The organism is Paenibacillus sp. J22R232 (assembly GCF_056269165.1).
In genome coordinates this window covers 57,672-115,342 of the sequence record NZ_JBWDNK010000014.1, presented here as the reverse complement: position 1 = coordinate 115,342, position 57,671 = coordinate 57,672, and the positions used below count along the sequence as shown (strand labels likewise).

The window sequence follows — 57,671 nt, the reverse complement described above, 5'->3', positions numbered from 1 at the left end:
GCGTGTTCCCTCTTGCGTGACGCCGTCAATGTTCATATCCGGAGAGCCGATCATGAAATCCTCGTGCGTCAGGCTCCTGTTGGCGCCATGGGCGAGCAGCTCCTCGGCACTCATCTTCGTGCCGCCTTTGATATTAACCGGATAAGCTTGCCCTAATGCCAAGTGGCAGGAAGCATTCTCGTCGTATAGCGTATTGAAAAACGTTACGTTCGAATTGGAGATCGGAGAATCATGCGGCACCAATGCTACCTCTCCTAGATGCCTTGCTCCCTCATCCGTGTTCAATAAGCTTGTCAAAGCTTCATAGCCTTGCTCGGCTGCATGATCCACTACTTTGCCATCCTTGAAGGTCAAGGAGAAGCCGTTAATGACCTGTCCATTGTAGTTAAGCGGCTTCGTGCTGCGCACCGTGCCGTTCACCCCGCCCCTTCTCGGCATCGTAAATACTTCCTCGGTCGGCATGTTCGGATTGAAGTAAATGCCTTTCGCATTCGCTTTGGAGCCGCCCAGCCAAATATGGCCATCCGGCAGCTCGACTGTCAAGCTCGTGCCTGGCGCCTCATATTCCAGCTGTTTATAGCGTTTGGCATTAAGTACCTCGACCATTTGGAGCAGCTTCGCGTTATGCTCCTTCCAAGCCTCAATCGGATCGTCCAAGCCGATGCGCGTCGCATCAATGATCCGCTCCCATAACTTTTGCAAAGCTTCGTCCTGCGAGACATCCGGAAACACTTTAGCCGCCCATTCCGGAGTCGCGTACGAGAGCAGCGACCAAGCATTGGTATGGTTCATAAGCGAGCTTCTATACCCGCTAAGCGCAGTCGATGCTGCCTTCGATGCCGCCGCTACCCTTGCCGGATCAACCTCGTTAAGCAGGTCGGGGTTAGGGGAATAAATCGTAATGAACGCCGCTCCCAGCTCTACGAAATCCTCCCACGCCTTCGCGCGGAACATCGGATACTCGGCCAAAGCCTCCTCCGGAGCCTGCTTGTATTTAATGAGGGACAGCTGCTCGTCGTTGTATTCCACATGAACATTTCTCGCGCCTGCTTCGTAAGCTTTTGATGCGATAAGCCTTACCAAAGGCGCGGCAGCGATCGGAGCCATGACGACCACCGTTTGACCTTGCTGCACGTTGACGCCGACTTGAACGGCAAGCGCCGCGTAATTTTCCAAATGCTGCTGCGTTGGATGCATTTATATAATTCCTCCTTTAAATTGTATCAATGTTTGTTCCCGTGATGCCACTACTCCATTATAGTCCTCTGTCCCCCATTGCTCAAACGAGCCTTACCGAACAATGCAAAAAACCTCCTAATCGCTCAAACCGTGAACGAAGGAGGTTTTATCCATACGTGAATTAGATTAATAAGGGCTCTCGATCTTCATAATATCCATAAAAGGAACCTTCGTGACGCTGCCCATGTATTCCACGTGAACCTTCTTCGTCCGGGAATCGAGCGTTGTGATTACGCCCCGTACCTGCTCTTCCGCTGCCCATATCGTGAGCAGCAGCTCCGTACCTTCCTGCTTAGCCTCTACCAATCGTTCACCCAGCTCCTCCAGCTCGAATTCATCCCTGGTCGGCCGCTTCGGTCCTTTAGCCATTTCGTTTCCCTCCTGCTATGTATGGCAACTCGGATTTGCAATAAAAAAGAGTCCCTCCGCTCCGAGGAGACCCTGATTCGATCCTAATAAGTTACGCGAATACCTCTATTATAGCATGGACCCATTTAACTCTGTTAGCGGGAATAAGAGTAAATCAAGCCGCCTCTCAAGAATGGCCGGATTGCTCCGATTTGGGGGTGGCGGCGAGATTGGGCTTCGGTTTTCCTTCCCCTCTAATGGAAGACCAGCCCATCAGCAATAGGGGAAGCACAAGGCACATCGTGATGTCATACGGAGCCCAATAAAATTTAATCAAATCATTGTAGACCACGATATTAGGCGTGCCGATGACGGAACCAACAAGCAATATCATCCCAAGAGGGATCGTAAGCATAATGCTTTCCTTTAAGCGGAATAGCTGTTCGATGCTTTTGATAATCGCAAAAAAGATCAGCAGCGTTTTAAAGTACACGGTAGTGATCCACATGAAAGCGAGGATGGCCTCTATACGCTCCAAAAAGTTTCCAACCGTGATTTTCTGAGCGAGAATAAAGGTAGGATAGTACTTCGTTTCCATTAAGCTCGAGCCCAGCACGAGCACGCAAAGCAGGACCGTTATAAACAAGATCAGTCCGCCGATTGCCAGTCCTTTGAGCAGTGGCTTCATAGCCGCCTTATTCCCTTTCAGGTGCGGAACAACGGCTAGGATTATAATGGTCTCCATAAAAGGAACAGCCGTTGTGATGGGCAGCCCTCTCCATACCGGTGAGAAGCCCTCAGCTAATACCGGCTGCATCTTCGCAGCATCGACCTGCGGCATAAGAAAGACAACCATGAACATAAAAAACAGTATAAAAAACGGAAACAAAATCTCACCCATCCGGGCGAAAGTCTCCACGCCTAACCGGTAGGCAATAATAACGACGGTCAAAAAGAGAATGAATACGGCGTTGGCAGGCGTTTCCGGCATCAGCTGCGTCGTAATGAATTGCGTCATCTCGCTTGTCAGCGTAATATGCAAGTAGATGAAATAAACGATAAAGAGCAGACAAACGATTGCGCCGATAGTCTTTCCTAACGTTTGCTGCACGAAAGCGGTCAAGCTGCCTCCCTGCATTTTTTTGATCATCAGCCCGTACAAGGTTCCTATTCCAAGACCGATTAAGCAGCTGAATAACATCGTTAACCATGCATTTTGCATGGAATAAGCCGCAATGATCGTAGGGAGAATGAGTATGGAGTCACCGACGGTACATAAGATGACCAAAATCATGAATTGCCTAGTTGATATTTGACCATTGTCGCTTGCTATGCGATCACTCATTTGTACTCCCCCCATGATCCTTGCGGCTGGCTTTAAGCAAACGTTCCATAAACCTCTTTTAGCAGCATAAACGGATTTGGCAGCTTCGCATGCATGACAAGAGCTCCATACAAACCCGTGCCGAGCAGAAGCATCACCACAAATACGGCAATCTCTTTTCTGAGCTTCTTCTCCTTAAGCTTCGGCAGCTCCCACCAAGCCACGCATATCGAAAAAACCAAAACGAACATTAAAGCTGACAACGCTAATGTCTCCTCCCTACAGACGGCTATTTCATCGTGGTGTTTCCTGTCGTTCCCGTTTTGCGGATATTCACCTCAATATGGTAGAACAGCTTGACCGCCTGAAAACCTTCATCGCCCCATGCTTGCCGCATTGACTTCCATTGATCGGGATGCTGCCTGCCAAGCGTGCTGCCGAGTCCGAATATATCGGCCTTAAGCTTCTTGGCACGTTTTACCGAAGCCTCCGCATTTCCCTGTATGACCTTCGCCACCTGCTGCTCCAGCTTTTCAATGACGGCTGGATCGGCAAGATTTACTTCCTTGCAGGAACGATCTACGATATTCGCTTCCGTCTGGAAATGAATATGGGCGATGGGTACGCCATCCTGAACGTTCATCTTGATGCTTGACTCGGACGATGTGATCTCAATTCCCATATAGTTGCGTTCGCCGCAGCGCAGCTCAACGGAGGTGCTGTCCAAATTATTCGTCATATCGGTATAGCCTTTGCTTTCCCTTTCATTTAACCAGCCGATAAGCTTATCTTTTTTGAAGGCTGCAATGCCCGTATAGCGAAAATGGCCGGGGGGCAGGAATGTCTCTACATTCTCCTTTGTTTCCGCTTTTTTCTGGTTGCCGAGAATTTGGATGCCGGTGAGGGCAAGCTCCTTGCCGTCATCGGAGAGTGCATTCAAAATATCGTCCATCGTGACCGAAACGGTCGGTGCCCAGGATTTCTCGGAGGTCTCAAGCGATCTCAGCATATTTTGGGTAGGCAGCTTCTCCAGCGGCGTATAGATTTTCAATATATCCTCGGCTTTGGAGCCTTTGGCAACAACGACATTAAAGTCCATGCGCGCTTCATTGTCCCGCAGCGTATTATCGAGAAAATCCCGTATGCCGCGTCTGGCAAGACTCTCGCCGATCACGAAAATTTGCAGATGTCCGATGTATACCTTGCGCGGAGCCTCTGCGGTAACGGAGCGGGCAGCCTCGAACATCGTCTTGCCCCTGCCCTGGTAAAGCGTGCTCGGCGGCCGGTCCCCGCCTCTGCGCTGCGCTGATATTTCGCTCGGATTCACAACCTGGAACGATACGAGGTATTCCCCGTCCTCCCAATCGACGGCTATTCCGAGAACGATCAGCAGTTCATTTAGCTCGCGCCTGCTCCAGCAGCCTGTCAGAAGCAGCATGCACAGTAACACTATAATGGCTTTATGCATCATCCCGCTTATGCTCCTTTCCGCCTGCCGCAGTCACTTTTGCTGTCTGACCCGGTTGCTCTTCTGCGAACTGCTTGGCCGGTTGAACGAGAGCCAGCGCGGCAGCCGGATGAGCGCATCCTCCTGCTCTGACGCAATAAAGGGACTAAATGGCGCCATATATGGCTCTCCAAATGATCGCAGAGAGCATAAATGCAGCAATAACGTAAACAAACCCATAATAATGCCGAATAACCCGAAGCTTGCCGCGAGTGCCATGAATGCAAAACGCAGCATCCGGACAGGTATCGACATGCTGTAAGCCGGCACCGTAAAGGTCGAGATGGCAGTGACCGAAACGACGATAACCATCGCGGCAGAGACTATTCCCGCCTCTACGGCCGCTTGGCCGATTACGAGCGTGCCGACGACAGATACGGCTTGGCCGATTGCCCGCGGCATCCGCAGACCTGCCTCTCTCAAAATCTCGAAGGTGATCTCCATTGCGACCGCCTCAATAAAGGCGGGGAAGGGAACTCCCTCACGCTGAGCAGCCAAGCTTATTAATAGGGATGTCGGCAGCATGTCCCGATGAAACGTCGTAATGGCGATATATAACGAGGGCAGCAGCAATGAGATAAATCCGCTGGCAAAACGCAGCAAGCGAAGCAAGCTCGCGTACAAGGCGCGCTGGTAATAATCCTCTGTCGACTGCACGAAGCTGACGAATTGGGTTGGTACCACTAGAACGTTTGGTGTGCCATCGATCAGAATCGCGACTTTGCCTTCCAACAATTGCGCAGCAACGCTGTCCGGTAGCTCGGTGTTGTACACCGTAGGGAAAATCGAATATTTGGCATCCTCGATTTGCTCCTCGATGTAGCCGCCCTCTAATATGCCGTCTATTTCAATGGCTCCTAACCGCGTCCGAACCTCGTTAATAACAGAAGGCTTCGCAATGCCATTCAAATACATGATCGTGACATCGGTTTTCGTAATGCGGCCTATCGGCATCGTTTCCAGCCACAAGCGGGGGTCCTTAATCTTCCTGCGCACGAGTGAAGTGTTCACACGCAGCGTTTCGGTAAAGCTTTCCCGCGGGCCCCGAATAGACGTCTGATTGGTTGATTCCGTAACGTCTCTGCCTTTCCATTGACGGATATCAATGCGGTATGCGCGATCGCTGCCTGCCAGAAAGATAATGGCTTCTCCCGACAACAATGACTGATAGAGCTTGTCCATGTCCCTTACGATATGAATGGAGCCCATCGCGGCAATCAGGCCTTCTATGATATTTATTTTGCCAACGGAATCTTCGTCAATGCCCAGCTTTTCTTGAAGCGATCGATTCATCACGTCGAATATGTAAGTATTAATAATTGCGGCATCCGACATGCCGTCAATATACACGATTGCGGCAGCAGGCAGCGGGCTTCCCTCGCTTCGGATTTCCCGGACGACAATGTCATCGCTGCGGCCCATTTCGCGCATGATCGTTTCTGTATTTCGACCAATATCATCAAATAGCGGAGCACTCGCTTGTTCCTGCTGGGACATGTTGTCTATTGGTTCCTGTGAAGGTTTTATCATTGGCTGTCGTCTCCGCTTCTGCTGTCTCTTCCCATTATGACCACCTTGCAATCGGGATAAACACATTCAAGCCGCGTAGCAAGGCGAACGGCTATCGCCGTCCTTTGGGAGAGCGGCGCACGACAAACTGCACACATAAACTGCACATTTAACTATTCTTCCGATCGCCATTGCTCAGGGTTTCCTTTGAATCAACGAGCAGAGGCCCTCATCCCTTCACAAAAACGACCGCTGACGCTTCTCCAGAATCATTTACATGCTCCGTTTACCATCATTCTCCAAATAAATCAGCAAGAGACCGAAATAAAAACAAGCGTTGCAGAATACCCCTCTGCAACGCTTGTTTAATGCGAATTTCTTCTTATTTTCGATTGTGCGAGCTGCTTCTTCAGGGAGCGACCCCCTTTTGAGTCAGACCCTTTTCAAAACGATTAAGAATGCTTAATGCCAATTGTCACGATTTCACACGGTCCTACAGGCAGCTGATATGCGTTATTTCCTTCCAGCGCCTGACCTTGCTGCTCAAGCACGTCGCTTTTATAAGCTTCTGCGATGGCTTGCGCCGCATCGCCTGAAGCCAGCTTCAGCTCAGAAGCCGAAGGCAGCATATTATACCATCTAAGCATCATGTCCCCGGATGGCTCATTTACCTTCAAGGAAGAAAAGGCAAGCGTGCTTCCTTCCCATTCGAAGAGCGCGCCTGCCGAAGCCAGCTTGCCTTCATGAACGTCCGTACCGCTCACTGTCCAAGGCACTTGGAATTGGTAGGCTGCCGCAAAAGCGCCTGATTCAGCGCCGTTGCCGTTATGCGGAATGATGCTGATGCTGAAGCTTTGCTCGCCTAGGCATTGCGCTTCCGGCGTAGGGAACACGCCCCAATCGCCAAGCTCTGCTACGGAGCGAAGCAGCGTAACCGCAATCGTATTCCGTCCGTCACGCAGCACTTCGTATTCGTTCAAGCCCAAATTCGCTACCGTCAATCCGGCTTGCTCGCCGCTCACGTCAACGAATGCCTGCTGATGCTGCGCATTGCTTGGGTTTACCCATTCGGCAGCCGGCTCATTGTCGCGTTTTGCAATCTCGAATATCGCATCCGCTTGATGGGCTGCAGCAGCTAGATCTGTCGGGAACAACACCCGTACGCGGTGGTCTTTGGCTTGGTTGTTAAAGGAAGATTTCCAATCCAGGCTTTGTCCGCCGCGCGTAAGCGAGATCTCCGTACGTATCGTAAGCGGCACGGTTTGTTCCGTACGCTGCGATTTCCGCTCGGGGAAGTAGACTGCCTCCTGCTTCTCGGTCTCGAATTGCTCGTCCGCCGAAGCCGGAACGGCCCATTCATGAACGATGGCAAATGTTGCCCGGTAAGGCGTGTTTTCCACAAGCTCGATGCTTGCAGTCATTCCTTTAGTCGTTAATGGCAGTTCGCCATCCGGCTGTTTGTACATATATTCATTGCCGATGTCACCTGTATTCTCGTAAACGCCAAGACCTTGGAATACCTGTCCATTACGCTTATCAAGCAGGTTGAACGATCCGTCGCTTGCTACGTCAACCCGCAACCACTCGTTCTCAAGCGCATGCTCGCCGGCAATCAATGATTCTGCTTGCTCCTGCTCTGCTTTTGCGTTCCGAACGTAGGCATAGGAAGCGAAGCCTAGCGCAGCAACCTGCTCCGCTTCGAACGTCAGCTTTACCCGCCGGCTCATGTACGGCTGGCGGAATTTGTCATCCGGCAGGTCATAGCCGAACTGCAGTCCCAAATCCTCAGCCGTATGCGGGATAGCAGCCCCGCTGCGATCAACAAGCGTTCTGCCCGTCACATCGACCGCGTACATTTTTTGGTTCATTTGATCCAGCGGCAAGCCGTCACGGAAGTAGATGCGTTCGATATCAAGCTCAACCTCTACGACACCCGTGCGATTCCAGCCGGTTGTATTGAACACGACGAGCGACAGCGCAGCTTCGCCATATTGCTCGAATACCAGCGTGTCCACGTTGTCCGCGATCGCTTTTTTGCTATCGTCAATGATGGATTCCGCAACATGGCGGCTTTTATCAAAGCGGGTGATCATCTCACGGTGAACCTCATCCACGCTGCAGCCGCAAATGCTGTCATGCGGATGGTTCTGCATCAGTGTTTTCCACGCATAAGTGAACAGGTGATGCGGATATTCATGGCCTAGCGAATAAGCCAGCGCTGCCAGCGGCTCAGCGACCTTCTCCAGCATCGCTTGGCCAAGCTGGTTCATTTGCTTCAAATATACGCGGGCGGAAGCCGTATTTACGAGCGTGGACCAGCCGTCGGTCCGCTGACTGCGCAGCTCGCCTTTGACGACCGACAGCTCGCGCGTAAGCGACGCGTTGACGGAAGCCAAATAATCATGGAAATTAGAGTGGATAAACTCCGTCTCCGGGAAAAGTTCTCTTGCCGTTGCGAGCGCAGCAGACAAATCCTGTTGGATCGGCTGGTGGTCGCAGCCGTTCATGAACAGCAATTGTCCCGTTGCCGCATATTTCTCTGCTTCCGCAAGCTTCCGCTCCCAATATTCCTTCGCGCCCGCTTCGTCAGTTGGCACTTCCATGCCGTTGCAATACCAGTTCGCGAACAGCACGCCCAGCACGCGGGAGCCATCCGGACCTTCCCAGATCAGCTCCGAGAAAGAGGATTCATAATCGGAATCCGCTACCGTATTGTTGAAGCCCGTCGGCTTCACGCCTCTTCCGAACACCGCGTTGTCAATACCGGCTTGGCGCAAAATTTGCGGGGCCTGTCCGATATTGCCGAACGTATCGGGGAAATAGCCGACTTTGGCAATCGTACCGTAGCGCCCGGCATCCTGATGGCCGATTTGCAGATTGCGAATATTCGCTTCGCTGCTCGTCAGGAATGCATCCTGTAGGATATACCATGGACCGATTGGAATGCGCCCTTCTTTGATGTAGCGTTCAAGGCGTTCACGGTTTTCCGGACGAACCTGCAAATAGTCCTCAAGAATAATCGTTTGACCGTCCAGGTAAAAGCTTTTAAAGTCCGGATCGGTATCTAGCGTATGAAGCAGCGTATCCATCAATTTGACGAGCAGGACATGATGCTTCTCATATGGCAAATACCATTCCCGGTCCCAGTGGGTATGCGAGATGATATGGGCTGTTCTTTCATAGGTCATTGCTGAACACCTCTTCTTCTTAATGTTCGTTAGCCGGCAGCACTGTTACGTTCACTTGATTCGGGCGGTATACGGACAATAGCTCTCCGCTCTTGTTCACCGCGAATAATACGGAACGTTCCTTCTCTAGCACGAATGCATAGCGAACCCCCGTTGCAGGGTCCTCCACTTCGATTTCGACATCCAAGCTGAACTCGGAAACGAAAGTAAGCAGCGCTCCTTCTTGGAAGTTCAGCTTGCGGCCATATACGCCTGGGAAGTTGCCGCCTTTCAACCAGTTCAGTTCTTCTCTGCAGCCTGAGGACTGAAGCGCATATTGGTAGATCGCCGAAATCGGCTCAATGCGATCATTCAGCTCTACGGGAAGTGGGCACCACAGTATTCGTCCCTTGCCATGCGGCAGCTCGACAAGCTGATCGGCTTCGGCATTCTCCGTATGAAGGCGTGCTTCCTTCCACACTTCCGCAATTTTGCGGCTGCCATAAGATACCGGCAGCAATCGATTGCCGATATGGAGCAGCTCCTCGCGGCGCACATTGACAAGCTCGCGTGCCCCAAACAGCTCCGAGTGCCGCTCGACTGGACGCCAATAAGCATCCAAGCTGGTTGGACCCGTCAGCAGCAAAGTCGCACCTGTACGTTCAATGTATGCTAGCAGCTGATCGAATGCAGCATCGTCCATATTATGCGCGCTTGGCACGATGACGAGCTTAACCGGCGTTGCTTCCAGCTCATCCAAGTGATATTCGCCTACTCCGCGGAATGACTTATTCAGCTCATATGCGAGCACCCGGGTCGCTTTCGTCGTTGCGTCGAAAGCCAGCTTGCGATTGGAGAAATCATTCGAGTACGGGAAGACTACGACCGTGTCTTCAAGCTCGCGCCCTTGGAACAAATCGCTGATTTCCGCCATGAACGAACCGAAATCATAGGAAACATCGGCCTCCGGCTTTTCCGTTCCGTCTGCCCGAAGCGCGCCGATATGCGATTCATTCGCATTATCCATATAATAATTGGTATTCCATATCCATTGCACTGCGCCTGCCCCGCCTGTCGCAAAGGCGTAAGCGTACTTGCGCTCAAGGATGCTGCGGAGCTCCTCCTCCGAGCGCTTGGCGCGGCCATCCGGCGTTTCGACGTACATAATGCCGGTTTCCTGCACGAGATTAGGCTTATCCGCTGTCTTGGCAAAGATGCTGTCCCATACTAGATGGTCATTGAGCCACCACGAATGCACGGTCGTATAATCCACGACTTCGCCGTAGAAGAACGGGGATGGACGCTGCGCTCCGAGTGCTTCATCCTGTCCAACCGTTACCAAGTGGTCCGGACATTCTTCTTTGATCGTCTTGTACAGCTCCGCTGCCCAGCGATTGTGCATATCCATGGAGAACAGCACGTAATCGAGCCAACGCGTACCCTTCTTGCCTTGATGCATATCCTGAACGTCGAAATTGATTTCCTCCGGCTCGGGCGGGACCGCCGACTCAAAGCTTGGCAGCTGGTCCGGCGTCATGTTCCACAGCTTCTGCAGCCGATCAACTGACCCATGGCGCTCTTCCAGCCAACCCGCGAAAGCGGCCTTCTCGAAAGGATCGCGAGCCGATCTTGGACCATCCGAGAATATGCGCGGCGGATCGAACATAGAAGGCTCATTGATCAGATCCCAATCCACATGCTTCGACTGCTTATGGCGGGTAATAATAGAGCGGATAAAGCGTTTCTGGGCTTCAACGCTCCGCGGATCAAGGTAGGGGTTCTGCCCTTCCCACGTTTCCGGCGTAAACGAGAAGAACGTAAACGTGACCTGCAGATCATGGCGCTTCGCAGTCAACAGGAACGCATCGATCGAGCGAAGCGCCTCCTCCGAAGCATGTCCGTCTACTTGCATTACATTCCGATAAGCCGTCCATATGCCGGTTCTGATCCAGTTGATGCCCGCTTTGCGCATCTGGGCCATATCCCGGTCCCATACGGAAGCGTTCGGCAGAAACAAAAACTTGCGCGCAACGTCGGAGGTCATATAAGTCATGCCGACAACCGGCATCGGACGGCCGTCTTTTATGAAATAATCGCGCTCGCAAGTGACGGGGCTGCCCCCTTTGAGCAGCTCCGAGTCAAAGCCCCAAAAGCCTTGGCGGAGTAACCGAACTTCGCCCGTGGACGATTCGGCTTTGCATTCTACGTTGTAATAGCCGCTCTCAACGGTAAGCTCTACCGGCAATCGCTTGATGGCCTGGCTGCCGGTCGCATCAATCCGCAGTTGGGTTGTCCAGCGCTGCTCAGGCATACGGTCATGCTGAACCTTAATCGAGAAGCTCCAGCTGGGGCTTGCAGCCGTTTGAACCGCATGGCGGCCAAGCTGCTGTACCTGAAGCGTTAGAAGCGCACGCTCGCCTGGCTCATAGGACGCGTAATTGGGTTTAAGCCAAAGCTCGGTTACGCCGGCTTCGCAGAATGCGATCCAGCGTCCAAGCTCGGCAGCTCCTCCCGATTGCCAGAACAGCTCGGTAAGCGGCTGATTGACGAAGAGCCAGCGAGCTCCCGCGAACATGCCTTTCGTGTTCTCCCAGAGCACGACTGGTGCCGCGACTTCTCTTCCCTCCGCCGATATGCCCTTCAGGAGCGGATACAGCTGCGCATCCATTGGTCCTGCAGAGCCCATTTGATGAGGCAAATCACTGCTTTTAGTGACATGGGGCACCATGTTCCATGTGCTTGCAACCTCAAACAGCGGTTCTTTGCCTTCCAGCAGCGGAATATCCCGCATAGCAGACAGCGTTTGGATTGGTGCTGCGCTTACAGGCAGCATTTCATGGATGTGAAGCTCGCGATGGTACGCCGTTTGCTCATTCTCTGCTATCCAGCTGCCGTCTTCGGCACGGATGACAGGGTGCTTGAACGGCGCCCCTCCGATACTGATCAAGCCGCCTCCGCGTTTTAGAAACGCCAATATTTCTCCCCATGCTTCCTTTGGAAAATACGGCGCATGCAGATTGACGAAGCTGCCTCCCTCTGCCGCTTGCAGCGCTCTGGCTAAGCCCGAAGCGCGGACGACGTTGCCAAGCTTCAGCAATTGCCCTTCTGTACCTTCGCTAAGCTTTTCAGCCAGCGGAAAGGAAGAATCGTAGAAAATAACCGTGTTCATGCTCATAGAAGCTCATCCTTCATCGCCTTGTAGACGAGCTGCGCGAAGAGGCTGTTCGACCAAGCGAACCATTTGCGCGTGAATACGGTCGGATCGTCGGCGTGAAAGCCTTCATGCATATAGCCGGTATCGCCGTCTGTAGCTTCCAGCATCGCGATTAAAGCAAGCTTTTCTTCGTTGCCGATTGCTGTAATCCCTTGCATCGACAACGCCATATGCCAGATATAGCCTGGAGGCGTATGCGGGCTTCCGATTCCCTTTGCCGCGCTTCCTTCGTAATAGAACGGGTTGCTCTTGCTCAGCGCAAAGTTTCTCGTATTCTGGTAGATCGCATCATCGGCAGTCGTATAGCCGAGGTAAGGAATGGACATCAAGCCGGGCGTACCCGCATCGTCCATTAGGCAATAGTTGCCGAATCCATCCGTCTCGTAGGCATAGATCGGACCAAATTCAGGATGCTGGTAAATGCCGTACAGCTGAATGCCGTGGTCCACGTCGTCTTCAAGCTTCTTAAGTTCCTTAACGAAGTCCATATCGCGGAATACCCATTCTGCGATATCTCTCATCTGGCGCAGCGCAACTACGGCGAACATGTTCGCCGGCACGTTGTAATGGAAATCACAAGCGTCGTCGCTCGAGCGGAAGCCCGACCAAATCATGCCCGTATAATTGATAGGCATGCCTAGTCCGTCATTGCGGAGCGAATCGGTAGGAATGCCGTTATCCCGCACAAAACGGTAAGGCGATTGCTCGAAATGGCGCTGCTCGGTTTTCCACAGCTTCACGATGCTGCGCATCGCTGCTTTGAAGCCGGAATCAAAAATATCCGTTAGCTCGGTTTCCTTCCAGTACGCATGGGCAAGTCGGATGGAGAAGCAAATCGAATCCAGCTCGAACTTGCGCTCCCATACCCATGGCGACATATCCGTCTCGTCCGTTGTGTTCCAGTGCCAATCGTTATCGATTTCATTGAATGCATTCGCATAGGGATCGATTTGGATATAAGCCATATGGCGCTTTACCAAGCCGCCGATGATGCGCTGCAAATCCTTGTCCTCTTTCGCGAGGGGAACGTAATGAATAACCTGCTCTACGGAGTCGCGCAGCCACATGGCAGGAATATCTCCCGTAATGACAAAGGTCGTACCGTCATCCATCAGCTTCGTGGTTGTTTCCAATGTATTCGGGAAGCAGTTCTTGAACAGCTGAAGCAGCTTCGGACGATGCGCAAGCTTCTCCTCTGCCTCTTTCAGCACGTCTTGTACTGCCTGCGGCAGCGTAAGCTCCGGCATCGGTATTTTGGGTAAACGGAATTGTTCCATATTGGTTATGCTCCTTTAGAGAGGGATTCGTAATTATTCCTTAACGGCACCAACCGTCAAGCCTTGAATGAAATAACGCTGGAAGAACGGATAAGCGAACACGATCGGGCCCGTTGCGAGCACGACCATCGCCATGCGCGACGTATCCTGCGGCATCGATTGCAAAACGCCCATGCTGAGCGACGCATTTTGCGAGTTTTGCATAATGAATTGCATGCTATTTTCAATCCGCATCAGCATCGACTGAAGGGGCACTAAATTCGGCGTGTTAATGTACAGCAGCGCGTTGAACCAATCGTTCCAGTAGCCTAGCGTGCTGAACAAGGCAATCGTAGCAAGGCCGGGCAGCGATAAAGGCAGCACCAGCTTGAAGAAAATTCCGAACTCTCCGGCTCCGTCGATTTTTCCGGATTCGATAATCGCGTCAGGCACCATGGTCGAGAAAAACGTACGAAGGATCATAATATAAAACGCGTTGACCGCTAGCGGCAGGATAAGCGCCCAGATGGAATCCTTAAGCCCGAGCAGCTGCGTAACGATAATATAGGTCGGCACGAGGCCGCCGTTGAACAGCATAGTGAAGAAGGCGAAAAAAGCGAAGAAATTACGGTATTTAAAACTGTGGCGCGAAATCGCGTAAGCGAATAGCGCCGTAAAGACGACACCGATAACCGTACCGATAAGCGTAACCGCAATCGTCACCCCGTAAGAGCGAAGAAGCTGGTCCCCTGCCTTAAATAAATAGGTGTACGCCTCCACGCTCCATTTTTCCGGAAACAGCTGATAGCCGTTTTTCGCTAGCGTAGACTCATCCGTGAACGAGATGACCGTAACGAACAAAAAAGGAAATACGCAGAGCAGTGCAAAAATTCCGGCTACGGCATGAAAAGCTATATTCCAAACCGGTGTCAGTCTATGAAAATCGCGGCCTTTCGTCGTTTGTGCGGACACAACGGTTTCCTCCCTTCGCAATGCGAGCATATCAGGCCATCAGGCCCGCATATTTAGAACAGCGCATTGTCTTTATTGAATTTGCGTACGATACCATTTGATGTAATGACAAGGATAAAGCCGATGAGCGATTGATATAGGCCGGCGGCCGTACTCATCCCGATCTCGCCTGTCGATTTAAGCCCGCGGTACACATAGGTGTCGATAACGTTCGTCACGCTGTATAGCGTTCCCGAATCACGAGGGACTTGATAGAACAGACCGAAATCCGCATAGAAAATTTTCCCGATGGCAAGCAGCGTCAATATGGTAATGAGCGGCGTCAGCATAGGAATCGTAATGTTCCGGATCTGCTGCCATTTGTTCGCGCCGTCGATCATAGCGGCCTCATAAAGCGATTTATCGATACCCATGATGGCTGCCAAATAAATAACGCTGTTATAGCCGACCGATTTCCACAAAAAGACGACGACGATAATAATCGGCCAATAGGTAGGGTCCGAGTACCAGTTCATCGGATCAATGCCGAACCAGCCTGCTACTTGGTTAACGACGCCGCGATCCAGGCTTAGGAAGCTGAATACGAAATAACCGACGATAACCCATGATAGGAAATAAGGCAGGAACATGCCTGTCTGATAAACCTTCGCTAGCCGCTTATTCGTAATCTCCGCGAGCATAATCGCCATTGCAACGGCAATTACCAGTCCGAGGACGATGAAGAAGATGTTGTAAACGACCGTATTTCGCGTAATGATGTAAGCGTCATTCGTACTGAATAGGAATTTAAAGTTTTGCAAGCCAACCCATTTGCTTTCAATGATGCTTGCCAGGAATCCGTCACGGCTGTAGCGGTACTCCTTGAATGCGATAACCATCCCCGCCATCGGCAGGTAGGAGAAAAAGATGAACCATAATGTCGCTGGCAGAACCATGATCAGCATTGCCGCATTTTTGTTAATATTTTTGAAAAATCGCCCAAAGGCTCCCATGTGATCACCTCTCTGCTGTCAGATTAATGAGAGAAGGTATGAATCGGATGCCAAGCATCCGCCTCATACCTTCCCCCCTTGATTACTTGTTCGCGGCTCTCCACTCGTCAAGTTGACGCTGCGCTTCAGCCATAATTTTATCAAGGCCGGCTGCTTTGAATTTCTCGTTTGCACGAGCAAGGTAGGTTTCCGGATCAACGGTACCCGTCATAAGAGCTGCCCAATATTCTTCTTTTACGTTGTTCACGGAAGCGATCTCCGTCGTTACCTTCGAAGTATCGAAGTTGAAGCCTAGAAGCGGAGCTTGCACGCCAGCATCGTTAAACTTCTTGAACTCTTCCCATTTGTTCGTTGGGTCAGTCGTGTTCAAGTATGTCAGCATGACGTTTCCTAGCGAGAACGTAGGCATATCGTAGTTTTTCGACTCATCCAGGTTTTCCATCACGTTGTCGCTAGCTTTCTTGTAGTGAACGCCTTCGATTCCGGAATCAACCATGTTGCGAAGTACGGGATCCGTATTCAGCAGGTTAAGGAATTCCATCGCTTTCTCCGGGTATTTGGAGTTAGCCGAGATCGCTTGCATAGAGCCCATTACGGACCAGTTGTAGATAAGCGCATCGCTTGCAGGCGTAGATACGACAGGGTAGCCGTAGCTTGCAGACCAAAGGTTGTCAGCGAAAGGCTGCGATGTCGCGCGGTCCGCGAACCATTTGCCAGTCGTTTGCACGTCTGTCATCGAATCCATTGTTGCGGCTTCAGTTGGAATGTAGCCTGCTTTATAATATTTGTGCATCGTGTTCAGGATTTGCTTCATTTCCGGCGTGTCCAGCACGTTTACGATTTTGTAATCGGTTGTGTCCAGCGATACGGCCATTGGAAGCTTCTCGATGACATAGTCGTATGGCACGTAAGGCATTTGGTTTTTGTCAACGGCGAACGGATAAACGTCCGGCTCGTTTTCTTTGATTGTTTTGAGCAGCGGCTCTAGGCTTTCAAGCGTGTACACTTTCGAAGTGTCCAGCTTGTATTTGTCGACGAACTGCTTGTTGAAGCGCCATACCTCTTGGGCAGGAAGCTCTTTGTTAGCCGGGATGCCGTAGTTGTGGCCATCGATCTTGGAGCCTTCAAGGAATGCAGGATCAAGCGTATCGATGATGCCTTGTCCATGCTCTTTCAGCAAATCGTCGACTTGCATGAAAGCGCCTTTTCTTGCGCTTTGAACGTAATCGAATGCCCATGAAGACGTAAACATAATGTCTACCGCTTCACCGGAGGCCGTCATCACTTGAAGCTTCTGGGAATAATCGCCCCAGTCGATCATGTTCATTTTGATCGTAACGCCGATTTTCTCAGCCGTATATTTGCTTACTTCCGCCATAACTTTGTCAACGTCTTTCTGCGGCGTACCGATTGTGTACCAGATCAGTTCAACCGGCTTCTCGGCAGTGCCTTCCGAGCCTTCGTTTTTACCGCCTCCGCAGGCGCTTAGCACGATTGACATGACCAGCAGCAGCGAAAGTGCCATTGTAAAGCTTTTTGTCTTTCTACCCATTTTGTAAATCCTCCCCGTATTGTGTTTCGAAGCAGAATCATGATGTATAAGCATACGCTTACTTTAGTCCCAGCCCTCTTCTCGTCCTGCGATAAAAGGCCTAATCTAAAAATAACGGATGTAACGATTTTCAAATAGGCAACAAACTAAAGGTATGCTGTACAAATTAAAGAAAAAAGGACAGCTCCGCCTTGCGTTAGAGCAGTCCTTTATAATCGGTCGGTGAAATCCCTACGTATTTCTTAAACTGCTTGTAGAAATAACCGGTCTCCCAGTAGCCCACCTGCAACGCGATTTCCTGTACCTTTAATTGCGTTTCCTTCAGCATTTCCTTCGCTTTGCCAATCCGGTATTTATTGATGTATTCGGTAAAGGTCTCATTCGTCTCCTTCTGAAACAAATGCCCGAGATAGACGGGATGTATGTTGTACTGCTGGCTCAAAGATTTCAAAGACAGCGCCTGCGCGTAATTTTCATGCACGTAGCCGAGCAGCAGCTGTATGATAGGGCTCTTCACATCGCGCATTAACGAATCGACTGTTAACGTCGCAGCCTCCTTGACGACGGCAGCCAAGCCTTCAATCGTTTCGGCCTGCATGACTTGCGCGAAGCCCGCCTTGTAGAGCTCAGGCTGATCCGCTTGCTTGATTTCTTTGAGCTCCATCTTGAAGCGAATCATCATCTCGATCGCCATGCTCTGAATATAGGCCGGCGTTACGCCTTCCAACAGTTGGTAGCGTTCGAATTCTTCGTCGATTGCCGCGTGAAGCTGCTCAAGCTCCTTCGCTTTGATCAGCTTGGAGAAATCGCTCCAATCCAGCGGCTGAGCCGTCGTATTCTCGATGCCGCCCCGCTGTGAAAGCTCCGCGTAATCGACGATTGCCGGTTCGTCCAGCAGCAAGAAGTACTCCTGCGCCTTTTTGGCATGGGCATAGCTTTGCGGCGCTCCATCTCCCATCTCCTGCACGCTTCCAAGCGAGATACGCAGCGGATTGGGCTCCAGCCGTTTTTGCATGCTGCCGAGCACGTCCATCGCTTTCGCTTTTCCCGCTTCAGGCTCGTCAATCAGGAACACGATAACGAGGTCGCCGTCAATGTCGACGAATGGCAGCATAGTCTTGTCCAGTACCGCAAGCCGCTGGGCAGCTTCATAGGAAGGTTCGAATTGGCTTTCTGTCCGAAGCACCGCGGTGACAAGGTAAGGCGCATCAAGCCTGATGTCCAGCATATCCGTGCGCTCGTTCAGCTCGTTCGGCGCAATCCGCCCCGTTAACCAGCGATATAAAATATTATCCCTCAAAATCCGAATATCATAATCGCTGAACAAACGATCCGGCCGAATCGTATTCAGCTTATCGATCGTATTGGCCAGCGTCTCCTGAAGCTCATCGATGTTAATCGGCTTAAGCAAATAATTCTCGACGCCAAGCTTCAAGCCGGATTTGATATAATCGAAGTCATTAAATCCGCTTAAGATGATCACTTTAAGATCTGGACGGAACTGTCTCGCCTCGCGGATCAAGGTCAAGCCGTCCATGATCGGCATGGAAATGTCCGTGAGCAAAATATCCGGCGCCGATTCCTTGAGCGCTTCGAGCGCGTCCTGCCCATTCTCCGCCGAGCCGACGATCTCTAAGCCGAATGCCGACCAATCGATAATATCGTACAAGCCTTCAATAATGAACGGTTCGTCGTCTACCACAAATACCCTATACATGCTGCATGTCCTCCGTGTTGGGAAATTCAAGCGTCACGATCGTGCCAACGCCAGGCGTACTCGTAATTTCAAGACCGTAATCCGCGCCATACAGCAGCTTCAGCCGTTCATGGACACTTCGCAGGCCGAAGGATTCACCGGTCTCCTCTACCGCATCAAGCGACTGCCGAATCGCGTCCAGCCTGCCTGCTTCTATCCCGCTGCCATTGTCGTCCGCCTGAATGCGAATCCTTCCTTCGACTTGAGAGATGCTGATGCGAATATGGTTATCCGGCCTACGCGGATCGAGCCCATGAACGACGTAATTCTCGATGATTGGCTGCAGCGCCATTCGCATAATCCGCCTGTTTTCCAGTCCTTGCTCGCAAGTAATTTCGTAGGACAGCTTGTCCTTGTAACGTATGCGGAATAGCTCCAAATAAAGGCGCGAGGTCTCAAGCTCATCCTTCAGCGTATTTTCGCCTTTCGGCTGCACGAAGCTTTTGAACAATACCGACAAGCTGTAGATCATCTCCCCAACATCCTTTGCGCCTTGCGAGACTGCCCGCATGCGGATCACCTCAAGTGTGTTGTACAGGAAATGGGGATTGACCCTAGCCTGCAGAGCGGCCAGCTCCGTATGCTTTTGCTTGATTTCCGCCTTGTAGACGCTATCGATATGACGGGAAAGCTCATCAAGCATGTCGTTGAAGCTGCGCGAGATTTGACCGAGCTCATCCTCCTTCTCGTCTTGGATGCGCGCGGACAAATCACCGTTCTCCACCTTGCGCATGAACCGAATGATCTTATTGGTGCGCTTCGCGAAATTAGTGACGACCAGCACCGGAACAAGCAGTACCATAACGATGCAGATCGCGCTTATCAAAATAATCGTGCGCTTCAGCCCTTCATATGCAGCTGCCACCTCTGCTTTTGGCGCTACGCCCACGACGAGATAACCAGCTTGGTTTTGCGTCAGCGTCGTTACGTAAGACTCCTGCTCAAGCATCGCGGTATTGTATAAGGAGTCGATTTGATCCGTGTAGGGATATCTCGCGCCGTAATACGTATCAGAGGAGTCGAACAACACCTCTCCCGCCGGACCGAGCACAACGATGTAGCCCTTTAACTGCTCCTTATAGCTGTCCAGCGCGTTCTTAATCCGATCTGAGTTGAAATAGACAAGCAGCTGCCCCAGATTTTTCAGCGTATTCTTATCCGTGACCGGCACTCGCATCGCGTATAGCTTCGGATCCTGCTGGCCGATTGCATGGCGGACCCATGCGTTCGGAACCGACACCATTGCATTCTCGAGCGCCATCGCGTCAGGGATATACGAATGCGCGGCATTGGTCGAAACCAGCTTCGTCACATGCCCCTGTTTGTAGGCAAACAGGAACTGCCTCTCTGAGCTGTAGAGCATTAAGTTCTCTATATCGGGATCGCCATCCAGCTTGTTCTCGAAATAATCGAGCCCTTTCGGCAAATCAATATTCGTATCGTCGGCATATTGATCCAGCTGATAATTCATGTAATCCTCAAAGGGATGCTGCAGGAAATAAGCAAGATGGAGCGATAAGGATTCATTGCGGTATACGTCCAGCATCGTGGACTGCACCGAATCATATTTGCGGGTCATGTAGCTGTTCACGCTCTCCATTGCCTTTTTCTGATTTTCAAGCTCATTGCGCACGATCGATTCCGACATGACATTGAACATAAAATAGGAAAAGGTAACGATGGTCACCGTCGTGATGAGTGCAAACAGCAATATCATCTTCATAAAGAGATTATTTTTGACATAGTTGTCGTACAAGCTTTTTGCTTTCAAAATAAGCTCCTTTCACGTGTCTGGCCCCAAAGGCCTGCAAGAACAACACGATATGCGCTACAACGTTTAATAATACTTCACTATGTTTTGCGGACACAAGTGCCAGGCTCCATGCGGGGTGGTTGAATGACGTAGCAGCATGGGCATATAATGTGGAGGTGAGGCAAACCGAAGGATTGGGGATGAAAGTATGACACTTGGCAAAATGATTCGAAATATTTCCATCGGTCTTATCTTAGGTATTCTTGCAATTGGACTGCTTCCGTTTCTGGTCATTTTCAGCTGGGCTGAGATGCAGAGCCTAATCGAATTCGAAACCTCGCCGTTATTTATGATGCTTGGCCGTTTTATTGGACGCAAGCCCTCAAAGGATGAACCGGCCGCGCCGGAGCAGCAGGAAGTGAATCACTGACGGACGCTTTCCGTCTTGCCGTTCGGAATGAACGGGATAAGGGGAGGCGATCAGCCAGCCTCGGCCTCGGCCGCCTCCCTTGTCTTTCTTTCTCGCATAAAAAAGCCTTGTATAGTAAAATGAGCAGATGGAACACTATACGATTATGAGGTGCTCGAATGTCCATTAGTTTCACGACTTCCATTATAAGCCGTCTAAAAAGAGAAATCGCCGATCTTCAAAAGCAAAGCGCCAATGATAAGACCAAGAGGGACAAAGCGCTTGCCAAAATAAAGCAATTGCAAAAAAGCAGCAAGCTGAGCTCTTCGCCGAGCGATCTTAGCAGCAAGCTGACACAAATAACGAAGCTTACCGAGGAAGCGGCTCGCTTAGACGCTTCTCAAGCCGCGGCAGCCAAGCAGCTTGCGGCAAAGAATGCCGAGCTCCGGCAGCAGCTTGCCAAGGAACAGCAGAAGGAAACCCAAGAGTAGCTTCTTGAATGGAAAACGACCTATCGCCCGCTCATGGGAGCCTGCGATAGGTCGTTTTCCATTCCTTCAAGAAGCTATGCCTTACGTCTTGAGTCCCTCAAATATGGCATCAAGCAGCCGATGCGTCTCATCGCAGCTGTATTCCCAGAACATGACGCCGCCGAGCTCCTTGGCTTTCACGTAATCGCATTTATGCCGCAGCGATTGCTCATCCTCATAGGAGATGAAGCTCGTTCCGTTGAACAGGTACGGCGCCTTCGCTTCGTCATCCCAGTGTCGCACGTAGCCGTTCTTATCGATATATTCCGCTGCAAGAGCCGTGAAATCGGGACCGTATCCGCCGGTTCCGCCTGCCATTTGATGAAGCCCATTGGCATGGCCGGGTACGCCCTGCCACATCCGGGAATAAAAGGCGGCGCCAATGACGAGTTTCTCCTTCGGCACGCCTGCCCGAATGAACAAGCGAACAGAGGCGTCTACGCTGATTCTGAACAAATCGCCTGTTGGCGTAAACAAATTCGTATGGTGGCCCGTAAGAATTTGGAACCCGCCGCGCATGTCATAGGTCATGAGCTGAACGTAATCCAAGTACTGCTGGGCCTGATCCATCTCCGTCCCGTCGACGTAATATTGATCAGCGCCGGCAGCAATCGTAAGCAGGTAATGCCGCCCGTCATTCGCTCCTTTATGGTCCAACGCTTCACGGATTGCCTTCAGCAGCAAAGTGAAATTGGTTTTATCAGCCGGGCTGGACGCAATGCCTGCCTCGCCGTAGCAAGGATATTCCCAGTCGAGGTCAATGCCGTCGAATGGCAGCTCCGCCAGTACGCGGATCGCCGAGTCAGCCATGCGCGCTCTTCCCTCCACGGTCGCCGCCGCTTCAGAGAATCCCCCTGCACTCCAACCGCCAACGGACAACAGCAGGGTAAGCTCAGGATGCTCCTGCTTAATCGCTCCGAGAGTATCCTTATGCTGCACATGCTCCGTTGTAATTTCGTCGCCGCGCACATGGCCGAAGGCCACATTCAGATGGGTTAGCTTCATCAGGTCTTCCCTGGTCATATCAGGCAGCTTCGAATCGGCGACATAGCCTGCCACGATGTATTTCCTCTTTGCCATCACGTATCGCTCCGTTTCGTTTGTAGTCGGAAGAGGCTAGTTAACGTTCGCAGCGCTTCTTTCCCGATTCCGATATTGTAGCCGGATGCCGTATATCGGATTTGAGCCTCGTTATCCAGCACGAAGAGATGCGGGAAACCCGCTTCGCTTGCCGGCGGCTGGCTTATGAAGCCCGGCAATGACGAGTAAGAGGAGGCGCGAACGAATTGCACGCATGACGGGAGGCCTTTATAGCTCTCCGGATCGAATGTCGAGGTCCATTCAGAATCGCCGACGACGAGAATAATCGGTGCTTCAAGCTCTTCCAATGGCCCTGTCAACTCGCCGATTTCACGGATCAAATGTTTGGTTGGCTCCCTTTCAGGCTCCAGCCACGCAACAATGGCACCATTCATGCCAATGAGCTCTCTTAGCGGTTTACCTATGGTTCCATCAGGCAGATTGAACGCTTCGCTTTGGTTCAACGTCCCAAGCAGGGGAAGCTCGAGCGTCGCCTCCCGGAAGGTAAGCGGAATAACCGTCTCCTCCCCGGCATGGACCGAGAAATACGTAAATCTAGCGTGAACGGTTCCATCCTTCAGACGAATGCCTGTCGTTAATCGGTACGCGCCTGCTTCCACCTCAGATGCTTCATCGTATACATCCGTTTTCCCGTGAGGATAAACCAATGTTTTGTAAATACCGTTCTCCAGCCTCGCGATTGTGAAATTCTCAGAATACGCGGCGGCAGGCGCAACGTCGTCCGGCTCACTGTTTCGAATTAGCTGCAGGCTGCCGACAGCCTTCTGGCCCAAAAGGGCTCCGTTAGCTATTAGGGCATCCCGCCAGCCCTCGTTTGCCATATATTGCGGCTTTTGCTCGCTTGGGTGGAGGCGCCCCGGTATGCCCAAGCTGCGGCAGATCGCAACGAATAGGATTGCAATTGAAACGTGGTCCCCGACCTTAAGCTCAAAGGTACCTACCGGATTTCCCTTGCCCTTGAGGTTCGGGAAGTCCTCCCATATCCTCCATTCCGCTTCTAAGCTGCGGGCAAGCTTCGCGGGATTCTCGCGGAATAACCCGATTTCCTCTCCCGTAAAGCGTTCTTGGAAGAACCGCCGATAAGGCACGATCATTTCATGCAGTACGCGCGGACGAAGCACATAGCTGATGAAAACGTCTTCCGCAAGCTCTCCTCGCTGCGTTAATGAGCCGATCAAATGATCGTCGAGAGTAGGGCCGAACGTATCGACAAGGTCCTTTTCATTCAAGCTCTCCAGCAAGCGAAGCGGCCATTCCCCGTGCTCGGCGGCGTGCTTCCGCAGAAAAGCGGCAATCACCCGGCTATTGCCGCGCGCTTTGCGAAGCATCTCCCATACCCGCTCGGAGGGAAGCCCTTCCTCCTCGGCCAGCTCCCGCGCTTCCTCTTCGCATAGAAAGGATCGTTCGTAGCTGCTTCTGAGTCTCGTTCCTTCATCAAGACGGAGATTATGGCGCTGAACGGCATCGTCAGGAAGCGGGCAGGCTGATTCGCCGCCGCGTTCCGGAGGAGGCACCATGTCAAGATCGATGCTCCCGGCCGGCTGCATCGTTTCATTCATAACCAGCCCGATGCGGTCGCCGTCCGTTACCGCTATCTTCTTCTCGCCCCAGCTTCCGTCCTTAACGGCACGGATCAGCAATTCGCCAAAGCCCGTCTTGAACGAAGCCTCGCCCTGCCCGTTCGCCCGGAGCACCGCAATCGGGTAAAATTCGGCCATATTGTACAGCTCGAAATAAACATATGCGCCTCCAACGGGCAAACCCTGCCCGTCTGTGACATGGACGTTTATCGTACGCGTCGGTGCATAGCCCTCAAGCAAATTGATTTCCGTGAACCACTCATCCCTCAGCGTAATGTCTTCAGGTCCTGGATAGTCGGCGAAGATCCGCGTATTAATAAGCATCGCGCGCCGAGCAGGCGGGCTGAACCAGCCTTGGTCCAGCCGCGCTTCCGGTTCGCAGGCGCCGATGTAATGCCAGCTGCCGTCAGCCCAGGCTTCAACCCAAGCGTGATTGTCGTCACAATGCGCCCAGCGAGGCGTGTAGACCTGGCGGGCAGGAATGCCTATGCTGCGCAGGGCGGCAACCGCAAGCGTCGATTCTTCTCCGCAGCGGCCCCGCGCATTGCGGATCATCGTCAGCGGCGAGACGGTACGCAGGTCGCTCCCGATATAATTCGCCTTCTCATGGCACCAATAATTCGTCTCCAGAATCGCATCCGCCATGGACAAATTCGCTGTGCGATCCGCCAATGCGCTATAAAGAATCCCGCGGGAATCCTCTATATTCTCCGTATTCACGCGGTAAGGCAGCACAAAGTGCAGGAAAAGCTGGTCGGGAACACGGTTTCCCCATGGCACCTGCTTCCGAATCGCCAACGTTCGGCGCACATGGCTGAGAAATAAAGCACCGTCATAGTCAGCCATGTCGTTCACGGGCATATAGGCGAACAAATATTTGAGCGCCCATGCTTCCTCCTCGGTCAGCTTCATCTGAAAAATCGTGAACAGCTCATTCGCCCTTGCCGCGGCAAGCTGCTGCTTCTCCTGAAATTTCCGCTCAATCCGCTCCATTTCATCTTGGCTCAATGAAAAAACAGAGGTCTGCTGCGTCATATGTATTCACTCCTCCCATAGCTTTCCGTCTTCTCTAATACAGAAGCGGGACTTCCCGTCTGCTGACGGCGCCGAGATCTGAAACAGGGAGCTTGTCGTCTCAATGGTAGGCACAATGCTCCAATGCTCATTCTGTTTCAATAAATCTTCCAATTGATTAGCAAATGCGCCATGACTGGCGAAATAATTGCGTTCACGGTAATAAAGCTTGCGCAGCTCCCACTTGCTTCGTTCATCCTGCGGCAGCACGAACGAATTCGGTCCGTCTTCACCAGCGAACACGACATAACCCCATAGCTCTGGATAATGCATATTAACGAGACCCATAGGAGACCAAACCCAGTTATCCTCCGGGAAAGGCTTACCCGAATCCGGGTTAATCACTTTCTTGTATTGTCCGTCCCGCTCCTCTGCCCGCCATTCGACGCGCGAGAAATTAACGCGCCAGAACTGCCCTTCAGCAGGCGCCTTGGTATCCTTCGCGCATTCGCGCAGGCTGCTCCATGGCATTGCCGCCTCGATGCTCCACATGCGATTCGCCGCGCCAGGCCGGTTCAATTCCCCGTCGATATGCACCGCCGTCAGCAGCCCGCTTATATCCCAGCCGTTCACCGGAGGCCCGCCATCGCGGTAAGGCTTTACGAGCAGCAGATCCCATACGGTGTTTAGCGCATTGATTTCGAACTCATAATAATGATGGGAATCACCATCCGGATCAATGAATATTTCAAAGTCATTATCGTAGAATATGACCGAATCGCGTTCCGTCAGCGTTGCCCATATTTGGTCTTCGATTAATTCCGCGCCGAAATAAAAATAATCATCGTCCCATAGCATTTTTACGCGTGTCTGCTTGGCTGGCCTTGGACGGCTGTCACCCTCGATATCAACGAAATCCTCCGTCCACTCTGCCGCTGACCAGAACGGCTTATCCAACCGGCCGTCAAGAGCAAGCTTCTCCGTTGCTCTCCGGCAAATATAATGCTTGGGCGCATATTCTATATTCGGCTCAGGCACTTGTCCTGCATGCATGCTATCTCCTCCGATTCTATCTGCTAGTTATGCTAGTTATGCTAGTTATGCTAGTTATGCTAGTTATGCTAGTTATGCTAGTTATGCTAGTTATGCTAGTTATGGGTAACGACCGCTCCTGATCCGCCGTACATTTCCAGCTCTCCGTCCAGCTCCAGCTTGAGCACAGTCACCTGCTTATGGGTGTCGTCCGCTGTCAAATGAATCCATGTGGTTCCGGGGATATTAAACCACGGAACCCCGCCATGAACCACATGCGTCAGCTCCTTGCCCGAATGAAGCACCGTTATCTTTTTAACCTTGTTGCAAAGCCCCTTCAGGCATACATTCTCCTTCGGGTCATCGTATACGAAAAGATAGAGCGTCTTTCTATCCTTCGCGATCGTACTGCCGCCCAAATAATAACGGGTCATAATGCCTTCTTCCGTTCCGAATACCGCTTCCTCATGCGCTCGAATCCACTCGCCTAATCCGAGCAAAATATCCTCTTGCCGCTTATCGATCGTCCCATCCTCCTTGGGCCCGATGTCGAGCAGCATATTGCCGCCCAAGGTAATGCAGTCGCAGAACATGCGGATAATCTGATTCAGCGATTTATAGTTGTTGTCGTCCGGGACGTAGCCCCACGAGCCGTTAATCGTCGTACAGAACTCCCATGGCCCTTCCGGCCGCGTGATCGGAATGCCCTGCTCCGGCGTTTTGTAATCCCCATGACCCTGAAGCCGCGAGTTAATGATGATATCGGGGTTGAACGATTGGAGATATTGCTTGAATTCGGGCAAATGCCATTGATCGGCGCTGCGTTCCCAATCCCCGTCGAACCAGAGCAGGTCAACCTTTCCGTAGTTCGTTAGAATCTCCCGCAGCTGGTCGTTGTTGAACTGCAGAAACTTCTGCCATTTCCCTTCATCCTGGATGCCGTCAACCGGGCTTGAAAAGGGGTTCACTTGGCTCAAGTCCTCCGGCGCTTTTCCTCCTTCGAATACGCTCGGATAGTCGGCATGCGACCAGTCGATCAACGAATAATACATGCCCAGCCGGATGCCTCTTTTCGTTATGGCCTCCGCATATTCCTTAATCAGGTCCCGCTTCGCCGGCGTCTTTTTCACAACGTTCAAGTCGCTGTATTCCGTATCCCACAGCGCTACGCCATCATGGTGCTTCGTCGTAAGCACGGCGTACCGGGCCCCGGACTGCGCGATAAGATCTGCCCATTTCTCCGCATCGAAGCTGGAGGCCGTAAATCCGTCCAGCTGCTTCATGTAATCCTCGTATTTCATTTTCCCATTGTAGAAGGACCATGACTCTGCGACCCCATCCACCGCATAAATGCCGTAATGAATAAATATACCTAGCTTCGCTTCCTTAAACCACTCTTCCATCGCTCACAGCTCCTTTTCCTTATAGCATTCGGAAACATGCGCGATCGGCGCATGACCGGCATGCTTGTTGCCCGGCAACTGAACCATCAATCCGTTACCGATACGGTCCCCCGCTCTTATCACTGTGATGTCAGGCTTCAAGCCATGCATGCGTCAATCTCTCTCGCGGCTCTATGTCCAAATTGTAAATTTGTTGATATAGTAAGAAGCAATGAAATGGCTTAGTAGATAACAGGAGGCAGAATCGATGAAACGAAACTACTTCAAATCCAAACTGTTTATGAAATATATATGGTCCTACTTGTTCATATTACTAATCCCTTTAATTCTAATGACCGTCTTCATCTATCAAAACGCAGTCACGAATCTCCGCTCCGAAATCGAACAATCCCGTCTCGGCCAATTAACGCAAACCAAAGTAATCATAGACGGTAGAATGAAAGAGCTCGGAGAGATTGCATCCCGCATCTCCTATGATAAGAGGCTGACGCCCTTCCGCGTTCACGACGCCTACTACAGCGGCGAAGCGATCGAGGCGCTGGACCAATACAAAGCGACGAGCTCGATCATTGGCGAATTGTTCCTGTATTTCCACAAGGACGAGAAAATTTATTCGGCCAAAGGATTATCCGACTTCGACGTATTCGCCAGCGGCTTCAGCTTCAGCAGCTGGAGCAATGAAGCGGTCGTGCAGGACCTGAATGACATAAAATTCCCGACGGTGCGTCCGGCCGATACGGTCATTCGCAACGCCAACATGAAGGAGTCCATGCTCGCCTATCTCGTTCCGATTACGCCGTACAGTCCGAATCCCCATGGGACGATCATGTATTTGATCAAGGAATCCGAGCTGACAAGCTTAATCGATTCCGTTCTCGGCAATTATCAGGGCCTTACCTATATTCTAGATAACAAAGGCCAAATTCTCGTCGACAACCGGCAGGGCGAAGCTCTGACGAATGCAGAGGCGAAGTCGCTCTTCGGTCTTTCATCCGGCATCCATGACAAAATTCTTAACGGCAAGCCGCACTCGATCGTATCCGTGACGTCGGAGAACAACGGCTGGACGTATGTGACCGTCATGCCCAGCTCGCAATTCTTCAGCAGCGTCGTGCATGTTCGCAGCTTCATCGTTCTCTTATTCATCATCGTTGTGCTTGTCGGCGCCGCCATCGCGCTCGTGCTGGCCCGTATGCAATACCAGCCGATTTCTACGCTTGTCGAGTTCGCCAATTCCAAATCCAAGCCTAAGCTAGAGATGGACAAATCGGCAGGCAGCGGAAACGAGCTTGACCGGATTCGAACGGCGCTGCAGGAGTACAGCTCCCGCATCGATCTGCAAGAGCCTTATGCGCGCAACCATTTCCTGTCCATGCTCCTCAAATACGGCAACGCCCAAAGCCTTGCGCCTGAGCTGCAGGAAGCCTTTGATCTTCATTTCGACCGCGGCTGCCACTTTGTCATGGTCATCGGTTGGAGCGAGATGGAGGATGAACGCCAGGAACGGCAAGAGCTGATCGAGCTGCTTGCCCAGATCGAATTCCCGGAGCTGGCTGCCCATGCCTACGGGGTAGAGCTTCCGCAGCTGGATCAAATCGCACTCATTATCAGCTTCAGCCATAGCGAGCCGGAGCAGCCCTTCGCAGCCGTTCGCCACATTGTCGAAGCTGTACGGTGCAGCATGCTGGAAACGTTCGACGTTACGCCTACCATTGCCGTCGGTACCTGCTATGCAAGCCCGAACCAATTGAACCAATCCTTTATCGAAGCCTGCTCCGCGTTCGAGCTGCGTGCAGCTAACGGTCACGGTACCGTGACGTACTTCGAGAACCTGCTGCATACGCCGGACCACACGTTCTGGATACCGAACAATACGCTGCTGAAGCTTTCTCAAAGCCTGAAGCTGGGAAGCTACGATGTCGCGGCGCAGATCATCAGCCCGTCTATCCGCAGCCTGCAAACATCCGAGCTGTCCGCATTGCTGAAGCGCTGCATTTGCTTTGATGTTCTCAATACGATGCTCAAAACCGCGTCGGAGCTTGGCATTCCGCATTTGACTCACGACATGGCGCCGAATATGATTTACAGCCACTCCCTGGACGAGCTGGAGAATGGCCTGCTTCAGCTTGCCTCCCGTATTTGCAAGCAGGTGGAGCGCATCAACAAGAAGGAAGAGCAGTCGCAGATCGATAAGATCGTTGCCTACATCGACGACCGCTACGCGGACCATACGCTTAGCCTGGAGTCGATCGCCTTCGAATTCGCCATATCGCCATCCCATGTCAGCCGGTCGTTCAAAGAGAAGATGGGCCTCAACTTCATTCAATACATTTGGCAAAAGAGAATGGATGAAGTGATGCGCCATTTGAAAACGTCTAACGCTCCGCTGAAAGAAATCATCGTACAGGTCGGTTATCTGGACACGCCTAACTTTATCCGGAAATTCAAGAAGGAAACCGGATACACTCCTGGCCAATACCGCAAGCTTTACGGAGAGAACAGTCAAGCCCTGCCTGCTTCTGAGCTGGATGACGATGAATAGGCGATAGGCAAACACCCGGTCACGGATAAGCATGACCGGGTGCTGCTCGTTTCCTGTTTCATGCACGGTTCGGCTTATCGCTTATGGCCTATCTGTCATATGCGCTTTGATAAAGTTCGGCAATTCGGTCCCCGCCCATTTTTTTAATTTGAGCCAAGTAAGTATCCCAATTCGCCAGTGACTCCTGTCCTGTTACAAACTTCGCTTCCATCTGCTTCACATACGTGTTCAAATCCGATAACAAAGCGGATGCCTCAGTTTGCTCCTCATTCGTCAAATAGACGTTAGGGTACGGTGATTTGGCAATAGGTGTCAGCTTCTCGGCGTTTTGCTTATCAATCCATAAATCGAACCCGCTGCGCAGTCCCAAAGTAAGCTCGCTCGAATTCATTCCTGGCGTAAGAATGCCGTAGTTCGGCGTAATTTTCCCGCGGTACTCTTCACGGTCGCCGCCGCCCGGAACCGGAAGCCATTCCTTCTCGTGCGTTGCTTTGTCTTTATATTTCCAAAGCAGGTCCTCTGGACCTTGGTTGAACAATGTCGCGCCTTCATAGCTGTACAAATAATCGACCCAGCGCATCGTCGCCTCAGGAGCCGGATTGCTGCTCGTGATCGCGAAGGTGCCGTTCGCTGAAATGCCGGGATGCTTGCCGTATACCGGAGATCCCGCGATCTCGCTTTGTACGGGCGTCATTAACGGATTGTCCTCGCTTGGCTCGCCGCCTAGCGTAAAGTAAGGGAAATAGTCATTGAACACGGCAACCTGATTGTTTTTGCCTTTTGCTTTCTTCTGCTCGTCCGTTTGCGAGAACGTCTCATGGTCAAGAAGCTCTTCTTTCCACAGTCGGTTCAAGAAGGTTAAGTAGCCCTTATAGCCTTCTTCCTGCGGCGTATAATGTACCTTGCCATCCTTATCCGCATAGACGACCTCGTCATAGATCCCCCAGAAGCCGAGGAAATACATCCGCAGATCATCCAGCTTAACGGAGGTGAGCGGAATTTCATCCTGTTTCCCGTTTCCATTCGCGTCTTCATCCTTCACGCGCTTAAGGTAGGCATATAGCTCTTCGGTCGTCTTAGGCTCCGCTGCTCCGAGCGTTTTCAAGAACTTGCCGTTGTACCACATCGGACCGCGGTACCATACAGCCGCTAGATCGATATTCGGCAGCGCGTAGATATGCCCGTCCGGCGTAGTGAACGACTTGCGGATGTCGGGATGGTCGTCAAAAATCTTTTTGATATTCGGCGCGTAGCCTCCGTCAATATATTTCTCAAGAGGAATAAGGACGCCTTGGGAGCCGTATGTGACCTGCTCTGCCGGTTTGAGGTCAGCCGCATAGAACATGTCCGGCAAATCGCCGCTTGCAAACACCAGGTTTTTCTTGGTCGCGAAGCTGTCCAAAGGGGCATTCTGGAACTGCAGCTTTATGCCTGTCAGCTTCTCCATCTCTTGCAGCACGGGCATTTGGCTCCAGTCCGCAACGCCGACATCCTGAGACATCATCTTGAGCGTAGTCGGCTCGCTAACAATCGGGAAACCTTCCTTGCTGACTCCTTCTGCCTCGCTGGATGTCGATGTTTCGCTGCCGGCATTGCTGCCATTGGTTGACCCTTCATTGTTCGGCGAGCCGCAAGCAGTCAATGCGGAGATGAGCAGCGTGACGCACAATAATAGCGATGATGCCTTATGTACCTTTTTCATCCAAAATCCCTCTCCCTTATCTGATCATTTATGAGCAAAATCAGCCCTTTACGGAGCCAATCATGACACCTTGCACAAAGTAACGTTGAAGAAACGGATACACAGCGATGATCGGTGCCGTCGCTACGATAATGACGGAATATTTGACCAAAGCGGCAATCTCGGCCTTGCTGTTAAGCGCCGAGGCCGTTGACGCGTCTATCGCGCCCCCGCCCTGCGCCGACATCTCCTGCAGGACAAGAATTTGGCGGAGGACAAGCTGCAGCGGATATTTGGCGGCATCATTCAAGTAGATCAGTGCCGAGAAATAGCTGTTCCAGTTGCCAACGCCATAGAACAGTGCCATTACCGCAATAATCGGCATCGATAACGGCAGAATGATTTTCATAAACAGCCTTATATTGCTGCAGCCGTCGATTTGCGCAGCTTCCTGCAGCTCCTTCGGGATCGAAGACTGGAAGAACGTACGGGCTACGATGATGTTCCATATGGAGGCTGCCGACGGAATGACGATCGCCCAGATCGTATTGACCATGCCAAGCTCCTTAATGAGCAAATAGCTTGGCACGAGGCCGCCACCGAAGAACATGGTGACCATGAACATGCCCATAAAGAAGTTGCGCCCTGCAAAATCTTTGCGGCTTAGCGCATAGGCGGCCGGCAGCGTCACAAACAGGTTAATGGCCGTTCCCACTACCGTGTACAAAATCGTATTTCCATATCCTGTCCAAATGCTCTTGTTTTGGAATACCCGCTCATACCCTTCGAATGTAATGCCTTTGGGCAATAGCCACATTTCGCCTGAGCCGACCAGCTTGGGATCGCTTATTGAAGCGCTGATCATATAAATGACGGGGTAAGCTACAATAATAAACGCCAACAGCACGTAAATATAGTTGAACGCGAGAAACAGTTTATCTTTTCCGGTTTCTTTCACAGCTGAAATCATCAGCCGCACCTCCTTCTTCTACCACAAGCTGTTTTCATTGGTACGCCTTACGATCTGATTCGCAACCACGAGAATAATGGCATTAATAACCGAATTGAATAAGCCAATTGCCGTGGAAAAGCTGTACTGCGCATCTACAAGTCCCGATCGGTACACAAATGTCGAGATCACGTCGGAGGCTTCCATGTTCAATGAATTTTGCAGCAATAGAATCTTTTCAAACCCTACTCCTAGCAGGCTTCCCATATTGAGGATCAATAAAATGGTCATCGTAGGGACGATTGTCGGAATGTTGATATGAATGACCCGCTGGAACCGGGAGGCCCCGTCGATAATCGCGGCTTCATGCAAGCCTGGATCAACGCCTGACAGCGCTGCCAAATAAATGATCGTTCCCCAGCCCGCGCTTTGCCAAACGCCTGAGAGCACATACATCGTCTTGAACCACTTCGGGTCCGTCAAGAAATCGGGTGAGTCGAAGCCGAGCCATTCGATTACATTCGTAACCATCCCGGTTGAGGGAGATAGAAACGTAATGATCATGCCCGCCATTACAACGACCGAAATAAAATGCGGCGCGTATGTCACCGTCTGAGCGAGCTTTTTAAAGTAGCCGCCCTTCAGCTCATTGAAAGCAAGTGCCAGAATAATCGGTATCGGGAAACCGACAGCAAGTTCATATAGGCTAATGCTCAATGTGTTCCATAACAAGTCCCAAAAGTAATAGGAATTAAAAAACCGGATAAAATGATCGAACCCCACCCATGGACTTCCCATGATCCCCTTTGTCGGGATAAAGTTTTTGAATGCGATTTGTATGCCGTACATCGGCCCGTAAGAGAAGATGAGGAAGTAGAAAAATGCGGGTGCAATGAAGAGATACAGCTGCCAGTTCTGAAGCGCTTGTCTCCATCGTCTATTCTTCGCCTGCCCGGGTTCCAATTGCATACTTCCTGTTGCGATTCTTTTCGCCTGCTGCACAGGGTTCACTCCTTTCGGTTTCGTTATGGCTGCGCGAGCTTCGTGATCCTCGTTCGGATTTCCCCGTTGCTCTCGCTTACCCTTACAACGATAGCCTAGAAATTAAAATATCGTAAATATGTCATTTTTAGTTTTGCCTGCAATCGCGCACTATTATGAGAAAGCGGTTACTGCGCCGCAAGTTTGATTATTCAGACAATTACCTTAATGTGTCATTCTTGACCCGAAAACCCTTTGTTTATCACGTTGCGCAAGTTTTACCAATCGTTTTGGGCAGGCGAAAAAAGCATTATTTTGAATATGGCTGGTAAAATCAAAAATGACATGTATGCGCTTTCAAAATTTTAAGCATTTATCGCGTTTCCGGCTTGGCAGCATGGTCCTCTTCGCTGCTGGAATAAAAAAAGCCACGCTGCGTTCAATGAACGCCTGCGTGGCCTTTGGTGCTATCCCTGCCGATTGTATCCGGAATTCAATTAAATCAGTCCTGATGCTTTCAACATGCGTTGTGCCAGCATGGCGACTTCCGCCCGAGAAATCAATTCTTTCGGCGCAATCAGCTTGCTGGTTTTACCGGAAACGATACCCGACTGCAAGCAAGCGATGACGCTCGCCTTTGCCCAGCCCGATATTTTATCGCTATCCTCGAACTGGCTAAGCCATTGTTCCGTAGCTTTTTCTTGAAGCTCCGCTTCAAGGCCTGTCAGCTTCATCATTTTTGAGATAACCGCCATTGCCTGTTCGCGGGTGATCTTATCGTTCGGCTTGAAGGTACGTTCACCGAATCCGCTGATCAAATCATTGGCATACGCGGTTTGAACATAGCTGCTGTACCAATCCGATGCCTTTACATCCGTGAAAGCATTTGAACCCGTTTCCGGCTTAAGCCCGAGTGCGCGAACGATAATAGCCGCAAACTCCGCGCGACTAATCGCTTGATCAGGCTTGAATGCGTTAGCGCTCACCCCGTTAATGATTTTGCGCGAGCCCATATCGTTCACGGCGTCCATCGCCCAATGATGCGCAACATCCGAATACGTGACGGGGTTCCAAATGACGGCATAGGTGCTGTTCGTTAAGCTGTTTATCGCTGCATAAGATTTGCCGCCTAGAATAACAATCTTTGTAGGTACATGGCGTACGGTGCCATCCGCTTGGACAACGACGCCCGTCGTTATTTTTTTCGCGTCTACGCCAGCGGGAATTGCCGCCATTCTTTCGACGTATTCCTTGAACTGATTCCATTCCTTAACCGAATTTCCGCTTATAGCCTTGATGCTGAAATCAAGCGGAGGCAATACGATTGTGTAGCCGCCTTTGGTTGCCGCTTCTTCAGCCATCTCAACCATTGGTGCAGACGACTTGGACATTTCGATTTCCAGCTTTACATTCGCAAGGCTTGCGCCTTGTCCAAGCTGCTTAGCGAGCTCGCTGACTGAAACGAGGTTCGCTGGAAGCGTATAGGCTCCAAAATCCGTCTGAAGCAAAAGTACGACTTCCATCTGCTCCAGCATTTGCATCGTTTGTCCCGTAAGCTCCGCGATGAATACGTCAGCAGCCGTATTTAATTGGATCGTAACCACTTCGCCCTTGCCGGCAATCATTTGTTCCAGTTTAGCCGGATCGAGCGCGATTTTTTTGACGGTTTGGTCACCGCGCGTCGTGCTCGTCATGATCCCAATCGTCATTGGTTTGCCGTTTACTAGAATCTGACCATCCGAATTCACCGAAGGCGATGTTTGGGGGATTATCGTAAATTGGGCAACCGTATGCAAATCTGCCGTCACGCCTAGGTCCGTTCTACTCGCCGTAGTAACGCCGTCACTCCAGCCTGTAAAGGAATAACCAAGCTCTGGAGCTGCCGTTACCTCTGTTCCATCGGAGCCATGATTCACCTTTTGGGTGGTCGTGCCCGAAAGGCTTCCTCCGCTGCTCGCTGTATATTCCAGCGTATATTCATTGATAGCGAAGCTTGCGCTAACTTGAATGTGATGGCTAACGCTGCTATCCGTGCGAGCTGCGTCTAATACGCCGTCACTCCAGCCCACGAAATGGTAGCCCGCAGCCGGGACGGCAGTCACCGTAGTTCCGTTAAATCCATGATTGACCGTTTGGGAGGCGGATCCCTCCAAGCTGCCATTCATGCCGGCCGTATAGCTCAACGTGTATTCACGGAGAACAAAGCTTGCAATCAAGCTCTTATTGCTTGTTATATTCCTGTCTGTTCGGCTTGCAGCCATTACGCCGTCACTCCAGTCTACGAAGTCATAGCCTGTATCCGGAATTGCCGTTACTTCTGTTCCGTCTGCACCGTGGTTCACTTGCTGTATAGGCACGCCGTCTATCGTACCGCCTGTCTCAGAGGCATATGCCAGCGTGAAATTGTCGATTGCGAAATTCGCGGTTACGCTTATGTTTGCCTCAACCTGAAGGTCGATTCGATTAGCGTCCAGCACGCCGTCACTCCAGCTTACAAAATGATAGCCTGCAGCCGGCAATGCCGTTACCGTCGTTCCGTTATCTCCGTGCTTCACCGTTTGCGCGATCAAACCGGTTACGCTGCCATTCTGGTCCGCCGAATAAGTCAGCGTGTATTCATTGATCGCGAAGCTTGCGCTCACGCTTATATTTTCCGTGACGTTGCTGTCTGTTCTGCTCGCGGCAGTCGCGCCGTCGCTCCAGCCCACGAAGTGATAGCCCGCGTCGGGTTTAGCCGTTACCGCGGTTCCGCTTGAGCCGTGGCTAATGTTTTGCGATGCCGTTCCTTCCAAGCTTCCGCCAGCATTCGCGGCATATTGCAGTGTATATGCATTGATCGCAAAGGTTGCGACAACGCTGACGTTCCCCGTAACAACGCTGTCTGTACGGGTAGCTGATTCTTCACCGTCACTCCAGTTTACGAAGTGGTAACCCGCGTCCGGCGAGGCCGTTACCGCCGTTCCGCTTAAACCGTGGTTTACCGATTGCGAAGCCGATCCGGTCAAAGTACCGCCATCGCCAGCCGTATAGTTCAGCGTATACGCATTGATAGCAAAGCTTGCCGTCGCGTCAATATCACCCGTTACGTTGATGTCCGTGCGAGCAGCATCCATGATAGCATCGCTCCAGCCGATAAAGTGATAGCCCGCATTCGGTACCGCAGTTACCGTTGTTGCATCCGAGCCATGATTCACCGTCTGTCCGGCCGTACCTGTTAAGCTTCCTCCAGCTCCTGCCGCATACGTCAACGAATAGGCATTTATTGCAAAATTCGCCGTAACCGTTTTGCTCCCCGTTACTTGGAGATCTGTCCGGCTTGCTGCCGTTTCCCCGTCGCTCCAGTTGACAAAATGGTAACCTACTGCTGGTTTCGCCGTTACTTCAGTCCCGTTCGAGCCGTGATTCACGGTTTGCGAAGCCGTGCCTTCAAGGCTGCCATTGGCACCCGCGGAGTAGGTCAGCACATATTCGTTTATGGCAAAATTCGCTGTTACGCTTTTGGCCGCTGTCACATTCGATTCCTTGCGTGCTTCAGTCGCGACACCGTCACTCCAATTCACGAAATGATAGCCCGTATTTGGTATTGCCGTAACGATTGCTCCATCTTCACCATAGTCCACATTCTGGGAGGCAGAGCCCGTTATCGTCCCGCCCGCACTCGCCGAATAGGACAGGGCATACGTATTAATGGCGAAGCTCGCGCTTACCAATTTATTGCCAGTTACGTTCGAATCTGTACGGTTCGCGGTTGCATACCCATCGCTCCAGCCAGTAAAGTGATAATGAGCATCCGGTACAGCCGTAACTTCGGTTCCGTTTGAGCCATGATTCAAGCTCTGATTGGCCGTACCGTTTAAGCTCCCGCCTGCATCCGCCGTATACGTTAAGTTGTATACGTTAATTGCAAAATTAGCCGTTACGCTTTTATTGGCTGCTATGTTATGATCCGTACGGGTTTCTGTTGTTTCTCCGTCACTCCAGCCAACAAAGTGGTACCCAACATCCGGAACTGCCGTCACTGCCGAACCGTTCGCTCCAGGCGTTACCCCTTGCGCTGCAACACCAGTCAGGCTCCCGCCTGCCCCAGCCGAATACTGCAATTGATATTGCGCGACTAAGACCGTCCCATATTCCCCCACGGCCATGAACGTCTCCCCGTTATAAACGGCTGCGTATAACGGATTCATCGTTCCTGACTCACGAGCTGTCCATGTCTGTGCATCGGTCGAGCTAAGAATCGTCCCGTTGTTTCCTACGATTAAATAGGTGCCTTTTCCGTAGGTCGCGCCCCAGAATGCGGTAGTCGTATGCGTTGCCGGCGGATTGCCCAGCGTCCAAGCAACTCCGTCAGGCGAAGTCAAAATTTTGCCTCCGCTTCCTACTGCTAGAAAAACGCCGTTCCCATATGTAACGTTCCGAATATTTGAAGTAACCGTAGAATTGCTTGCCGTCCATGTCAAAGCATCCGGCGAGGTCAGGATCGTACCAAGGCTTCCAACAGCGACATAGAGTCCGTTCCCATACGCAATCGCATTCAATGTACCGCTTCCTTGAGAGTGACGAGATGTCCACGTCACGCCATTTGTTGAAGATAGAATAAGCGGCGTTGCATTAAAATCAATATCGTAAGAGGCTCCAACTGCCACATAGCCGTTGCCTCCATAAGTTACGCCGAAAAATGCGTTCCCTGTTCCATTGTTCTGAACGTTCCAGCTCAATCCGTCAGGGGAGGTGGATATTTGGCCGTAATCTTTTTGTTGTCCATAATAGTAGTCTCTATAATAACCTACGCCTACGAAACCATTGCTGCCGTAGGTCACACTTCTCAGCTCATGCGAAGTCCCTGTCGTTCTGGTGCTCCATGCCTCACCGTCGGCTGAAGTACGGTAGAGATCCCCCTGCTGCATGGGACCGTTATTTCCCGTAAAGGGCATAGGAGGCGTTCCCACTGCCACGAATGTCCCATTGCCATGCGTTACTCCCCGCAATGCCGTAGCTGCTCCAGATGATTTCGATGTCCATGTCAAACCCTCAACCGCGTCCTGCATGGCAATGGCATGAACCTTTTCGCTTCCGAGCTGCGAAACAGGCAGCATGCCAAATAGGATGACTAAGGTCATCATCGCGGCCAATCTTTTATTCCATTTGTCTCTCTTCATTTCCTGATCTCCCTAACTCATAGTTTGTTTCTGCAAGATGCCTGTTATCAAGAAATCAACATTCGATCAACGTTTTGCCTTACTCCTTCCCAATCACATTTCAAGCTGCTAGTTACAGTATATAGCCCGATAATAGCATTTCTTAATCATCCCATTCTATCAAATCCGTCGACATATATCGCTATTTTTCGACATAGAAAAAGAATAATGTTTGACCGGCTGCATACATCCATAAACTATATCCCATCCCTGTCTACATTGATGAAAAAAGAGGCATATACTGAGCTCGAAAACTCAGAATAGGCCTCTTTTTTTTAGGACTATATAGACACCAAATAAGGTGCTCTTCCCTTAAATTGCACAACCTCACGAATGCCTTTGCTGTGCAGCAGCTCGATCGCTTCGTCAAACCCTTGCTCGATATGGCCAACCTGATGTGCATCTGAACCGATCGATACGGCCCTGCCGCCTAAATCCACATACATGTCGAGTATATACGCATGCGGATGAATCCAGCCTTGTCGGTACAGTCCGGTTGTATTCAGCTCCAGCACCTTTTGCTTCTCTATGATTAGCTTTAATATATCGTACAAAATAGGCTTGCATGCCGCGATGTCTTCTTCGTGCACCGGAAATGTCGTATATCTCACCACATAATCCAAATGGGCAACGATATCGTAATTGTCCATCTGGTCGACAGCCTCTCTTACCTGTGTAAAATAATGCCCAAGTCTTTGCTGGATCGGCAAATCATGAAACGCCTTTTCTGAGAAATCCAGTCTCCCGTCATTATGCGCAGACAACAAAATGACGTCAAACGCGCGCTGGCCCAAATAATCGTTTATGACATCTTTATAATCGCTTCGAAAGCCGACCTCAATGCCTTTGCGAATGTCCACGGCATAGCGCCTGGACAGCTCTTCCGCTTCTTTATTGTAGCTTTCCCAGTCAATATCGACGTCCTGCTTGAAATATTTGCAATCATACTCCAAGTGGTCCGTCGTCACGATAGCAGGCTTCCCCCGTGCAATTGCATATTGCACGATCTCTGCAAGCGTTGAGTTCGAGTCGGGCGAATAGGATGAATGTACATGCTGATCAATCAAAAATTTAGGTATCGTCATTCTATGCTCCTTCTCATACTATTGAAATTGCAACAGATTACGCCCTTCGTCCGTCATATCGAACAGGTGAAACTTATGCGGCCTTATGCCTACCGTTAGCGTCTCGCGCTCTTTTAGCCTCTGCTCATTATCCGTCAGAAGACGAATCATCATATCGGACTGCCCGGCAGAATCCGTCAGCTTAATTAATTGCCCGTTGCCTAGATGCTCAATAAGATCAATTTGCAGCTTAATCGCTGCTTCGCTTGGCTGCTCTGTAATGAACAAATCATGCGGACGGATGCCAAGCTTAACCTCTTTCCCCATATGCTGCCCATCCAGCCTGCGTGACTGAGGAACTTCCAGTTCGAATAGCTTTGTCTTTACAAACTGCTGCTCGCCTCTCTGCTCGAGGGTCCCCTCAATTAAGTTCATAGGCGGATTGCCTAGAAAGCTTCCGACAAACAAATTCGAGGGATGATTGAACAGCTCGCTCGGAGGCGCGTATTGCTGAATTTTCCCGCCGTTCAGAATCGCTACGCGATCAGAGATCGCAAGCGCTTCCTCCTGGTCATGCGTAACAATAATCGTCGTAACGCCTAATTTACGCTGGATTTTGCGAATTTCATCCCGCACATCAAGCTTTAACCGCGAGTCCAGATTGGACATCGGCTCATCCAGCAGTAATATTTCCGGATCCTTGGACAATGCGCGCGCCATGGCGACACGCTGCTGCTGACCGCCTGACAGCTGCGATGGCTTGCGATCAAGCAGATGATCGATTTGCAATATTTTGCTCGTATGCAAAGCGCGCTCGTATGCATCCTTCTTAGCCATTTTTCTCTCGCGAAGCGGGAAAGCAATGTTGTCGCGAACCGTCAAATGGGGATAAAGCGCATAGGACTGGAACACCATCCCGATATTGCGATCCTTGGGCTCCACATGATTGACAAGCTTATCCTTGAAATAGATTTCACCGGACGTTGGCTTCAGCAGCCCTGCCAGCATCATTAGCGTTGTCGTTTTTCCGCAGCCAGAAGGGCCCAACAGCGCAACAAATTCACCCTTTGCAATCTCGAGGTTCAATCCGTCTACCGCACGGCTTCCCAGTTGCTTGCCATCATAGTCTTTCACGATATTTACAAGAGAAATCATACCTGCTTTGCCCCTCCCATATTAATTTTCAAAAATACTTTCTGGGTGAAAATATAAAATATGACTAGCGGAATCGTATAAAACAAACCAATCGCCGTAAGCAATCCGTAGTTCAAGATAACATTTTCCTTCGTCACGAGACGAGACAGATAGCCGGCAAGCGTCAGCATATTGTCATCGAATATAAACAGCTTGAACAGAAACCATTCCCCGTAAGCGCCTAAGAAGGAGAACACCGAGATAGCTCCGATGCCCGGCATTACATACGGAACGAGTACTTTCATGAGCGCGCGAAATCTCGAGCAACCGTCTACCATGGCCGCCCATTCCAAATCCCACGGCACTTCGTCGAAGAAGCCTTTCATAATGTATACCCGGCCCGGCAAGGAACCCGTTATGGCTACGAGAATAACGCCTACATACGTATTCACCAGGTTCATTTGAACGAGGATGAAAAACGTAGCGATAATGAGCGTAATGCCCGGGAAGGAGCGCATGAGGAACAGGAATTTCATGGCAGCCAGCTTGCCTTTGAAATCAAGCCTGGAGAACGCATATGCGGCCGGTACGGCAATGCCTATTTCTATCGCCACGATAAGAACCGAATAGACTAATGTATTTAGAACGATGGGCCAAATCGCCGGTAAAATAACGCCTGCATACTCGATCGGCTCTTTCACGAAGCTGAAGTTTTCGAGCGTAAATTGCCCCGTCGTGCCATTGAACGTTGCCGCGAGAAAATACCAGATAATCATGCCGATGATAGGCATGGTAAAGAGCAGCATATACGTGTGCACGAGCAGTTTTTTTGCGATGCTTGTCGACATAGTTGCCTCCTAATCCTCGATGCGCGATGGCTTTATCATTTCGTTGAAATCAAACAGCCTCAGCAGCCATAATGTCAAAATAAGCGAGATCAGCACAACCAATAGAGAAAGGGCCGCGCCGTATCCGTAATATTTTAAATTAAACGCCTGCTGGTACGCGTATAAGGATAGCGTTGTCGTATCCCGCATAGGTCCGCCGTTTGTCAGAAGCAAGATGAAGAAATAGGAAGACACAAAGCCGATCAGATCCGAAATCGTAATATACATTAACGGCCACTTTAATGAAGGAAGAATAATCTTGGTGATGACCGACTTCTCGCTTGCTCCGTCTACTTTGGCGGCCTTATACAGATCCTCGGGTATGGAGCTGATGGCGGCCGATAATAGAATCATGCCTCCCGAAGTGGTCGATACTATCGTTGCAATGATCACGATTGCCATCGCTATTTTCGTAAACCATGAAACGGGATCACCTTCTGGCTGGAATAGGTGCAGAACCTTATTGATTAGCCCATCGCCCGTCGGGTCAAACAAATACTTCCAGAACGTCACATATACAACAGCAGGTATAATGCTTGGTATTAACCATAGGACACGATAAATGACTGCCGTCAATTTTCCCTTTAAGAAGTACTGGGTCGCGATTGATATAAATAGTCCAAAAAACAAAGAGAAGACAAGCGTAATAACGGCAAACAGGACCGTGTTCCATAAAATTTGAGGCATGCTGTAATCAGAAAATATCCGTTTGAAATTATCGAAGCCGACAAAATTAATTTTCATCGATGCGTTTAAATCCGTGAAGGACATGATAATAGTCGCAATCGCTGGCAGTATAAAAAAGACAAGCACCAGAAGCGCAAAAGGCATAATGAAAAAATAGGGATACATCTTCTTGGCTAAAGGCTTCTTATAAGCCGTCTTGGCTAAAGTCACTGGGATCTCCATAATGAGATCAGCACCTGCTTCCTTTAATATACGGAAAGGTGCTCTTGCAAGCAGAGCACCTTTTCTGTATCATCGTTATTCTACAATGAGACTGTCCGCTGGCACGTTTTGTTTGACATCCTTTTGGAATAGCTCGAAAGCTTGAGCGGCTGTTTGGCCTTTGGTCAGAATGGCGTCAATGCCAAGCGTGAACGATTTCATATAGACCGCATAATCCATTTGGGCTGGACGCGTTTTCGTGAACTCGATTAAATAAGCATGGTCTTTATAGAAGCTCATTTCTTGGAAGCGCGGATCTTCCTGTGCTGCCGCCGTTACGGGAAGCTTGCCGCTTTTAAGCGTATGATTAATCTGCAGGTCCGCATCCAGCACATGCTCAATCAGTTTTTGAACATATGGCATCTTCTCTTCATCCACTTTAGCTCCTACGTAGACCAACGCAGGATTGCTGTAGGAAACAGGCTTGCCTCCTTGCTCAACCGACGGAACCGGAATCCAAATCGCATTTTCCTTAAACCATGCTTCATAGCCGGCGAGGTCCTCATCCATGCCAAGCTGCGTACGCATCACTTGATAGAACTCAGTACGGGCAAATTCAGCGAACAATTCGCCTTTAATGAACAGCTCGGCAGCCTTGTCCGTATCAATCTCGGCAATGCCCTCCGTAACGACGCCGCGCTGCTTCGCATCCTGCCAAAATTCATACACCTTTTGCGTGTTTTTCGACAGAACCATCTTGTTCTCTTCCGCGCTGTAATTAAAATTGTCGAAGGTATAATTCCAGCCTTCAAACCTCGTATCCTCAACGCCGAAGCCTACCTTAACCAGCTTTTGCTTAACCGCCGAATCTGCCAGGTCCACAAGCTCGCTGAAGGTAAAGCTGCCAGCATCCACGCGAGCCTTCAGCTCATCGATTTGCGCAGCCGTCCAGCCGAGACCTTCCAGCGCCTTACGGCTAATGAATACGGGAGAAGCATCCATATCCTGAATAACGCCGTAGTAGTGGTCTTCGTACTTCATCATGTTGTTGTAGGACTCCGGCATGTTTTTGAACACGTCTGATGTTCCGACCCAGTCCACGTCGCGGATTAGCCCGGCGTTCAGCTGCCACCCGATATCCACGCTGGAGTTAATAAACACATCGGCTACTTTATTCGCTTGCGCCTGCAAGATCAGCTCATCATCGCCAACGCCAGGCCACCAATCTATTTTTATCTGTACATTCTCAGACTTTAGCTCTTCGTTCGCACGTTTTTCGGCTTCGATGAAATTATCTTTCCGCGCTCCCCATGTGTTCTCGCGAACGGAGATGACGACCTCTTTCATTTTCTCGCCATTGCCAGACGACTCTGCACCGCCATTTGCGGCGGCACCAGAATTTGAGCCTGTACTGCAACCTGCTAATAATGTCATACTTGTCATTACACTAACTAATCCAAGCGCAAGCTTCTTCATTCTTGTAAACCCTCCTCGTTTTCCAGTTCTCACTGGCTTAACTAAACTATAAAGGAGAATTGTAAAAACTGTGTCAATTACACATTAATAAATTGTTTTATTATTTTTTTAATTGATATGTTGTTGTTTTTAAGAAAATAGTCTGTTTTATTTCGTGAATACGAGTTCAAGCGCTTGATCTAAAATAGCGATTGCTTCTTCCATTTGCGCAGCAGTCGTAATTAAAGGAGGAACGAGCGTAATGACGTTTCCGCTTGATACTTTGAAGCTTAGTCCGCGTGACAAGCATTCATAGAGAACTTTTTCGGCGCCTGCTGCTTCCTTCTCCTTTGTCTCCCGATCCGATACAAGCTCGATTGCCGCCAGCATGCCTTTAACGCGAACATCGCCGATTACGGCATATTTCCTTTGAAGCGCCTGAAGATGCGCCAGCAGCCAACGCTCCATGCTTTTCGCATGCTCAAGCAGGTTTTCCTTTTCGATATATTCAATGGTAGCCAGTGCAGCCGCACAGCCTACAGCGCTTTTCTCATGCGTATAATGCCCGAGGGAAATATCGCCCGCGATATCCAAATGCTCTCTGGCAATAATGCCTGCCATCGGAAAAATGCCACCGCCGAATCCTTTGCCAATCACAACAATATCCGGCACGATTCCATAATGCTCATGAACGAACATGGTACCCGTACGGCCGAGTGCCGTCGGTATTTCGTCAAGGATGAGCAGCACGCCATACTCGTCGCATATTTGGCGAAGCCGCTGCATGTAAGCAACGCTCGGAATCTGTACGTCCGTACTCCGAATCGGCTCGAGAATGACCGCGCACACGTCCTCTTCCCTCTCCAGCATATAGGCTAAGTAGTCCAGGTTTTTGGCATTGGCCGCTTCTCCTTCTCCGAAGATAGAACGATAGCTGTTATAAGGCATCATATGCTCCGTCCCTGACATCAACGGTCCTATCCCGCTTCTGAATACGGACTCGCCGCCCACCGATATCGCATCCAAGCTTGCGCCATGGAAGGAATCCCAAGTCGAAATCGTTTTGTGCTTGCCGGTTGCCCTGCGCGCAAGCTTCAGCGCTATTCCGATCGCACTGGTACCGCCTGGCGCAAACAGCACCTTGTTCAAATCTCCCGGCGCCAGCTCGACTAGCTTCTGCGCCAGCTGAATCGCAATCTGGCTCGTATATCGGCGCGGCAGAAACGGCAGATTTTGCATCTGAGCAATGATTGCATTCATCACATACTCATTTTTGTAGCCGACCTGATGCACGCTGTTACCGTGGAAATCGATCACTTTGCGCCCATCCTGATCCTCAAGGTAAATGCCCTCTGCATTCACGATCGCATTCAAGCATGGCGTCGACATCGACTGATGAAGAAAAAGCTTGCTGTCCTGTTCCAGTACAGCAAGCGTCTCTTCGCTGAGATGCTCGTCTTGCCAAGCTTGGCGAGCGTCCGTTCCATTGATATCTCCCTCTATGCGGCTATTGATGCGGATTTCCATAAGGCAGCTCCTTATTCTGCAGTCGTTCATTCAATTGCTCGATCATAGCAGGCAACTCGGACATGTCCGCAATAACGGCATGCGCTCCCGCTTCCATATACTGTTTACTCACGGCAGCGACCATTTGACGTTCTTCCTCAGCCGACAGCTGCTGCACCTCAGCCTCCGTAAGCCCGAGCATGGAGCTGCCCTTCACGATACCGATCGCCCATACGCCCGCACTATTCGCCTCTTGCATGTCAGAGGTCGTGTCTCCGACCTTAATCACTTGCGCGTGATGGCGCAGGCCCAACTGCTTCATATTCTCGTAGATCATGTAAGGATAAGGCCTCCCTTTGTCCATAACCTGATCGGGCGTTACCCAATGATCAGGCTCATAGCCGTAATCCTTCGCCGCATTGGACACGATGGAAAGCATAGTGGACGTATAGCCTGTAGTCGCTCCGATTTTCAAGCCTTGCTGTCTCAACTGCTCTACCGTTTTTATAACATGTGGATTAGGCTTGCCGAACTGCGAGAGAATCGCGAGCAGCCTAGGCTCAAACCGGTCATGCAGCTCGTCAATGTCCGCTTCTGTATAGCTGCGGCTGAATTTCGCTTGGAAAGCAGCTCCTATTCTTGGCATTTGCAGCAGCGATTGAATATGATCCCGCTTCAGCTGTCCCATAGGCGCGCGAACCTCTTCCATCGTCACGGGAATGCCTATCTCCTCAAAAATATGGATAAAAACCTGTACCGGCGCAAAGCAGCCATAATCAACCGTAGTACCTGCCCAATCAAATATAATGCCTTCAATTCTCATATTGGCTCTCTCCTACATAACGTAATATGTGCGCATTCAACCGTTCCATATCCTTGGGATGCACATCACCCATATTTCCGATTCGAAATACATTGATATCCGTTAATTTGCCAGGATAAATGACGATGCCCGCCGACTTCAAAAAGGTATAAAAACGCTCGAATGTAAATGGAATATGCGTGGGATACAAAAAGGTGGTAATCAAAGGGGATTGCAGCTCCCTCGGCAAGTACGCCTTAAAGCCGGCTTGCGCCATCCCTTCCACGACGATTTGCTGGTTCATGCGATACCGTTCATGGCGCGCTTCTACGCCGCCTTCTTCCACTAGCTCTTCCAGCGCTTGCTTAAAAGCATGTACGACATGCGTTGGCGAAGTGAAGCGCCATTTGCCGGAATCCTGCTCCATCGTCTCCCATTGGTCGTACAAATCGAGCGATAATGAGCGCGCTCTCCCTTTGCATTCCATGAGCTTATCCCTTTTGCAAAGAATAAAGCTGAAGCCCGGAACGCCTTGGATGCATTTATTTGCGCTGCTTATGATAAAGTCGATCTGCAGCTCTTCTACTGCGATCGGAATTCCGCCAAAGCTGCTCATCGCATCGATGATTGCAACCCGATGATTTCGCTTTATGACATCCATGACTGCCTCAAGCGGATTCAGAATGCCCGTCGTCGTCTCGCAGTGGACCATAGCGACATGCGTAATCGACGTATCCTCAATCAGCTTCCTTTCAAATGCCTGTGGATCAACCGGCATATTCGCTTCAAACGCCATAGATACATACGGAATACGGAGCACCTTCGCGATCTCCTCCATACGCTTCCCGTAGGCGCCATTTATCAATACGAGCAGCTTGCCGTCACTCGGTATGACAGATCCAAGCGTCGCTTCAACGCCAAAGGTACCGCTACCCTGCATAAACACAGTCGTATAAAGCTCCTTAGATGCTCGGCCCACCTCTAACAGCTGCTGACGAATCTGCTCGACGATGGTTTTATATTCATGGTCCCACGTGCACCAATCCTTTTGCATCGCCTCTTTAACCGTTGCGGTTGTAGATAGGGGGCCTGGCGTCAGTAATAAATAGGGATTACTCATAGCTCCTCCAATGCGTTCGACTCGGATTTGGGATAGATCGGATTGCTCCACGCTGCTTTGCCGGATGCGTCTACGCATTCCACCCGCACATACTGCTCATTATTTTGAATGAAGTATTCCGCTTCAGTGATGAGTTCGCCGGTTGGGTCCATTTCGGCCAAGCCATTATCCGGAAACGTAATAAAGCGAATGCTGCGTACAGGGGAGCACACGACCTTCAGCCTATCGTTCTCTATGCGTAGATCATAAATCTTCGGACCATTGGAGCTATAATATTGGCCTGCCTTTATCGCATCAATAATCGCTTGCTGCTCTAATCGCTCACTCTCAACGGCAATCCACCCGCCATAAAATTCCGAAACGGCCATGTCCGTCGGGCCGCTATGGGCATCGTCTGCCGCGATAGCGTTCATCTGCTTGCCCCGCTTCAGCACATAATCCCAATAAGATACGCCATAGCCTACCGCCTCTTGAATCTCGGATTGGTGATTATAGATTTCAATCGCGGCATAGCCTTCAAGCTTCAGCAAATCCTCTTCCCGGTTTTTGGACCATTCCGGATGATTCATAATGACGAGATTTCCTTTGCTTCTCATCTCATCCATTAATTGCTGAATCGTATCCAAGCTCTCATAATCCGGCTTCGCATGCTCCTCATCGTGCTGAAAAGGCTTGTCAGCATGCAGTGAACGATCCAAAAGGCCATGCATATGATATTGTTGTCCCGTCGTTTCACGTTCCATTTCGCAAGCCATTTCATACCCGTCCAGCATAATGAACGTTTCCGTGTCGTAGGCATCGCTGCGGAAATAGATTTCATGATCGCTTAAACACATAAAATCATAGTCCTTGGAGCGGTAAGCTTCTATCATTTGCTCTACCGTATATTCGCCGTCGCTGCGAACGGAGTGCGCGTGAATATTCCCTTTATACTTTTGGCGACCAGCGTCCAAAATAATGGCATCTCTCATTGCTGCTCCTCCTCTGCCAAATCTGCTACAAAGATCGGGTTAGACCACGCTACTCTGCCTTTTTCATCCACGCACTCCACCCGGATATAGCTCATGCCCTTCTGGATCACCATGCTTCCCGAGGTCATTAGCTCGCCCTTCTCGCGTTCGACGTGGAATGGACCACGCAGCGGGAATGCTTTAAACATAATGTATTGGCAAGGCGAGCACTCCACATGGACGAAGCCATTCTCTACGCGGAAATCAGTAATTTCGGGTCCGGAGCTGGAATAAAACTGCCCTTTTTTTAGAGCCGTAATAATCCCTGACTGTGAAAACTCCTCCGCCTCGACGGAAACCCAGCCGCCGCCATACTCGGCAATTTTGCAGTTTGGATCATGGTCATGCGAGTCATCGGCGGCGATACCGAACACGCGCTTGCCATTCTGAAGCGCATGGTCCCAATAAGCCGCCCCATAGGAAGAGCTCGCCGTCCATTCCGTTGCGTGATTATAAATTTCAATCGCAAAAAATCCGTCGTACTGCACCATATCCTCAAAGCGTGTCAAATGCCATTCGGGATGATTGAACACAACCAGATTTCCATGCGCCCTCATATCGTCGATCAGCTTCTGCGGGGATTGTTGACCCTCCCAAGGAATCGGAATCTCAAACGATTGCAAATGGTGGAATCTTTCCTTCACAGGCTCGATCGTTGGATCGTCCAGCACGCCAAAGTGGTAGCCTGGATCTTCATCCGGCACAAGATTCAAACCGCCTCTCTCCATGCCCGGCAGTACAATGAATGATTCCGTGTCAAATGCAGCGGTACGTGCGAATACATCATGATCCGTTATGCTGATGAAGTCGTAGCCCTTAGCCTTGAAAGCAGAAACGGCATCCGATGCCTCCTGTGTTCCGTCTGACCATGTCGTGTGCATATGCAAGTTCCCTTTGTATTTCCTTTTGCTTTTATCCAAATATACGGCGTCCTTCATCGTCACCACTCCTATTTGTAGTCCTCTGTTCCAATGGGAATTTGCTGCTGGAAAATGTATCAACTACCGCAAACAACATATTGTTTTTAATTGCTTTTACTTTTATTTATGTTGTTTTACCTATTCTACTGCGAAAAAATGACCAATACAATGCGATTCGAAAGATTTAACATAGCGATTACAAACTTTACACAACAACAAACAACATTAAGAAGAAACGCCTGACGGCGTCCTTACAATAGACGCCATCGTTTCGGCGAAACGTATAGAGAAAGGATAAGCAAACTCACATCCTTTCCTATACGTCAAGCGCAAACGGCTTAAGCCCTCCTCTGTCAAATAAGCAATCGTTTCTGGGAGATATAAAAGCACGCTTCAATGTAAAAACATATAAATGCTGATCTATAAAAAAAAGCCAGTAGAGAAGACTCGCTTCTCTACTGGCTTTCCTGGCCTATTCAACCTTCAACGTTGGCTATTCAGAGGGCATCATCCATCTCGTATTCGCCTCTTCCAGCTGCGCCTTCCATGCTGCCGGAGGCTCTAATTCCGAAATCACGATATCCACGTTTTGAAAATCGCATATTTTGACCATAGACCGCTTGTTCCATTTCGATGAATCCGCCAGTATAATGGACGTTTCCGATTGCTGAATCCATTTGCGGGTTAGCGATGCCTTCTCGTAGTCATAGCTCGTGAATCCATGCTCAATCGATAAGGCATCTACGGTTACAAATGCTTTGTTCACAAAAATATCCGACATATTCGCTTCCGCGATCGCTCCCGTTACGCGAAGATGCTTCACATTCACTTCGCCGCCAAGCATGATCATCCGGCCATCGAATTGCTCTCGTTTCTTAAGCTCAATCAAGGACATCATAGCGGATATCGAGCTCGTTAATACGGTAACCTGCTGCTTCTGGGATAGAAAGGGAATAATCTGAAGCGGCGTCGTGCCTTCATCGATAAAGATAACGTCATAATCTTCAATTAGCGTATAAGCAAGATAGCCGATTTTCTCTTTCGCCTCTTGATTGATGCAGGCTCGCTCAAACAAGGTAGGCTCGACCTCAACCTTTAGCTTAATTGCGCCGCCGTACACCTTCTTAAGCTTGTTTTCCTTCTCAAGATCATCCAGATCTCTACGAATCGTTTCGGTTGTAACCTCGAACATGCGCGCCAGGTCGCTTGCAATGACCTTCCCATGCTCATTCAGCAGGTTCATAATACTCAGCTTTCTTTCTTCGCCCGCGAGAGACATCGCAAACCCTCCAATTCTTCTTTCCTACTATTCTCACGCACCCATATCCGATAAAGATGCAGCGGTTGACGGCGAGTCAGGAACATTTCCGACCAAATTCCGCATCCATTTCTGAGAGCGATAACGTCTGTATCCAATTAAAGCCTTGCTAATTTCTTCACATAAAAATAGGCCGTACACCCATTCGAGCGGCAGATGGAGCACATACGCGCCAACGAATACCGCCGGCAATGCCATCGCCCATGTCGTAATTAATATCATGTTCATCGTAAACAAATTATCTCCGCCTGCTCTAAACATACCGACAATCCACACATTATTCAAGAAAAATGCGGTCATCGCCAAAGCCTGCAGCAGCAGCACATTCCGTAAAGATCCGTGAACCTCGCTACTTAGGTGAGGAAAAACATAGGACACAAATGGTGAAACCATTACTATGGCAGCACTAATGAGTATACCAGCCATCACCGAAAAGCGAGTAAATCTCCGAGCATAATCCAGCGCCTGCTCATGCTTGTCCTGCCCCAGCTTTTGACCAATCATCACTTTAGCAGCATAAGCAAATCCGTGGATTCCCATCATAAAATACCCCTGCAGCGTATTCGCAAGCTGGAACGTAGTCAAAGCCGCAATGCCCAGAGATCCAAAAGCTACGGCATACAGCATGTTGCCGATTGACCACATGCCTTCGTGGAACACGAGCGGCGTTATCGTTTTCAATACCTGCTTGCGCAGCTTAAGAGGGAGACTGAATAGCTCTCGAACTCCAATATTTAAGTAATACGATTTACTATAAATGAAAACAAACAAAAACAACAAGCATATGGCTGAAGCGATTAACGTTCCCCATGCAGCTCCTGCAACACCAAGCTTTGGCAAACCCAGCCTTCCATAAATCAAGCCATAGTCCAATACAATATTGACCGCCATCGCACATAAGCCGACATACAACGTAATTTTAACCTTGCCTATAGATCCAAGCGCCTGGGCGTACGCATCCCTAATCGCACTAATCAGAAAAACAAAGGCCACAATCGTAACGTATTGCATACCGAGCGGAAGTAATTCACTGTCCTTAATAAATAGATAAAGAATTGGCTCCTTCCAGGACCACACGGCAACAAACGCTAGAAGGCTTGTACCCATTCCCGCCAGCAGCATAAAGCCGAATGTTGCCCGCATAAGCGCATACTGCTGTTTGCCATAGTACTGGGTCATGTAGGTGGTCATCCCATAGATTGCGGTAAGGATCATCGATAGAATGAAGCTGATTCTGCCCGCTGCGGCAGTTACGGCGACTGCACCATCCCCCAAGCTCGTCACCATTAGCATGTTTACTAACGAAAATGAATTGCCAACAAGCATTTGCAGCACGGATGGAATGACCAGTCTTTTCATCTCGCGATTAAACTCTGACTTTCTGATCGCACTCATCGCTAAGCCTATCCCTCATTCTTCTTAAATTATACGATAAATCGCATGTTTTCCCCATCGTTTCAATCATTCACATAGTAGTTTCATGTGGTTTATATTGTTTTCTTGTTGCCAATCCTATCATACAAATTGTTTGCCTATTAATCAATCCAAGAAAGGGTGGGATGAGGGAGTTTACAAATACTTTAAGATTCAATGATGATAATGGCCATCGTAATGCAGAAAATGAAACGACGTCTATCTATCTAGCTAGCTAGCTAGCTACCTACCTCTCATACCGCGTTGGAGGAGTTAGCTACTTAATTGAACCAGCTAACCTATAAAAAAAGACATGATCGCCTCACAAAGTGAGGGACATGCCTTTTGCTTGCTTAATCTTGCTATGCAGCTTCTTCCTCTTGAAGAACGATTTGATGGGGCTGCCAAGCGCCAAAGAGAACTTCCAAAAGTTCAATGACCTCTTCGAAGCCTCTTCGCTTTTACCATTCGGCCACCGATCCGTCCTTATGTCTCCAAATCGGGTTTCTCCATCGATGCGGGGATTCCGTCGCCATTTTGCGGACGTAGTCTTCGTTAACTGTAATACCCAGTCCTGGGCCCTGCGGAATCTTCACATGCCCATCTTCATAAGCGAATACGCTAGGGTCCGTTACATAATCCAACAGATCATTCCCTTGGTTGTAATGAATCCCGAGGCTTTGCTCCTGAATGACTGCATTGTGAGCCGTTGCGTCAACTTGCAGGCAAGCAGCTAGCGCAATAGGTCCTAAAGGACAATGAGGGGCTACCGCTACATCATAAGCCTCCGCCATCGCGAAGATTTTCTTGCACTCTGTAATACCGCCTGCATGCGATAAATCCGGTTGAATAATATCCACGTAACCATCTTCCAATAATGATTTGAAATCCCAGCGCGAGAACATTCTTTCGCCTGTCGCAATCGGCGTACTCGTATGATTGGCAATATCCCGGAGTGCCTCATTATTTTCTGGAAGCACGGGTTCTTCAATAAACATCAGCCTGAAGGGCTCTAATGCTTTTGCGAGCACCTTCGCCATTGGTTTATGTACACGACCGTGAAAATCTACGCCGATGCCAAAGTTTGGACCGGTCACTGCACGAATCGCTGCAATCCGTTCCACGACTTGATCCACCTTATGATAACTATCAATATATTGCATCTCTTCCGTAGCGTTCATCTTAACCGCTGTAAAGCCCTGCTGCTGCTTCTCCAATGCCGCAAGTCCGACATCGCTAGGCCGATCCCCGCCGATCCAGGAATAGACACGCATTGAATCACGGCATGCCCCGCCAAGGAGCTGGTAGATGGGGGCATTGAAATATTTTCCTTTAATATCCCACAATGCCTGATCAATCCCCGCGATTGCACTCATCAATATCGATCCCCCGCGGTAGAACCCGCCACGGTACATGACTTGCCAATGATCTTCGATGCGAAGCGGATCTTTCCCGATTAACAGATCCATGAGCTCATCTACAGCCGCTTGTACCGTATGAGCCTTGCCTTCGATTACAGGCTCCCCCCATCCAACGATTCCTTCATCCGTTTCAATTTTCAGGAACAACCACCGGGGTGGTACGATAAAAGTCTCAAACTTAGTAATTTTCAAATTTACCCGCTCCCTATTCTCTAGCTTTCTTGATTTCCAATCTGAATTTTCGAGCTAATCCTGTCAATTCGTCATACCGCTCTTCCGCAATCGCTTTCACGTCCGTTAAAGAGCTTCCTATGCCTACTGCCACAGCACCTGCGCGAATAAATGAGCCTACATTGTCCAAAGTAATCCCACCCGTCGGCATCATCGGAATATGTCCGAGCGGAGCCGATAATTCTTTTATATAGGTAGCGCCTAACGAGGAGCCCGGAAAAATTTTAAGCAGGTCTGCGCCGTATTGATACCCCTTCACGATTTCTGTCGGCGTCATGACTCCTGGAATCGAGATCCGCCCATAATGATTGGTTAGACGGATCGTCGCTTCATCCAGGATCGGAGAGAAGATGAAATCAGCTCCCGCTTCGATCGCTTCCTTCGCTGTTTTTTCATCTAATACTGTGCCTGCGCCAACCAAGGCTTTGCCTTCGTATCTCTCTTTTAATTGAGCAATAATTTCAAATGCCCTTTCTGAATCGACCGTAATCTCTAGCGCTCCAACGCCACCTGAAACCAGAGCATCCGTCATCTGAATGACCTTGTTATAGGCAGGCTTTCGAATGACCGCAACGATGCCGGAATCCTTTAACCGTTTTAGCTGTTCCTCTTTATTCATGATTGTTCCACGATCCTCCTTCATTCCATAACGGCAGACGCTTATATTGATCCTATCTATATCAAATGTAACCCGTATTATTGCATATAGATCCTATCTAAAAGCAAATATCCACCTATAACGTTTGGATTATTTGGTTACTCACATTAAAGATCAGATCTTTATGAAGGTATCATAGTATCTTTATTTCTGGATGTCAATACGTCTTTACGATTAGGAGGAGCTTGTATGATTATGTTAATATAGACCTAATATGAAGATACAGCGGGGATTATGATGATGAAAAAAACGGCCTTTTCAATAACAATAGATATCCTCAGACAGAAAATTATTAGTAGGGAATGGCCTCCTGGGTCGCGCATTCCGACACTGCAAGAGATTTCTAAGGAGCTGGCTGTAAGTGTATCTACAGTTAGGGAAGCGCTGCGGACGCTGGAAAGCCAAGGAAACGTCAGCATAGAGCATGGGCGGGGAATGTATGTACGTAACGATCCCTTATTGTTAGAAGACCCTACTGCAGATCTTAAGGAACTAGGGGATATTTCGCTCATCAAATTACTGGAAGCAAGACTGCTCATTGAGCCCAAACTTGCTGCCTTAAGCGCCGAGCATGCTACGCGCACCCAGGTCAAGCAGCTTCGTGCGCTGGCTGACTCTATGGTTAACCAGATGAAAGAAGGGGGGCCATTTCTAGAAACCGACCTTGCCTTCCATCGTCTCATAGCGGAATCGGCACAGCATCCTGTCTTACTGCGCATGCTGGAGTCTATCTCCCCCCTTCTCTCCGAAGGCCGCAAACAGACAAACACGTTGCCTCATATGCGTACGAAAGCATCCAATTATCATATCTTAATTGCGATCGCCATTGAGGAACGACATAGTGAGCAGGCAAGGCAGCTCATGCATAGTCATATTTCCGACATGATTGAAGCATTAAAGAAGTAAGTCATTTCTATGCCGAAAATATAGGATTAGACCGAATAAAGAAATTGAAACAGCGGCAGCCAAGGACGAGAAAGCAAAGTCCTTGACTGTCGCTGTTTTATTGCGCTTATCTAGATCTGATCTTTGTATTTTCATATAAAGAAATCACCTTCTATTTTACGAGTCCTCCGATACCGCAAGATCGAATGACAACATTGTAAGGTAGATGTAAGGAAAATCGATAGCTTAGGCCACCCTGGCAGGATAAGATTGGAACAACCGAAAATATAAAATTTTTAAAAGGAGAATCGAGATGAGGCTGTTTGAACTGTTATTTTTCCTGTCAAACATCGGCTTGCTTTCATTAACCGTTTTATTAAAAAATGGAAGGCGTAAAATTCCAGTATTCGTTGCAAGCGGGATCGCTACACTTTTACTGGTCATTCATTGGACGGTAGAAGGATACAACGTTCAGCTATTTTTCCCATATTGCATAACAATCATTTTTTTAGCAATATCAGGTTTTAGCTATTTTAATAAAATCGGTCAAAAAAAAATCCCGCGATTCATGTTGGGTTCAGCTAATACCGCTATAGCGATAATGCTGATCATAACAGCGGTTCTCATGTATGCTTTTCCTGTATTCAAACTACCTGAACCGACAGGCGAATTCAAGGTAGGAACGCAAACTTTTCATTTCGTGGATACAAAGAGGGCAGAGATTTACGACGAAGCCAGAGATGGTAAGAGAGAATTGATGGTTCAGGTATGGTATCCGGCTCCAGCTGGCACCGGCAAGTACGCTCCCTTTATTCCCGATACCCGGATTTTACGTTATATGGCCGCGAACTATGGCCTTCCCGGATTTACTTTTCAGCACCTGAAGTACGTATCCAGTCATGCTTATTCGGGGGCGGATGTCTCTTCGGCACAGACCTCATACCCGCTGATCCTTGCGAATCCCGGATTCGGCTCCTCCAGGTTCCTCCATACGTCGCAAGCCGAAAATCTCGCGAGTCACGGATATATCGTGGCAGTGATCGACCACACCTACAATACATTTGCAACCGAGTTTCCGGACGGTCGAATCACGACCAGCACAACCAACGACTTATTCTCGCCCGACCATGATTACCGGACGGAAAGCGGAAATCGCGATAAGCTGGGAAAAGTTTTAACCGACGATGTTGCGTTAGCGCTGGACCAATTCGAGCTCATCCAATCGGGGCAGATTTCAAGTCATCTAATAGGGAGGATTGATCTCGGCCATGTCGGGGTGTTCGGTCATTCCATCGGCGGAGCGACGGCCTATGACGCTTCTTACGATCCGCGAATCGCGGTTGGAATAGACTTAGACGGCGGGCTCTATCGACTGCGTGAGAGAGAGGGTCTGCGAAAACCGTTTCTGTTCATCAACTCGGAAAGCGAATTCGAAAAATTAAAAATGGTGAAGGATAACCATGTCTACACGGATGCAGAGCTTAAGCGTATGGGCAACACAAGAGAATGGATGGATCAAGTAACGGAAGACAAAAAGGTAGAGCTCGAAAGGATGCGTGATACGGTTGCCGCAGGGGGACAATTCCTCTATATCGACAATACGGAGCATTTGAATTTTACCGACATACCGTTCATTTCTCCGATTTTCAAAATGCTGGGCATCACAGGAAGGATTACGCCCGAAAGAGCGAACTCCGTAATCAATGCCTATATGCTGGATTTCTTCGATTTGTATCTGAAAAATCAAGACGGAATCTTAATGAAAGGACCGGATAGCCGTTTTCCGGAGGTGAAGTTCGTAACTTCGCTATTATAAATGGCGGAACAAGCTTCCGATTTTGATAAGCTCCCCTTCAAGTAGACAGGTTTAATAAATAAACCGCTACTTGAAGGGGCGTTTTTCGGATGGGCGACACATTTAATATTAATACTTATGACTCTGTTACAATC

The 57,671-nt window shown here is 50.0% G+C and carries 43 protein-coding genes (2 of these 43 cut by a window edge); 5 read left to right on the top strand and 38 right to left on the bottom strand.

The window, feature by feature from the left end; all coding sequences use genetic code 11:
* The 14 genes from AC0YN3_RS27255 to AC0YN3_RS27190 all read right to left on the bottom strand — a co-directional run.
* Positions 1-1,197 carry the 5' portion of an aminopeptidase gene (locus AC0YN3_RS27255; RefSeq protein ID WP_475778057.1) on the bottom strand. 36 nt of this gene lie to the left of the window's left edge, so the window shows 1,197 of its 1,233 coding nt (coding positions 1-1,197); the start codon lies at positions 1,195-1,197; the stop codon falls past the left edge of the window.
* A gap of 168 nt (positions 1,198-1,365) precedes the next feature.
* Complete coding sequence (locus AC0YN3_RS27250) at positions 1,366-1,608, bottom strand: YolD-like family protein (protein ID WP_475778056.1); 243 nt, start codon at positions 1,606-1,608, stop codon at positions 1,366-1,368.
* A 166-nt stretch (positions 1,609-1,774) separates the two neighbouring features.
* A complete protein-coding gene (locus AC0YN3_RS27245; protein ID WP_475778055.1) occupies positions 1,775-2,932 on the bottom strand; it encodes a GerAB/ArcD/ProY family transporter in 1,158 nt (385 codons plus the stop codon).
* A 32-nt stretch (positions 2,933-2,964) separates the two neighbouring features.
* Positions 2,965-3,174, bottom strand: a complete 210-nt coding sequence (locus AC0YN3_RS27240; protein ID WP_475778054.1) for a hypothetical protein — start codon at positions 3,172-3,174, stop codon at positions 2,965-2,967.
* A 26-nt stretch (positions 3,175-3,200) separates the two neighbouring features.
* On the bottom strand, positions 3,201-4,382 hold the full coding sequence (locus tag AC0YN3_RS27235; RefSeq protein ID WP_475778053.1) for a Ger(x)C family spore germination protein: 1,182 nt from the start codon (positions 4,380-4,382) through the stop codon (positions 3,201-3,203).
* Positions 4,383-4,412: 30 nt separating this feature from the next.
* Positions 4,413-5,948 carry a spore germination protein gene (locus AC0YN3_RS27230; RefSeq protein WP_475778052.1) on the bottom strand — a complete coding sequence of 512 codons (1,536 nt, stop codon included), beginning with the start codon at positions 5,946-5,948 and terminating at the stop codon, positions 4,413-4,415.
* Between the two features lie 431 nt (positions 5,949-6,379).
* Complete coding sequence (locus AC0YN3_RS27225; RefSeq protein ID WP_475778051.1) at positions 6,380-9,115, bottom strand: alpha-mannosidase; 2,736 nt, start codon at positions 9,113-9,115, stop codon at positions 6,380-6,382.
* Between the two features lie 19 nt (positions 9,116-9,134).
* Complete coding sequence (locus AC0YN3_RS27220; RefSeq protein ID WP_475778050.1) at positions 9,135-12,269, bottom strand: beta-galactosidase; 3,135 nt, start codon at positions 12,267-12,269, stop codon at positions 9,135-9,137.
* The gene (locus AC0YN3_RS27215) at positions 12,266-13,585 is read right to left on the bottom strand and encodes a glycoside hydrolase family 125 protein (RefSeq protein WP_475778049.1); all 1,320 of its coding nucleotides are present in this window, start codon (positions 13,583-13,585) and stop codon (positions 12,266-12,268) included. Before AC0YN3_RS27215 ends, AC0YN3_RS27220 begins: the two co-directional genes overlap by 4 nt.
* Positions 13,586-13,618: 33 nt before the next feature.
* Positions 13,619-14,566, bottom strand: a complete 948-nt coding sequence (locus AC0YN3_RS27210; RefSeq protein WP_183562536.1) for a carbohydrate ABC transporter permease — start codon at positions 14,564-14,566, stop codon at positions 13,619-13,621.
* Between the two features lie 23 nt (positions 14,567-14,589).
* Positions 14,590-15,528 (bottom strand): ABC transporter permease, encoded by a 939-nt coding sequence (locus AC0YN3_RS27205; RefSeq protein ID WP_475778048.1) that lies wholly within the window; start codon positions 15,526-15,528, stop codon positions 14,590-14,592.
* Between the two features lie 82 nt (positions 15,529-15,610).
* Positions 15,611-17,080: an ABC transporter substrate-binding protein gene (locus AC0YN3_RS27200; RefSeq protein ID WP_475778047.1), complete on the bottom strand. Its 1,470-nt coding sequence runs from the start codon at positions 17,078-17,080 to the stop codon at positions 15,611-15,613.
* 196 nt (positions 17,081-17,276) lie between these two features.
* Positions 17,277-18,797 carry a response regulator gene (locus AC0YN3_RS27195; protein WP_475778046.1) on the bottom strand — a complete coding sequence of 507 codons (1,521 nt, stop codon included), beginning with the start codon at positions 18,795-18,797 and terminating at the stop codon, positions 17,277-17,279.
* Positions 18,790-20,607 carry a sensor histidine kinase gene (locus AC0YN3_RS27190; protein ID WP_475778045.1) on the bottom strand — a complete coding sequence of 606 codons (1,818 nt, stop codon included), beginning with the start codon at positions 20,605-20,607 and terminating at the stop codon, positions 18,790-18,792. Before AC0YN3_RS27190 ends, AC0YN3_RS27195 begins: the two co-directional genes overlap by 8 nt.
* Before the next feature lie 190 nt (positions 20,608-20,797).
* Here AC0YN3_RS27190 and AC0YN3_RS27185 point away from each other — a divergent pair, with 190 nt between their 5' ends.
* On the top strand, positions 20,798-21,019 hold the full coding sequence (locus AC0YN3_RS27185; protein ID WP_475778044.1) for a hypothetical protein: 222 nt from the start codon (positions 20,798-20,800) through the stop codon (positions 21,017-21,019).
* 158 nt (positions 21,020-21,177) lie between these two features.
* Positions 21,178-21,489 carry a hypothetical protein gene (locus AC0YN3_RS27180; protein WP_475778043.1) on the top strand — a complete coding sequence of 104 codons (312 nt, stop codon included), beginning with the start codon at positions 21,178-21,180 and terminating at the stop codon, positions 21,487-21,489.
* An 81-nt stretch (positions 21,490-21,570) separates the two neighbouring features.
* On the opposite strand, the gene AC0YN3_RS27175 is transcribed toward AC0YN3_RS27180, so the two are convergent.
* The 5 genes from AC0YN3_RS27175 to AC0YN3_RS27155 form a co-directional block, all read right to left on the bottom strand.
* Positions 21,571-22,608, bottom strand: coding sequence for a glycoside hydrolase family 18 protein (locus tag AC0YN3_RS27175; RefSeq protein ID WP_475778042.1), 1,038 nt, complete (start codon positions 22,606-22,608; stop codon positions 21,571-21,573).
* Positions 22,608-25,244: a transglutaminase-like domain-containing protein gene (locus AC0YN3_RS27170; RefSeq protein WP_475778041.1), complete on the bottom strand. Its 2,637-nt coding sequence runs from the start codon at positions 25,242-25,244 to the stop codon at positions 22,608-22,610. Before AC0YN3_RS27170 ends, AC0YN3_RS27175 begins: the two co-directional genes overlap by 1 nt.
* A 6-nt stretch (positions 25,245-25,250) precedes the next feature.
* Entirely contained in the window at positions 25,251-26,276 is a 1,026-nt protein-coding gene (locus AC0YN3_RS27165; RefSeq protein ID WP_475778040.1) for a carbohydrate-binding family 9-like protein, read from the bottom strand.
* A gap of 95 nt (positions 26,277-26,371) precedes the next feature.
* Entirely contained in the window at positions 26,372-27,658 is a 1,287-nt protein-coding gene (locus AC0YN3_RS27160; RefSeq protein ID WP_475778039.1) for an alpha-L-fucosidase, read from the bottom strand.
* A 3-nt stretch (positions 27,659-27,661) separates the two neighbouring features.
* On the bottom strand, positions 27,662-27,808 hold the full coding sequence (locus tag AC0YN3_RS27155; RefSeq protein ID WP_475778038.1) for a S1 domain-containing protein: 147 nt from the start codon (positions 27,806-27,808) through the stop codon (positions 27,662-27,664).
* Between the two features lie 97 nt (positions 27,809-27,905).
* On the opposite strand from AC0YN3_RS27155, the gene AC0YN3_RS27150 reads away from it, so the two are divergent.
* Positions 27,906-30,200, top strand: a complete 2,295-nt coding sequence (locus AC0YN3_RS27150) for a helix-turn-helix domain-containing protein (protein WP_475778037.1) — start codon at positions 27,906-27,908, stop codon at positions 30,198-30,200.
* 88 nt (positions 30,201-30,288) lie between these two features.
* Here the strand turns inward: AC0YN3_RS27150 and AC0YN3_RS27145 are convergent, their stop codons facing one another.
* The 18 genes from AC0YN3_RS27145 to AC0YN3_RS27060 form a co-directional block, all read right to left on the bottom strand.
* Entirely contained in the window at positions 30,289-31,902 is a 1,614-nt protein-coding gene (locus tag AC0YN3_RS27145) for an extracellular solute-binding protein (RefSeq protein ID WP_475778036.1), read from the bottom strand.
* Positions 31,903-31,942: 40 nt separating this feature from the next.
* The gene (locus AC0YN3_RS27140) at positions 31,943-32,851 is read right to left on the bottom strand and encodes a carbohydrate ABC transporter permease (protein ID WP_475778035.1); all 909 of its coding nucleotides are present in this window, start codon (positions 32,849-32,851) and stop codon (positions 31,943-31,945) included.
* 18 nt (positions 32,852-32,869) lie between these two features.
* Positions 32,870-33,799, bottom strand: coding sequence for an ABC transporter permease (locus AC0YN3_RS27135; RefSeq protein ID WP_475778096.1), 930 nt, complete (start codon positions 33,797-33,799; stop codon positions 32,870-32,872).
* 509 nt (positions 33,800-34,308) lie between these two features.
* On the bottom strand, positions 34,309-38,970 hold the full coding sequence (locus tag AC0YN3_RS27130; RefSeq protein WP_475778034.1) for an InlB B-repeat-containing protein: 4,662 nt from the start codon (positions 38,968-38,970) through the stop codon (positions 34,309-34,311).
* Between the two features lie 320 nt (positions 38,971-39,290).
* Positions 39,291-40,094 carry a histidinol-phosphatase HisJ family protein gene (locus AC0YN3_RS27125; protein ID WP_475778033.1) on the bottom strand — a complete coding sequence of 268 codons (804 nt, stop codon included), beginning with the start codon at positions 40,092-40,094 and terminating at the stop codon, positions 39,291-39,293.
* Between the two features lie 18 nt (positions 40,095-40,112).
* A complete protein-coding gene (locus tag AC0YN3_RS27120; RefSeq protein WP_475778032.1) occupies positions 40,113-41,228 on the bottom strand; it encodes an ABC transporter ATP-binding protein in 1,116 nt (371 codons plus the stop codon).
* The gene (locus AC0YN3_RS27115; RefSeq protein ID WP_475778031.1) at positions 41,225-42,055 is read right to left on the bottom strand and encodes a carbohydrate ABC transporter permease; all 831 of its coding nucleotides are present in this window, start codon (positions 42,053-42,055) and stop codon (positions 41,225-41,227) included. Before AC0YN3_RS27115 ends, AC0YN3_RS27120 begins: the two co-directional genes overlap by 4 nt.
* Positions 42,056-42,064: 9 nt before the next feature.
* Positions 42,065-43,003, bottom strand: coding sequence for a carbohydrate ABC transporter permease (locus AC0YN3_RS27110; RefSeq protein ID WP_475778030.1), 939 nt, complete (start codon positions 43,001-43,003; stop codon positions 42,065-42,067).
* Positions 43,004-43,078: 75 nt separating this feature from the next.
* Complete coding sequence (locus tag AC0YN3_RS27105) at positions 43,079-44,458, bottom strand: extracellular solute-binding protein (protein WP_475778029.1); 1,380 nt, start codon at positions 44,456-44,458, stop codon at positions 43,079-43,081.
* A gap of 147 nt (positions 44,459-44,605) precedes the next feature.
* Entirely contained in the window at positions 44,606-45,964 is a 1,359-nt protein-coding gene (locus AC0YN3_RS27100; protein WP_475778028.1) for an aspartate aminotransferase family protein, read from the bottom strand.
* On the bottom strand, positions 45,945-46,766 hold the full coding sequence (gene phnX, locus AC0YN3_RS27095; RefSeq protein WP_475778027.1) for a phosphonoacetaldehyde hydrolase: 822 nt from the start codon (positions 46,764-46,766) through the stop codon (positions 45,945-45,947). The genes AC0YN3_RS27100 and phnX overlap by 20 nt, the downstream gene beginning before the upstream one ends.
* The gene (phnW, locus tag AC0YN3_RS27090) at positions 46,756-47,865 is read right to left on the bottom strand and encodes a 2-aminoethylphosphonate--pyruvate transaminase (RefSeq protein ID WP_475778026.1); all 1,110 of its coding nucleotides are present in this window, start codon (positions 47,863-47,865) and stop codon (positions 46,756-46,758) included. The genes phnX and phnW overlap by 11 nt, the downstream gene beginning before the upstream one ends.
* Positions 47,862-48,836, bottom strand: a complete 975-nt coding sequence (locus tag AC0YN3_RS27085) for a CehA/McbA family metallohydrolase (RefSeq protein ID WP_475778025.1) — start codon at positions 48,834-48,836, stop codon at positions 47,862-47,864. Before AC0YN3_RS27085 ends, phnW begins: the two co-directional genes overlap by 4 nt.
* Positions 48,833-49,813: a CehA/McbA family metallohydrolase gene (locus AC0YN3_RS27080; protein ID WP_475778024.1), complete on the bottom strand. Its 981-nt coding sequence runs from the start codon at positions 49,811-49,813 to the stop codon at positions 48,833-48,835. Before AC0YN3_RS27080 ends, AC0YN3_RS27085 begins: the two co-directional genes overlap by 4 nt.
* A gap of 475 nt (positions 49,814-50,288) precedes the next feature.
* Positions 50,289-51,074, bottom strand: coding sequence for a DeoR/GlpR family DNA-binding transcription regulator (locus tag AC0YN3_RS27075; protein ID WP_475778023.1), 786 nt, complete (start codon positions 51,072-51,074; stop codon positions 50,289-50,291).
* A gap of 33 nt (positions 51,075-51,107) precedes the next feature.
* A complete protein-coding gene (locus AC0YN3_RS27070; protein WP_475778022.1) occupies positions 51,108-52,508 on the bottom strand; it encodes an MATE family efflux transporter in 1,401 nt (466 codons plus the stop codon).
* 479 nt (positions 52,509-52,987) lie between these two features.
* Complete coding sequence (gene dgoD / locus AC0YN3_RS27065) at positions 52,988-54,139, bottom strand: galactonate dehydratase (protein WP_475778021.1); 1,152 nt, start codon at positions 54,137-54,139, stop codon at positions 52,988-52,990.
* A 13-nt stretch (positions 54,140-54,152) separates the two neighbouring features.
* The gene (locus AC0YN3_RS27060) at positions 54,153-54,797 is read right to left on the bottom strand and encodes a bifunctional 4-hydroxy-2-oxoglutarate aldolase/2-dehydro-3-deoxy-phosphogluconate aldolase (RefSeq protein ID WP_475778020.1); all 645 of its coding nucleotides are present in this window, start codon (positions 54,795-54,797) and stop codon (positions 54,153-54,155) included.
* A gap of 273 nt (positions 54,798-55,070) precedes the next feature.
* On the opposite strand from AC0YN3_RS27060, the gene AC0YN3_RS27055 reads away from it, so the two are divergent.
* Both AC0YN3_RS27055 and AC0YN3_RS27050 read left to right on the top strand, forming a co-directional pair.
* Entirely contained in the window at positions 55,071-55,742 is a 672-nt protein-coding gene (locus AC0YN3_RS27055) for a FadR/GntR family transcriptional regulator (protein WP_475778019.1), read from the top strand.
* A 292-nt stretch (positions 55,743-56,034) separates the two neighbouring features.
* Positions 56,035-57,537 (top strand): alpha/beta hydrolase family protein, encoded by a 1,503-nt coding sequence (locus AC0YN3_RS27050; protein ID WP_475778018.1) that lies wholly within the window; start codon positions 56,035-56,037, stop codon positions 57,535-57,537.
* Positions 57,538-57,652: 115 nt separating this feature from the next.
* Here the strand turns inward: AC0YN3_RS27050 and AC0YN3_RS27045 are convergent, their stop codons facing one another.
* On the bottom strand, positions 57,653-57,671 hold the 3' portion of the coding sequence (locus AC0YN3_RS27045) for a (Fe-S)-binding protein (RefSeq protein ID WP_475778017.1). 1,346 nt of this gene lie beyond the right edge of the window; the window shows 19 of its 1,365 coding nt (coding positions 1,347-1,365); its start codon lies beyond the right edge, outside the window; the stop codon is at positions 57,653-57,655.

Coding starts and splice junctions, on each gene's coding strand:
- AC0YN3_RS27110 (WP_475778030.1), bottom strand. CDS start 43,003: ATGGAGATCCCAGTGACTTTAGCCAAGACGGCTTATAAGAAGCCTTTA.
- AC0YN3_RS27080 (WP_475778024.1), bottom strand. CDS start 49,813: ATGAAGGACGCCGTATATTTGGATAAAAGCAAAAGGAAATACAAAGGG.
- phnW (WP_475778026.1), bottom strand. CDS start 47,865: ATGAGTAATCCCTATTTATTACTGACGCCAGGCCCCCTATCTACAACC.
- AC0YN3_RS27135 (WP_475778096.1), bottom strand. CDS start 33,799: ATGCAATTGGAACCCGGGCAGGCGAAGAATAGACGATGGAGACAAGCG.
- AC0YN3_RS27050 (WP_475778018.1), top strand. CDS start 56,035: ATGAGGCTGTTTGAACTGTTATTTTTCCTGTCAAACATCGGCTTGCTT.
- phnX (WP_475778027.1), bottom strand. CDS start 46,766: ATGAGAATTGAAGGCATTATATTTGATTGGGCAGGTACTACGGTTGAT.
- AC0YN3_RS27115 (WP_475778031.1), bottom strand. CDS start 42,055: ATGTCGACAAGCATCGCAAAAAAACTGCTCGTGCACACGTATATGCTG.
- AC0YN3_RS27125 (WP_475778033.1), bottom strand. CDS start 40,094: ATGACGATACCTAAATTTTTGATTGATCAGCATGTACATTCATCCTAT.
- AC0YN3_RS27245 (WP_475778055.1), bottom strand. CDS start 2,932: ATGAGTGATCGCATAGCAAGCGACAATGGTCAAATATCAACTAGGCAA.
- AC0YN3_RS27215 (WP_475778049.1), bottom strand. CDS start 13,585: ATGGAACAATTCCGTTTACCCAAAATACCGATGCCGGAGCTTACGCTG.
- AC0YN3_RS27145 (WP_475778036.1), bottom strand. CDS start 31,902: ATGAAAAAGGTACATAAGGCATCATCGCTATTATTGTGCGTCACGCTG.
- AC0YN3_RS27100 (WP_475778028.1), bottom strand. CDS start 45,964: ATGGAAATCCGCATCAATAGCCGCATAGAGGGAGATATCAATGGAACG.
- AC0YN3_RS27120 (WP_475778032.1), bottom strand. CDS start 41,228: ATGATTTCTCTTGTAAATATCGTGAAAGACTATGATGGCAAGCAACTG.
- AC0YN3_RS27225 (WP_475778051.1), bottom strand. CDS start 9,115: ATGACCTATGAAAGAACAGCCCATATCATCTCGCATACCCACTGGGAC.
- AC0YN3_RS27200 (WP_475778047.1), bottom strand. CDS start 17,080: ATGGGTAGAAAGACAAAAAGCTTTACAATGGCACTTTCGCTGCTGCTG.
- AC0YN3_RS27130 (WP_475778034.1), bottom strand. CDS start 38,970: ATGAAGAGAGACAAATGGAATAAAAGATTGGCCGCGATGATGACCTTA.
- AC0YN3_RS27060 (WP_475778020.1), bottom strand. CDS start 54,797: ATGAATAAAGAGGAACAGCTAAAACGGTTAAAGGATTCCGGCATCGTT.
- AC0YN3_RS27150 (WP_475778037.1), top strand. CDS start 27,906: ATGAAACGAAACTACTTCAAATCCAAACTGTTTATGAAATATATATGG.
- AC0YN3_RS27105 (WP_475778029.1), bottom strand. CDS start 44,458: ATGAAGAAGCTTGCGCTTGGATTAGTTAGTGTAATGACAAGTATGACA.
- AC0YN3_RS27185 (WP_475778044.1), top strand. CDS start 20,798: ATGACACTTGGCAAAATGATTCGAAATATTTCCATCGGTCTTATCTTA.
- AC0YN3_RS27210 (WP_183562536.1), bottom strand. CDS start 14,566: ATGCTCGCATTGCGAAGGGAGGAAACCGTTGTGTCCGCACAAACGACG.
- AC0YN3_RS27170 (WP_475778041.1), bottom strand. CDS start 25,244: ATGACGCAGCAGACCTCTGTTTTTTCATTGAGCCAAGATGAAATGGAG.
- AC0YN3_RS27180 (WP_475778043.1), top strand. CDS start 21,178: ATGTCCATTAGTTTCACGACTTCCATTATAAGCCGTCTAAAAAGAGAA.
- AC0YN3_RS27175 (WP_475778042.1), bottom strand. CDS start 22,608: ATGGCAAAGAGGAAATACATCGTGGCAGGCTATGTCGCCGATTCGAAG.
- AC0YN3_RS27250 (WP_475778056.1), bottom strand. CDS start 1,608: ATGGCTAAAGGACCGAAGCGGCCGACCAGGGATGAATTCGAGCTGGAG.
- AC0YN3_RS27055 (WP_475778019.1), top strand. CDS start 55,071: ATGATGATGAAAAAAACGGCCTTTTCAATAACAATAGATATCCTCAGA.
- AC0YN3_RS27235 (WP_475778053.1), bottom strand. CDS start 4,382: ATGATGCATAAAGCCATTATAGTGTTACTGTGCATGCTGCTTCTGACA.
- AC0YN3_RS27075 (WP_475778023.1), bottom strand. CDS start 51,074: ATGTCTCTCGCGGGCGAAGAAAGAAAGCTGAGTATTATGAACCTGCTG.
- AC0YN3_RS27140 (WP_475778035.1), bottom strand. CDS start 32,851: ATGATTTCAGCTGTGAAAGAAACCGGAAAAGATAAACTGTTTCTCGCG.
- AC0YN3_RS27195 (WP_475778046.1), bottom strand. CDS start 18,797: ATGTATAGGGTATTTGTGGTAGACGACGAACCGTTCATTATTGAAGGC.
- AC0YN3_RS27230 (WP_475778052.1), bottom strand. CDS start 5,948: ATGATAAAACCTTCACAGGAACCAATAGACAACATGTCCCAGCAGGAA.
- AC0YN3_RS27165 (WP_475778040.1), bottom strand. CDS start 26,276: ATGCATGCAGGACAAGTGCCTGAGCCGAATATAGAATATGCGCCCAAG.
- AC0YN3_RS27070 (WP_475778022.1), bottom strand. CDS start 52,508: ATGAGTGCGATCAGAAAGTCAGAGTTTAATCGCGAGATGAAAAGACTG.
- AC0YN3_RS27160 (WP_475778039.1), bottom strand. CDS start 27,658: ATGGAAGAGTGGTTTAAGGAAGCGAAGCTAGGTATATTTATTCATTAC.
- AC0YN3_RS27205 (WP_475778048.1), bottom strand. CDS start 15,528: ATGGGAGCCTTTGGGCGATTTTTCAAAAATATTAACAAAAATGCGGCA.
- AC0YN3_RS27085 (WP_475778025.1), bottom strand. CDS start 48,836: ATGAGAGATGCCATTATTTTGGACGCTGGTCGCCAAAAGTATAAAGGG.
- AC0YN3_RS27220 (WP_475778050.1), bottom strand. CDS start 12,269: ATGAGCATGAACACGGTTATTTTCTACGATTCTTCCTTTCCGCTGGCT.
- AC0YN3_RS27155 (WP_475778038.1), bottom strand. CDS start 27,808: ATGCATGGCTTGAAGCCTGACATCACAGTGATAAGAGCGGGGGACCGT.